49 protein-coding genes (2 of these 49 cut by a window edge) are annotated in these 57,377 nt (G+C 62.0%); 21 read left to right on the top strand and 28 right to left on the bottom strand.

Translation table 11 applies throughout. The features are described from left to right. Positions 1-1,614 carry the 5' portion of a T9SS type A sorting domain-containing protein gene (locus JKL48_RS10875; protein WP_201982300.1) on the bottom strand. It extends 123 nt beyond the left edge of the window, so 1,614 of the gene's 1,737 nt are visible here — the first part of the coding sequence; it begins with the start codon at positions 1,612-1,614; its stop codon lies beyond the left edge, outside the window. A 51-nt stretch (positions 1,615-1,665) separates the two neighbouring features. Beyond that, the gene (locus JKL48_RS10870) at positions 1,666-1,971 is read right to left on the bottom strand and encodes a hypothetical protein (protein WP_201982299.1); all 306 of its coding nucleotides are present in this window, start codon (positions 1,969-1,971) and stop codon (positions 1,666-1,668) included. A gap of 266 nt (positions 1,972-2,237) precedes the next feature. Here JKL48_RS10870 and JKL48_RS10865 point away from each other — a divergent pair, with 266 nt between their 5' ends. The 3 genes from JKL48_RS10865 (at position 2,238) to JKL48_RS10855 (ending at position 5,460) form a co-directional block, all read left to right on the top strand. Continuing rightward, positions 2,238-3,743, top strand: a complete 1,506-nt coding sequence (locus tag JKL48_RS10865; protein ID WP_201982297.1) for a DUF6056 family protein — start codon at positions 2,238-2,240, stop codon at positions 3,741-3,743. Positions 3,744-3,953: 210 nt separating this feature from the next. Further along, positions 3,954-4,703, top strand: a complete 750-nt coding sequence (locus JKL48_RS10860; RefSeq protein WP_201982295.1) for a COG4705 family protein — start codon at positions 3,954-3,956, stop codon at positions 4,701-4,703. A gap of 181 nt (positions 4,704-4,884) precedes the next feature. Then, entirely contained in the window at positions 4,885-5,460 is a 576-nt protein-coding gene (locus tag JKL48_RS10855) for a fasciclin domain-containing protein (RefSeq protein ID WP_201982294.1), read from the top strand. A gap of 211 nt (positions 5,461-5,671) precedes the next feature. On the opposite strand, the gene JKL48_RS10850 is transcribed toward JKL48_RS10855, so the two are convergent. Continuing rightward, positions 5,672-7,426, bottom strand: a complete 1,755-nt coding sequence (locus tag JKL48_RS10850; RefSeq protein WP_201982293.1) for a M14 family zinc carboxypeptidase — start codon at positions 7,424-7,426, stop codon at positions 5,672-5,674. Positions 7,427-7,576: 150 nt separating this feature from the next. Between JKL48_RS10850 and surE the strand changes: the two genes are divergently transcribed. Then, positions 7,577-8,431 (top strand): 5'/3'-nucleotidase SurE, encoded by an 855-nt coding sequence (gene surE / locus JKL48_RS10845; protein WP_201982292.1) that lies wholly within the window; start codon positions 7,577-7,579, stop codon positions 8,429-8,431. A gap of 321 nt (positions 8,432-8,752) precedes the next feature. Here surE and JKL48_RS10840 read toward each other — a convergent pair whose 3' ends face one another. The 4 genes from JKL48_RS10840 to JKL48_RS10825 form a co-directional block, all read right to left on the bottom strand. Further along, on the bottom strand, positions 8,753-9,034 hold the full coding sequence (locus tag JKL48_RS10840; RefSeq protein ID WP_201982291.1) for a hypothetical protein: 282 nt from the start codon (positions 9,032-9,034) through the stop codon (positions 8,753-8,755). Positions 9,035-9,070: 36 nt separating this feature from the next. Beyond that, positions 9,071-10,459, bottom strand: a complete 1,389-nt coding sequence (locus tag JKL48_RS10835; protein WP_201982290.1) for a sensor histidine kinase — start codon at positions 10,457-10,459, stop codon at positions 9,071-9,073. Between the two features lie 94 nt (positions 10,460-10,553). Then, positions 10,554-12,002, bottom strand: a complete 1,449-nt coding sequence (locus JKL48_RS10830) for a hypothetical protein (RefSeq protein ID WP_201982288.1) — start codon at positions 12,000-12,002, stop codon at positions 10,554-10,556. Between the two features lie 179 nt (positions 12,003-12,181). Further along, positions 12,182-12,862, bottom strand: coding sequence for a response regulator transcription factor (locus JKL48_RS10825; RefSeq protein WP_201982286.1), 681 nt, complete (start codon positions 12,860-12,862; stop codon positions 12,182-12,184). A 164-nt stretch (positions 12,863-13,026) separates the two neighbouring features. Between JKL48_RS10825 and JKL48_RS10820 the strand changes: the two genes are divergently transcribed. The 7 genes from JKL48_RS10820 to ligA all read left to right on the top strand — a co-directional run bounded on the left by JKL48_RS10820 (position 13,027) and on the right by ligA (position 21,720). Then, positions 13,027-13,653 carry a SixA phosphatase family protein gene (locus tag JKL48_RS10820; RefSeq protein ID WP_201982284.1) on the top strand — a complete coding sequence of 209 codons (627 nt, stop codon included), beginning with the start codon at positions 13,027-13,029 and terminating at the stop codon, positions 13,651-13,653. A 66-nt stretch (positions 13,654-13,719) separates the two neighbouring features. Further along, on the top strand, positions 13,720-15,171 hold the full coding sequence (locus JKL48_RS10815; RefSeq protein WP_201982283.1) for a M20/M25/M40 family metallo-hydrolase: 1,452 nt from the start codon (positions 13,720-13,722) through the stop codon (positions 15,169-15,171). Between the two features lie 248 nt (positions 15,172-15,419). Next, the gene (locus tag JKL48_RS10810; RefSeq protein ID WP_201982282.1) at positions 15,420-17,246 is read left to right on the top strand and encodes a S8 family serine peptidase; all 1,827 of its coding nucleotides are present in this window, start codon (positions 15,420-15,422) and stop codon (positions 17,244-17,246) included. 74 nt (positions 17,247-17,320) lie between these two features. Continuing rightward, the gene (locus JKL48_RS10805) at positions 17,321-17,986 is read left to right on the top strand and encodes a hypothetical protein (RefSeq protein ID WP_201982280.1); all 666 of its coding nucleotides are present in this window, start codon (positions 17,321-17,323) and stop codon (positions 17,984-17,986) included. A gap of 151 nt (positions 17,987-18,137) precedes the next feature. Further along, on the top strand, positions 18,138-18,755 hold the full coding sequence (locus tag JKL48_RS10800; RefSeq protein WP_201982279.1) for a hypothetical protein: 618 nt from the start codon (positions 18,138-18,140) through the stop codon (positions 18,753-18,755). A 95-nt stretch (positions 18,756-18,850) separates the two neighbouring features. Beyond that, positions 18,851-19,465, top strand: a complete 615-nt coding sequence (locus tag JKL48_RS10795) for a DUF4920 domain-containing protein (protein ID WP_201982278.1) — start codon at positions 18,851-18,853, stop codon at positions 19,463-19,465. Positions 19,466-19,617: 152 nt separating this feature from the next. Further along, entirely contained in the window at positions 19,618-21,720 is a 2,103-nt protein-coding gene (gene ligA, locus JKL48_RS10790) for an NAD-dependent DNA ligase LigA (RefSeq protein ID WP_201982277.1), read from the top strand. Positions 21,721-21,906: 186 nt separating this feature from the next. Here the strand turns inward: ligA and JKL48_RS10785 are convergent, their stop codons facing one another. Next, positions 21,907-22,830, bottom strand: coding sequence for a polysaccharide deacetylase family protein (locus JKL48_RS10785; protein ID WP_201982276.1), 924 nt, complete (start codon positions 22,828-22,830; stop codon positions 21,907-21,909). A 134-nt stretch (positions 22,831-22,964) separates the two neighbouring features. Here JKL48_RS10785 and dapA point away from each other — a divergent pair, with 134 nt between their 5' ends. Beyond that, positions 22,965-23,849, top strand: coding sequence for a 4-hydroxy-tetrahydrodipicolinate synthase (gene dapA, locus JKL48_RS10780; protein ID WP_201982274.1), 885 nt, complete (start codon positions 22,965-22,967; stop codon positions 23,847-23,849). A 185-nt stretch (positions 23,850-24,034) separates the two neighbouring features. Here dapA and JKL48_RS23545 read toward each other — a convergent pair whose 3' ends face one another. The 3 genes from JKL48_RS23545 to JKL48_RS10765 all read right to left on the bottom strand — a co-directional run bounded on the left by JKL48_RS23545 (position 24,035) and on the right by JKL48_RS10765 (position 27,197). Beyond that, positions 24,035-25,276 (bottom strand): O-antigen ligase family protein, encoded by a 1,242-nt coding sequence (locus JKL48_RS23545; protein ID WP_201982271.1) that lies wholly within the window; start codon positions 25,274-25,276, stop codon positions 24,035-24,037. A 313-nt stretch (positions 25,277-25,589) separates the two neighbouring features. Next, positions 25,590-26,333 (bottom strand): (Fe-S)-binding protein, encoded by a 744-nt coding sequence (locus tag JKL48_RS10770; protein ID WP_201982268.1) that lies wholly within the window; start codon positions 26,331-26,333, stop codon positions 25,590-25,592. A gap of 12 nt (positions 26,334-26,345) precedes the next feature. Next, positions 26,346-27,197, bottom strand: a complete 852-nt coding sequence (locus tag JKL48_RS10765; RefSeq protein ID WP_201982265.1) for a hydroxymethylglutaryl-CoA lyase — start codon at positions 27,195-27,197, stop codon at positions 26,346-26,348. Between the two features lie 267 nt (positions 27,198-27,464). Here JKL48_RS10765 and JKL48_RS10760 point away from each other — a divergent pair, with 267 nt between their 5' ends. From JKL48_RS10760 to JKL48_RS10750, 3 genes are all read left to right on the top strand, one after another. Next, positions 27,465-27,713 (top strand): hypothetical protein, encoded by a 249-nt coding sequence (locus JKL48_RS10760; protein ID WP_201982262.1) that lies wholly within the window; start codon positions 27,465-27,467, stop codon positions 27,711-27,713. After that, positions 27,706-28,044 (top strand): hypothetical protein, encoded by a 339-nt coding sequence (locus JKL48_RS10755; protein ID WP_201982260.1) that lies wholly within the window; start codon positions 27,706-27,708, stop codon positions 28,042-28,044. The genes JKL48_RS10760 and JKL48_RS10755 overlap by 8 nt, the downstream gene beginning before the upstream one ends. A gap of 210 nt (positions 28,045-28,254) precedes the next feature. Then, the gene (locus JKL48_RS10750; protein WP_236668724.1) at positions 28,255-28,824 is read left to right on the top strand and encodes a cytochrome c oxidase subunit 3; all 570 of its coding nucleotides are present in this window, start codon (positions 28,255-28,257) and stop codon (positions 28,822-28,824) included. A gap of 38 nt (positions 28,825-28,862) precedes the next feature. On the opposite strand, the gene JKL48_RS10745 is transcribed toward JKL48_RS10750, so the two are convergent. Next, entirely contained in the window at positions 28,863-31,073 is a 2,211-nt protein-coding gene (locus JKL48_RS10745) for a gliding motility-associated C-terminal domain-containing protein (RefSeq protein WP_201982256.1), read from the bottom strand. Positions 31,074-31,339: 266 nt separating this feature from the next. Between JKL48_RS10745 and JKL48_RS10740 the strand changes: the two genes are divergently transcribed. Continuing rightward, entirely contained in the window at positions 31,340-33,421 is a 2,082-nt protein-coding gene (locus tag JKL48_RS10740; protein WP_201982254.1) for a M1 family aminopeptidase, read from the top strand. Positions 33,422-33,602: 181 nt separating this feature from the next. Here JKL48_RS10740 and JKL48_RS10735 read toward each other — a convergent pair whose 3' ends face one another. The 3 genes from JKL48_RS10735 to JKL48_RS10725 all read right to left on the bottom strand — a co-directional run bounded on the left by JKL48_RS10735 (position 33,603) and on the right by JKL48_RS10725 (position 36,307). Beyond that, positions 33,603-34,238: a hypothetical protein gene (locus tag JKL48_RS10735; RefSeq protein WP_201982252.1), complete on the bottom strand. Its 636-nt coding sequence runs from the start codon at positions 34,236-34,238 to the stop codon at positions 33,603-33,605. Positions 34,239-34,423: 185 nt separating this feature from the next. Beyond that, on the bottom strand, positions 34,424-34,852 hold the full coding sequence (locus tag JKL48_RS10730; protein ID WP_236668723.1) for a DUF2147 domain-containing protein: 429 nt from the start codon (positions 34,850-34,852) through the stop codon (positions 34,424-34,426). Between the two features lie 627 nt (positions 34,853-35,479). Continuing rightward, positions 35,480-36,307 (bottom strand): C40 family peptidase, encoded by an 828-nt coding sequence (locus JKL48_RS10725; RefSeq protein ID WP_201982245.1) that lies wholly within the window; start codon positions 36,305-36,307, stop codon positions 35,480-35,482. A 172-nt stretch (positions 36,308-36,479) separates the two neighbouring features. Here JKL48_RS10725 and JKL48_RS10720 point away from each other — a divergent pair, with 172 nt between their 5' ends. Both JKL48_RS10720 and JKL48_RS10715 read left to right on the top strand, forming a co-directional pair. Further along, complete coding sequence (locus JKL48_RS10720; RefSeq protein ID WP_236668722.1) at positions 36,480-38,294, top strand: M61 family metallopeptidase; 1,815 nt, start codon at positions 36,480-36,482, stop codon at positions 38,292-38,294. A 138-nt stretch (positions 38,295-38,432) separates the two neighbouring features. Beyond that, entirely contained in the window at positions 38,433-38,984 is a 552-nt protein-coding gene (locus tag JKL48_RS10715; protein ID WP_201982243.1) for an SMI1/KNR4 family protein, read from the top strand. 343 nt (positions 38,985-39,327) lie between these two features. On the opposite strand, the gene JKL48_RS10710 is transcribed toward JKL48_RS10715, so the two are convergent. From JKL48_RS10710 to JKL48_RS23410, 5 genes are all read right to left on the bottom strand, one after another. Further along, positions 39,328-39,864, bottom strand: coding sequence for a DUF2004 domain-containing protein (locus JKL48_RS10710; RefSeq protein ID WP_201982242.1), 537 nt, complete (start codon positions 39,862-39,864; stop codon positions 39,328-39,330). Between the two features lie 166 nt (positions 39,865-40,030). Beyond that, positions 40,031-41,989, bottom strand: a complete 1,959-nt coding sequence (locus JKL48_RS10705; protein ID WP_201982240.1) for a KUP/HAK/KT family potassium transporter — start codon at positions 41,987-41,989, stop codon at positions 40,031-40,033. A gap of 112 nt (positions 41,990-42,101) precedes the next feature. Beyond that, on the bottom strand, positions 42,102-42,782 hold the full coding sequence (locus tag JKL48_RS10700; RefSeq protein ID WP_201982238.1) for a hypothetical protein: 681 nt from the start codon (positions 42,780-42,782) through the stop codon (positions 42,102-42,104). A gap of 102 nt (positions 42,783-42,884) precedes the next feature. Then, positions 42,885-43,511: an FKBP-type peptidyl-prolyl cis-trans isomerase gene (locus tag JKL48_RS10695; RefSeq protein ID WP_201982237.1), complete on the bottom strand. Its 627-nt coding sequence runs from the start codon at positions 43,509-43,511 to the stop codon at positions 42,885-42,887. Positions 43,512-43,754: 243 nt separating this feature from the next. After that, positions 43,755-43,889, bottom strand: coding sequence for a hypothetical protein (locus JKL48_RS23410; RefSeq protein ID WP_262895993.1), 135 nt, complete (start codon positions 43,887-43,889; stop codon positions 43,755-43,757). 184 nt (positions 43,890-44,073) lie between these two features. Between JKL48_RS23410 and JKL48_RS10690 the strand changes: the two genes are divergently transcribed. Continuing rightward, positions 44,074-44,964 (top strand): ABC transporter ATP-binding protein, encoded by an 891-nt coding sequence (locus JKL48_RS10690; RefSeq protein WP_201982235.1) that lies wholly within the window; start codon positions 44,074-44,076, stop codon positions 44,962-44,964. A gap of 164 nt (positions 44,965-45,128) precedes the next feature. Next, entirely contained in the window at positions 45,129-48,800 is a 3,672-nt protein-coding gene (locus JKL48_RS10685; RefSeq protein ID WP_201982233.1) for an ABC transporter permease/M1 family aminopeptidase, read from the top strand. Positions 48,801-48,876: 76 nt separating this feature from the next. Here JKL48_RS10685 and JKL48_RS10680 read toward each other — a convergent pair whose 3' ends face one another. The 8 genes from JKL48_RS10680 to JKL48_RS10645 all read right to left on the bottom strand — a co-directional run bounded on the left by JKL48_RS10680 (position 48,877) and on the right by JKL48_RS10645 (position 56,826). Beyond that, a complete protein-coding gene (locus JKL48_RS10680; protein WP_201982231.1) occupies positions 48,877-49,434 on the bottom strand; it encodes a pseudouridine synthase in 558 nt (185 codons plus the stop codon). Between the two features lie 20 nt (positions 49,435-49,454). Continuing rightward, complete coding sequence (locus JKL48_RS10675) at positions 49,455-50,276, bottom strand: polysaccharide deacetylase family protein (protein ID WP_201982230.1); 822 nt, start codon at positions 50,274-50,276, stop codon at positions 49,455-49,457. A gap of 112 nt (positions 50,277-50,388) precedes the next feature. Continuing rightward, entirely contained in the window at positions 50,389-51,450 is a 1,062-nt protein-coding gene (locus tag JKL48_RS10670) for an OmpA family protein (protein ID WP_201982229.1), read from the bottom strand. A gap of 41 nt (positions 51,451-51,491) precedes the next feature. After that, positions 51,492-51,965, bottom strand: coding sequence for an aldo-keto reductase family protein (locus JKL48_RS10665; protein ID WP_201982228.1), 474 nt, complete (start codon positions 51,963-51,965; stop codon positions 51,492-51,494). A gap of 46 nt (positions 51,966-52,011) precedes the next feature. After that, positions 52,012-52,266: a CatA-like O-acetyltransferase gene (locus JKL48_RS10660; RefSeq protein ID WP_201982227.1), complete on the bottom strand. Its 255-nt coding sequence runs from the start codon at positions 52,264-52,266 to the stop codon at positions 52,012-52,014. Between the two features lie 37 nt (positions 52,267-52,303). Further along, on the bottom strand, positions 52,304-54,241 hold the full coding sequence (locus JKL48_RS10655) for an acyl-CoA synthetase (protein WP_201982226.1): 1,938 nt from the start codon (positions 54,239-54,241) through the stop codon (positions 52,304-52,306). 200 nt (positions 54,242-54,441) lie between these two features. Further along, positions 54,442-55,980, bottom strand: coding sequence for an FAD-dependent monooxygenase (locus JKL48_RS10650; RefSeq protein WP_201982225.1), 1,539 nt, complete (start codon positions 55,978-55,980; stop codon positions 54,442-54,444). Between the two features lie 27 nt (positions 55,981-56,007). After that, positions 56,008-56,826 (bottom strand): helix-turn-helix domain-containing protein, encoded by an 819-nt coding sequence (locus JKL48_RS10645; RefSeq protein WP_201982222.1) that lies wholly within the window; start codon positions 56,824-56,826, stop codon positions 56,008-56,010. A gap of 193 nt (positions 56,827-57,019) precedes the next feature. On the opposite strand from JKL48_RS10645, the gene JKL48_RS10640 reads away from it, so the two are divergent. Beyond that, positions 57,020-57,377 carry the start of a DoxX family protein gene (locus JKL48_RS10640; protein WP_201982220.1) on the top strand. 482 nt of this gene lie beyond the right edge of the window, so only the first 358 of its 840 coding nucleotides appear in the window; the start codon lies at positions 57,020-57,022; the stop codon falls past the right edge of the window.

Below are 57,377 nucleotides of genomic sequence, written 5' to 3'. Positions count from 1 at the left end.
CCGGCTCACGCGCTGGCCCAGGCCATTGTATAGCTCCACGCGCCCGTTGCGGGCTGCGCCCGTTGGCAGCGCCAGTTGCACGGTGCCGTGGGCGGGGTTGGGGTAGCAGGTCAGCAGCAAGGCGTTGGCCGAAGTTCGGGAGGCCGTCACCACTTGGTTGAGACGGGCCTTGACGTTGGGGCTGCTTCCATTCAAGCCATTGTCGACGATGACCAGCAGCGGGAAACCACCGTAGACGGTGCCCATGGCCAAAGCGGTGCCGGCGCAGTTGCTCATGAGCCGGGGGGCGGTGAAAGCGGTGCTATAGGAGGCCTTGTGCCACGCCGCCGTGCCCGAACCGGTCGTGGAGTTATAGGTTGCAAAAATGCCAACGCCATTCGGCTCGCCCGTGGCCATTACGCTGCTGGGATTGGTCACCGCGAAGACGGTGGCCGCGCCGAAACCGCCCTGCCCGGTGCCAGGGTACAGGCGCACGGCATTGCCGGGGCCATCGGCCATCACCACGTCCAGCACCCCATCGCCGGTCAGGTCGGCTACGTCGGTGGGGCCGGTGCGGGCGATAGGGGCGGTGCCAGCGAGCACAAAGCCGCCTTGGCCGTTGCCGAGGTAGGTTTTCAGCAGGTTGGTGGAGGTGCTGCCCACCAGGCAGTCGAGCTGGCCGTCGTTGTTAAAATCGGCTAAGTGAAGGTTCGGGCTGCTGGCACTTAGGTCCAGCGGCACATCGGGCGCAGCCGTGAAGCTGCCCTGGCCGTTGCCCAGGCGCACGGCCAGCACCGTCGAAGCAGACCCGGCCGGCGCCAGCACGGGCACCACAAAGTCGAGGTTGCCGTCGGCATTCACGTCGCCCACCTGCACGCGGCCGGGAGTGCCCGCCATGGGCACGGCCACCGCGGCGCCAAAGCCCCCGAGGCCGTCGCCCAGTGCCACCGATACCATGCGCAGCGCACTGCCGTTGGAGCTGGTGAGCAGGTCGAGCTGGCCGTCGTTGTTCATGTCGGCCACGGCAATGCTGCCGGGCTGCGGGCCGGTACTAAGCAAGGTGGCGGGCCCAAAGAAGCCTGGGCTGGCGGAGCTGCCGAGGCGCAGACGCACCCGGTCGTTTTGGGCGTCGGCCAGCAGCAGGTCGAGCAGGCCATCGTTGTTGAGGTCGGCCAGGGTGGGTTCGTACAGGGCGGTGCCCACCTCGGGCAAGCTGCTGCTCCCAACAAAATCCGGAGTGAAAAGCCCACTGCCCGCCTGGGTACGGAACTGGTACACGGTGCCGGCCACGGCCGGGCTGCCCGCGCCGGTGCCGTGCACCGAGGCCGGCACGGTCACGCTCACCGTTGCGCCCAGCCCAAAGCCCTGGGTGGTGTGGAAGCCCAGCTGGGTGGTGCCGTCGCCCCGCACCGTTCCGGTAAGGAGGCCGTTGCGCCGGTTGCCAAATACCCGAATGCCGCTGGCGCCGGCTACGGGCTGCGAAAACGTCAGCTCAGCGTCGCCAGATGCCGAGGCATCCATGGCATTGCGGCCGGGAGCAAAGCGGGTGATGGTGGGCGCTTGGGCAGTGGCCCGGCTGGGCGGCAAGACCGTGCAGGCCGCTCCTGCAAATAAAATGGTACAGATTTTTTTCATGGCAGAGCCGGGCAAGAAGGAAAGATAAAGCAATAATACTCAAATGGTCAGCTATATGGGCCGTATTGGCATGCTGCCGCTCACCCATACATGCCCTGTGCCATCGACGGCGATGCTCTGGCCGGCGCCTAGGCGGCCGGTGGGGGTGGGCAGGGCGCTGGCCCGGCGGCAGCGGCAGTCCGGCCCCAGCCGGGCCACGAAGGCCTGCTTTTCCCCGCGCCCGCGCAGCCAGACGCCGCCCATCAGCACCGTACCGCTGGCATGGCCGGTCAGGTAATAGTCGCCGTGCCGGTCGCGCGCCACGGCGGTGGCGGTGAGGTCACCTCCAGTTCGGGCGCCTGCAAGGGCTGCACCCATTGCCAAGGGGGTTTGGCCGACGTGGGTTGGGCTTGTGCAGTCGGGGCCATGCCCAGCAGCAAAACCAGGAGCGCCGGGAAGAGGCAACTAAACATAGCTTGGGTTTTGGGACAAGTAGCCAGGGAGACGCAAAATAGAACGCCAAGCCCGGCTAGCGTTTTCTAACTGTCACCGATTTAGTAAGTAGCAGGCAAGGCGCTGCTGCTACTCGGAGCATCTTTGCGCTGCGTATGACTATGCTGAACCGATTCACATTATCCAAGACCTTGCCCTTCGCCACCCTGCTGCTGGCGCTGCTGCCGTTTCTGGGGCTTATGTTGTTTGCCCAGCCCGCCATCGATGACTTCGACAATGCTGCAACCGTGGCCCGGCTCGGGCGCTGGGGGGCGCAATGGTATTGGTACACGCATTGGTCGGGGCGCTTCGTGGTCATTGGGGTGTCCACGCTGCTCAACCCGCTTTCCCTGATGGAACGCCACGGGGCGGCGCCGGCGGGGCTCTGGGTATTGCGCGGGGCATTAATCACGCTGGCGCTGAGCCTGGTTTTGGCGCTGCAACAGCTTTTTCGGGCCCTGCAATTAGTGCTTGCGCCTGCTGATGAGCTGCATGGCCACTCGTTTAGCTGGGGAGCCGCGCTGGCCGTGGCCATATTAAGCCTGAATGCACTGCCTGAACCGTTTTCGCTGCTTTTCTGGTACAGCGGAGCCCTTAATTATGGGCTGCCGCTGGTGTTCACCCTGGGTTTCGCTGCGGCCTTGCTGCGGGCCGGGCGCCTGCCACCGGGAGCACGGGGGCGGGGGCGATGGGCCGGGTTGGCCACCCTCAGCCTGATAGGAGCCGTGGGGGGCGGCGAGGTGGCCATGCTCTGCTGCGGGGTGTTGCTGGCGGGGGCGCTGCTGTGGCCCAGGGCTCAGGCCACGGCAGCGTCGGCCGGCTTCCGGCAGCTGCGGGCGCTTTGGGTGGGGGTGTTTTTCATCACGGCCGGGGTATTGGTGGGGGCGCCGGGCAACCGCGAGCGCCACGGCATGGCCGACCCCGACCCCGCTGGCCCTTACCACCGCTGGCTGTTGCTTGGGCCCCATACCGCGCTGGCGACTGCCCGGCTGGCGGCGCGCCCGCCGGTGGCTGGGGCCGCGCTGCTGCTGGCCGTTGCGGTGCTCGGCACGGCTTCGGCCGGCCGGGTCCGCCCTGCGACTAGTCGGCGCGAGCTGGGGCTGGTGCTGGGGGGCTTCGCACTGCTCAATTGTGCCGGCGTCGCCTTTTTGAAGGCCTTTTACTTACATGATATGTGGGTGGAAGCCCTGCCCGGCCGGGTGGTGAACGTGTTGGTAGTGCAACTGCTGGTTTCGACCACTGCCCTGGCTTTGTGGGCGCGGGAGCGGCTGCCGGGCAGGCTGCCCGAGTGGCGCGGGCGGGCGTTGCATCCGGCCCTGGGGGCGCTGGGACTACTTCTCCTGCTGACGGGGCAAACACGTCAGGCCTGGCAGGAGCTCTTGTTCATGGCCCCCGATTACGCCCGGCAGATGCAGGCCCGCTACAACCTGCTGAACGCAGCGCACCGCCGGGGGAGGCAGGCCGCGGCCGTGGTGCCGCCGCTCCGGCTGCCGCAGGTCTGGGGACTGCTGGCGCCCATTCCATCGGCCCGGCAGCGGGCCGATGTGCACGTAGAATTGTTTGAGGATGCCCGGCAGAAAAACAACCTGTTCCTGGCCCATTACTACGGCATCCGCAGCGTGCGGCTATCGGAGCCCCCGCCGCTGCCTCAGCCCTGAATGAGGCCAGGGCTCCGAATGTGTGCACTGCCTGAAAAGCTGCCAAATGCCGAAACAGCGAAGCTGTTTCGGAAGGGTGTCGTTTGCCGGTCGGACGCCTACGGCGTTGGACCGGGCGGAACCGTCTTGCTAAACAACTTCAGCTTCTTTACAACAGGAAATCAACAGGAAGGGCGGCAATTTTTGCGCATCATTCATTTCCCTGCTCCCATGAAAAAAATCGCGGCGGTTACCCTCTTATTCTGGATAATGAAAATCTGCGCCACGACGCTGGGCGAAACAGCCGGCGACCAGCTGGCCCAAACCATGAAGGTGGGCTACGGCGCCAGCTCCCTGATGTTGCTGGGCTTTTTTGCGGTGCTGCTGCTGGGGCAGCTGGCCGTATCGCGCTACATCCCGGCCCTGTACTGGGCCACCATTTTGGCCACGAGCACGGCCGGCACCACCCTTTCCGACTACATGGACCGCACCCTGGAATTGGGTTACGCCACCGGCTCCCTCATTCTGGTGTCGCTGCTGGTACTCGTGCTGGGGCTGTGGTGGCTGCGCGAAAAGTCCTTGTCCGTCACCGAAATCAAAACCCGCACCGGGGAAATCTTTTACTGGGCCGCTATTCTGGTTTCCAACACGCTGGGTACGGCCCTGGGCGACTTTCTGGCCGATGATTCCGGGCTGGGGTTTGGTGGCGGCGCCTTGCTCATTGGCAGTCTGCTGGCCGTGCTGGTGCTGGCCTATTACTTCACCCGCATTTCGCGGGTGCTGCTGTTCTGGGTGGCGTTTGTGCTCACGCGGCCCTTCGGAGCCACGTTTGGCGACCTGCTCACCAAACCCACCAGCAAGCAGGGCCTGGGATTTGGCACCCAGGGCGCTTCGCTGATTCTGTTTGGGCTGTTGGTGGTCCTGGTGCTGTACGAAACACTGCGAAGACCGGCAACCGCCGACCCTCGGACGTTGCTGTAAGGAACGCAACGGGTGAAAAAGCAGCAAGCACGCCTTGTTCCGACGGCGCGCAGTCGGGCGCGTGCTTTTAGGTTATGCGGCTAGCGCAAGCAGCCAAAATGCGTGCACGCCGGGCATTCACCGTATGGCTATATCTATGAAACGGTGAAATAATTTATCTTGCCCAAAAATTTCATTCTTTATGCGCCGTCTCTTACTCGTTTTCTTGTTCCTGCTCACCCTGGCATCCGTCCAGGCCCAGGCCCAAACCCTCAAGCCCGTGCCGCCGGTACAGGGCAAGACCGTGGGGCAAACCCTGGCCATGATGGGCATCGCCTCGCGGTTCTATTCGGCCCTGAAGCTGGCCAAGCTCGATTCCATTCTGAATAGCACGCCCAAAGTGCAGTACACCGTCTTCGCGCCCACCAACGACGCCTTCGACCGCCTCGAAGAAAAAGGGGTTAAGCTGACCAGCAGCTCGGTCAAAGGCATCGACCCGCACCAGTTCGACCTGATGATGAAATTCCACGTCGTGCCCGGCCGCTACACCACCGAAGCCCTCAAAGCCGGCCAAAGCCTGCGCACCCTTAACACGGTGCTCAACATCAAAATAACCGCGCAGGGACCCAAAATATTCGTCTCCGGCCTCAACACGGCGCCCGTTGAATTGCGCAACGCCTACATTCTGTGCAACAACGGCGTCATTCACCTCATCGACGACGTGATGATTCCCTTCTCCCGGAACCAACTGAAGCCCAACGCCGAACTGCCAAAGTAAAAGCAACGACAAAAGCGGCCATGCAGCGAAGTATCTCGCTCGCTCCGCCTGTCATCCTGAGCAGCGCGAAGGACCTTCTCATCGCCGAACAGTCTGCAGTAATTTCAAACTGCACAAACGTGAGAAGGTCCTTCGCGCTGCTCAGGATGACAGGTGATTGAGTCACTACTCCACGCGAGATGCTTCGGCTGCGCCTCTCCATGACGTTATTTTATTCGCCCACGCGGCCCGTGCCCAGCCAGCGCGCCACCGGGTAGCGGTTGTGGCCGGCCTCGTGGTAGGGCGAGTTCAGGTACACCCATTCCAGCTGCGCGGCACCGTTGGCGGCAAAGGGTGGGTTGTCTTTTTTGAGCTTTTCCAGGCGCTCCCGCAGCTTGGGGTCGCGGCGCAGCAGGTCGGCAGCCAGGTCCTCGAATACGTAGTCGGAGTAGTGCTCCTTCTGCTGAAGCACGCTGTCGAAAAAGCCCCAGGCGAAGAACGAGTCGGTGGCTTGCGGCTCCAGCGTTTCCATCAGGTAGCGCACCGGCGCCGCGCCATTGAGGTACACCACGAAGTCACCCGGCTGGAAAGTGGCCGTTTCCGAACCGGTGCGTAGCTGGGCTTGGCTGTGCACATAATGGCCCTCGAAGGGCTTGGGTGTGGTCTTAAACTCCTCAAAATAATAGAATTCCACAGGCACCGTCACCTCGCGGGACAGCGGTTTGAGGGTGGCACCGTTGCGTCGCAGAATGTCCGCCACTTCGCCCCAGGCTTTGGGAAGGATATAAGCCGCGGGCCGGCTGGCCGTAGCGGTGGGCTTAAAGGTGTTGAAGTACTTCACGGGCCGGGTAAACGGCTTGGCGCGGTCGTAGTACAGGCGCGGCTGGCCGCTGATTTCGCTGGGCTTATGGCCAGCTTCGTAGCCCCGAAACTGAACGGTTTCGTGCTGCGTGTCGTCCAGGGCCCAGGCGAGGGGGAAGGTGGTTTGGGCGGCCTGGTCGGTGGCGGCCTGGGCGCGGGCCGCCGCGAGGGCACCGGCCTGCTGGCCCACGGTTTCGAGCATGGTCAGCAGAAAATCGTAGGTGGAGTGCACGCGGGGCGCAAAGGCCTTCAGCATGTGCGTTTCGGGCATGAAGCCGATGGTGTTGAACAGGGCCGCGTAGCCGGTGGAGTAGCGCGGCGATTCCAGAAACGCCCGCAGGCCGCTTTCCGGCGTCTCGCCCTCAAAGTCGACGTAGGGCGTCATGGGCCACTTTTTCTGCTCCATGCTTTTGTAGAGCGCCGGCAGCAACTGGCCTTGCAGGTAGGTGCCCAGCGCCGGCGCCAGCTTGCTGTGCTGGGTGGCAATGAGCGTCATGGTGTACTGGTAGTCGGCGCCGTTGGACGTATGCGTTTCCACAAACACGTCGGGCTGCCACTTCTGGAAAAGCTGTGCGAAGGACCGGGCATTGCGCGATTCCTGCTTGATGTAGTCGCGGTTCAAATCCAGGTGCCGGGCGTTGCCCCGGAAGCCGTAGGTGGCCGGCCCCTGCTGGTTCACGCGGGTGGTGGCGTTGCGGTTCAGCATGCCGTCGATGTTGTAGACCGGCACAATGACGACCGTGACCTGACCCAGCAGCTTCAGCAGCGGCTTTTGTTGCAGCAGGTCGCGGGCCAGCATCATGCTGGCGTCGATGCCCTCGGGCTCGCCGGGATGGATACCGTTTTGAATGAACAGGATGCGCCGGTTTTTCTGGCGGGTGCTGGCCGGGTCGGCGTCGCCGTCGGCGCTTAGCACTACTTCATGCAGCGGCAGGCCCGCATCGGTGGGGCCGGCTTCGGCCAGGTGCACATGCTGTGGATAGGCCGCCGCCAGCTTCTGGTAGTGGGCCAGGCATTCGGCGTAGGTCGCGGTGGTGTTGCCGGCCGGGTCGTTTTCGAACGGGGTGCGCCAGGCAGGCGCCGGGGTGGGAGCGAGGGTCATCAGCGAAAGCAGGAGAAGGAACATAGTAGCGCGAACTTTGTAGTTCGCGTTTCCGCGCCGTTTCAATTGGTTGTGACGGCGTGGAGACGCGAACTACAAAGTTCGCGCTACTATTTCGCATCTGCCCGTAAACGGTGGCACTACCTTTACCCACTTCTTATTCCCTGATAACCTTTGAAAAAGCCCCTCATTCTCGTTTCCAACGACGACGGCATCACCGCCCCCGGCATCCGCCACTTAGTTGAAGCCGTGCAGGCCCTGGGGGCCGAAGTGGTGGTGGTGGCCCCCGACTCGCCGCAGTCCGGCATGGGGCACGCCATCACCATCGGCCACGCCCTGCGCCTCACCGAAAACCCCGTTTTCGGCCCCGACGTGAAGGCCTACGAATGCTCCGGCACCCCCGCCGACTGCGTGAAAATTGCCAAGCACTACGTTCTCAAAGACCGTACGCCCGACCTGGTGGTATCCGGCATCAACCACGGCTCCAATGCCTCGGTAAACGTTTTGTACTCAGGCACGATGTCGGCTGCCATTGAAGCGGCCATTGAAGGGCTGCCGGCCGTGGGTTTCTCCCTTTGTGAGTACGGCCCGAAGGCCGATTTCTCGCACGTCGGCCCCTGGGTGACGCAAGTATGCCGCCTCGCGCTGGAGCAGGGCGTGCCCGTCGGCACGGCGCTCAACGTGAACATTCCCAAGAATTCGGCCACGCCCATTGCCGGCCTGCGCCTCGCCCGGCAGGCCCGCGCCAAGTGGCAGGAGGAATTCGACCGCCGCCTCGACCCCTACCAGCGGCCCTACTACTGGCTTGTGGGCTCCTTCGTCAACCTCGACGCCGGCACCGATACCGACGAGTGGGCCCTGGCGCACAACTACGTTTCCGTGGTGCCGTGCCAGTTCGACCTGACCGCCGCGCACGGCCTGGCCCACCTCAGCACCCAGTGGCAGCTGCCCCTGCCCGAGCCGACCGACACGGCCGTGCCGCCCCAGCCCATTGCATCGGAAGACTACGGGGTAGCCTCTCAAAACTAAAGGCCCGCTGGGTATGGGCGTTTGGTTGTTTTCAGTGAAGCTGTTTAGCAAGTCGGTTCCAACCGGTCCGACGCCCTAGGCGTCCGACCGGTTGTCGTCAGAACTGACCGTCTACTTACAACCAGTCGGACGCCTAGGGCGTCGGACCGGCAATCGAGACACTGCCTAAGCAGCTTCAGTATAATGCTATCCGAACAACAGCACTAAAAAACGGTCCTACAGAGCAGAGCGAAGCAGCTCTCCCGCTTCGATGAACCAATTGGATTGCATTGCGCGGTAGAGATGCTTCGACAAGCTCAGCATGACGGCCTAACCAGTTGGTTACTTTCCTTTGTGCACAAAAAAGCCCTGGCTCACTGACCGGGGCTTTTTTACGATGATAGAAACGGGTTTGTGTGGCACATGCGGCACTGGCGGACGCGGTATTTGCCGCACCCTTTTGGGCGGCGTGCTGACGTGGGTCGATTTGCGGACCACCACCGGCCGGGTGGCCTGGGTAGGGCCGGGCAGCGCCACACGGTGCAGGGCCACTACCTCGGTGACTACTGCCAGCAGCAGCACCATCAGCAGGACTGATACTAAAAGCTTCAAGTAAGTTTTCACGGAAAGACGAATGACTACCCGAAGGTAGTTTCCGACCTATGAAGGTGACATGAACCCGGTTACGTTGAAACCGGGCGGGCCAAAGTCCAGCACAAAAGCTGTGCCTTTGCCCACTTCCGACTCGGCCCGGAGCGTGGCGCCGTGAAAGCCGGCGATGGTTTGGGCAATGGGCAGGCCCAACCCGTATCCCTCCGGCGAGCCCGGCGCATTAGCGTGGAAGCGCCGGAACCGGTCGAACAAAAACGGCAGGTGGTCGGCCGAAATACCGGGGCCGGTGTCTTCCACCCGCAGCGTGTAGCCGCCGTTGGGCGCGGCGCGGCCCAGCACCCGAATGCGCCCGCCCTCGTGGTTGTACTTGATGGCATTGGAGAGCAGGTTGCGCAGCAGGGTGTGCATGAGGCTTGCATTGGCAAGGGGGCGCACGTCGTCGCCGGTCATGTCCACGGTGAGGGCAATGTCGCGCTGCTGGCGGCGGTCGTCCAGTTCCTCGGCTACGTCGGCCACGGCCGCCGACAGGCGCACCTGCTCGTTGCGCAGGTACTGCTCGTTTTCGATGTTGGCAATGAGCAGCAGGGTGCGCACGGTGTTGCGCAGCCGGTAGAGAGTACGCTGCGATTCCACGATTTGCTGAGCATGCGGCTCGGGTAGGCTGGGGTCTTGCAGCATGTTTTCGAAGCGCGACTGCAGGATGCTGACCGGCGTGAGCAACTCGTGGCTCACATTGCTCATAAACTCCCGTTCCTTCGCAAAAGCCGACTGCACCTGATGCATCAAGGAGTTCAACCGGTCGTCGAGGCGACGGAAGTCAGTCGTGTCAGTATCAATGGGTTCAAATTGAAAATCGGAAGGCTGCCGAATGCCGCGCAGCTTGCGAATGGTGAGCTCGCGCAACGGCGCCAGCAGGTAGTGAGCAAAGGCCGCATCGGAGAAAACGGTGAGCAGGGAGGCGGCCACCAGCACCCACAGCGCCAGCTTGCGCAGCGTGGCCGTGAGCAGTTCCACGGTAGCGAGCGAGGAGCCAATCTCCAGCCGGAAAGCAGGTTCGCCCTTGGCCCCCGGTGGCCGGGCAAAGCTCAGAATGCGGAAGTCCTCCACCTGCTGGTCCACCTGCCGGGGCTCTTCGAAAATGCGCTCGGGGGGCAGCGGGGCGCCCGCAGGCAGCGGCGTCAGGGTGATGTATTCCTGCTTAAAGATGTTGTAGTCGGCGTAGGTTTCGGCCCGTTCGCCGCGCTCGAAGGCCTGCAGGCCGTCGCGGCCAATGAGGGCCAGCACGCGCCGCTGCTTCTCGCGCAGGTGCTGGTCGGTGTGGGCCACGGCCACGCGCTGCACAATGGGCGGCAGCACCAGCGCCCCCAGCAGCACCAGCAGCAGCTTAGACAGTGCATTGAAAAGGGCCAGCTTGGCTTCGAGGCGCATTTTTGCCATGCGAGGTAGAGGACGATGGAATAAAAAGAAATACGAAGCCCTGCCGGCCCATATCCGGAGCGAACTGGGTGGCTGCTTAGCGCTGCATACTCACTTACGGAGAGGAAATAAGTTGACCGGATTTTAAGCGTTTCGACCTGCGCGCACGACGGGCCGGCGAGCCCGCAGGCGTTCCCGACTTGGAACCAGCCAGCGGCAGCAGCGCAAAACCGTTCTCGTTTGCCACGTACAAAGTTGTGCCGCGCAAGGCAAGCAGGTGGGCCGCCGTAAAGCCCGTGGTGTCCGTTTTCAGGGCCCAGTTGTAGGTGCTGCTGTGCTCATCGTCGCTGAGCTTTACGAGCCAGGCCTCCGAAGGCACGGGGGCAGGCATGGGCGGGTTGGGACCGGCCACCCAGAGCGGGTTTGGGAAGCAGCCGGCCAAGTACACCGCTGGCCCCTCGGCCACCAGCGCGCTCGCCCTGTACCGGTCACGGGCCCCAACCTGCCGGACCCACGAGAAATAACCATGTGCCTCTTCGTCTTTGATTTTAGCAAGGTAAAGGTCGGCCGAATCCTGGCGGGCATCGTTGCGCAGGTGCAGATGCCCAAAGTCGGCTTCCCCCTGAAAACGGCCAACTGCGTAAACCGATGTGCCGCTCACCGCCAGGGCCACCGGCTGGTTAAGCCCGGTAACCAGTTGGGCCCACACGAAATGGCTTTGGGCGCCTTGGTCCGTCAGCTTTGCCACAAACGTATGGCCGAGGCTTTCATCTGGGTAGCCGCGCCACTTCGCGTTGCTCGTGGGTTTATCAACAACCAAGTGGCCCAGTGTCAGGGTTTGGCCAGTAAAAGTGCCCGCTACGTAGAGGCTGGTGTCGCGCACGCTAAGACTGGTAACCTCATCCATTGACCCGTAGTCGCCCTGCGCGCCGTCTATCTTTTGAGCCCACACAAAGCGAGCAGTCGCGCCTTCGTCAACCAGCTTCGCCACAAAACCATCGTACGAGGAAGGGTAGCGGTAGCGGGAATATAAATCCCGTGCGTTTTCGTCGTTAAGCTGAATAGCATCAAATTTCAGTTTTCCTCCCTTGAAGCTGCCGCCCAGGTACAGGTTATGGTCCCGGATTGCCAAGGCGTTAAGCGCCAGGCTTGTGAAGCCGGTTGCACTTAGCTGCTTCACCCACACGGCGTGGCTGCTGGCGCCGCGGTCCTCCAGCTTCACTACAAAGACTTCCGAGCCTTCGCCACTAACAAGGCTGGTGATTAGGGTATCGGCCACCTGCATGTTGGTGTGGTGCGAAGGCTCGTTCATGCCCCACCCTTTGCGGCACACCACGTATACGCTGCTGCCCACCACGGCAACGGCCGTGGCATAACTCATGGGCTGCGTCCAGACCAGGCGCTGTTGCGCGATGTTCCACTTGGCTACAACGCCGCTCCGGGTGGGCATGCCCTCAAAATTTATCTTTTCGCTGGGCAGGGTGCCCGCCAGCAATACATTCCCGTTAGCGTCGGGGGCAAGGGCGATAATCTTCAGCGGTGCCACGCTGTTGTATAGCCCCATCAACGGTAGAACTTGTGCCTTTCCAATCATTGGCAGCACCCACAGCCATAGGCTGAAAATGCAACCAAAGCGTAATAAGACGTTTCTCATGGCGCAGACAGCGGTGCGTGGGGTTTCAGCCGCGGCAAGTAATACAGCGCAATATGCGTACGCCGCTCGCCAAACGCACCATCTTCTGCCTATTCCGCCGCCCGGTAGCCGATGCCGCGCACGGTTTCCAGGAAATCGGCGGAGCCGAACTGGGAGAGTTTCTTGCGCACGTTTTTGATGTGCACGTCGATGTAGTTGGAGTCCGAGTCGTCTTCCAGCACGTTGCCCCACAGGTGCTCGCCGAGCTGCAGGCGGGTGAGGACGCGGCCGCGGTGCAACAACAAGTAGTGCAACAGGTCGAATTCCTTTTTGGTGAGGGGCACCTCCTGGCTGCCGTGCCGCACGATGCGGGCGTTGGGGTCCATGCTGAAGCCCTGACCGAAGCTGATTTCGGGGCGCTTGAGGTTGAACTTGCGGCGCGTGATGGCCTGCATCCGGCTGGTGAGCTCCAGCAGCGAAAAAGGCTTGGGCAGGTAGTCGTCGGCCCCCAGGTCGAGGCCGCGAATCCGGTCGTCGAGGGCGCCGCGGGCGGTGAGGATGATGAAGGAAGCCTCCTGGTTTTCGTTGAGGCGGGCCTCCTTTAGCAGGTCCAGGCCGTCGCCGCCGGGCAGGCCCAGGTCCAGCAGCACAAAATCATAGCTGCTCACGTAGAGCTTTTCAGAAGCCTCGGCGTAGGTGTAGGCCGAATCGACCAAATACTGGGCTTGCAGTAGAAATTGACGCATTTCCTGGTGCAGGCTTTTTTCGTCTTCGATGAGCAGAACGTGCATGGTGGGGGAGAGGGTAAGGAGAGAAGCCTAACGATGCTGCAACATACGGCACCCGTGGCTGAACGTGTGATGAAGCGCCGAGAATATCCGGGAACATGACCGGCATTAGCGAAAGTGGCGTAACTTGGGCAGAGCTTGTACTATCAATTCATTCCTTTCTTACTATGTTGACACGCGTATCTCCCTGGTTGATTTTACTGGCCGGTCTGGCTGCTTTCTTCACCCCATCGGCCGCCTGGGCCCAGGCCAAACCGGCTGCTGCCGCCAAAACCAAAATTCCCCCTACCACCGTCTATTTGGTGCGGCACGCCGAAAAAGACTCCACCTCCGACCCGCTGGACCCCACACTTTCGGTGGCCGGGCAGCTGCGGGCCCAGGCCCTGCGCCAGACGCTGGCGAAGCACCACCCGGTGGCCCTCTTCACCACCGATACCAAGCGCACCCGTGCCACCCTGGCCCCCCTGGCCGACGCCCTCAAACTGGAGCCGCAGGTGTACGACGCCAAGTACGGCCACGACCTGGCCGACCGCATTCTGAAGGAATACGCGGGCAAAACCGTGGTGGTGGTGGGCCATTCGAACACCATACTGCCGTTTATCGACGACCTGGGCGGTACTGCTCCAGTCGATGAAATTGGCGAAAACGAGTATGACTACCTGTTCACCGTGCGCGTGGCGCCGGGCCTGCAGCCCACCGTGGGCATGGGGGGCTACGGTGCCGAGCGCAAGCCGGCTGCCAAGGCCAGCGCCAAAGCCGCGCCGAAGGCCACACCCCCCGCGCCCGTGAAATAGCCGGTCCCGGCCACGTACTTTCGCGGCGTGGCCCCGCCGAGGCGGGCCTTCTCCGTTGCTATTCTTATGACCAATTACCCTTCTACGGCCTGGCTCCGCCGGAGCCTGGCGCCGCTGGCCCTGCTGGCGCTCACTGCCTTTGCCACCCAGGCCCAAAGTCGCCAAAAGCCCAAACCCGCGCCGGTAGCGGCCTCCGGGGGGGAGCGAGCCGACTCCATCGCCCTGCGCAAAATATTCGACGAAGCGCTGCTGCGCGGCGAGAGCTACGAAAACCTGCGCTACCTCACCGGCACCATCGGGGCACGGCTGTCGGGCTCGCCCCAGGCCCAGCAGGCCGTGGAGTGGGGCAAGGCCACCATGGAAAAAGCCGGGTTTGACCGCGTGTACCTGCAGGAGGTGATGGTGCCGCACTGGGTGCGGGGCAGCCGGGAGCGGGGCGAAATCGTGGGCAATAAGGACAAAGGCATCAAAGTGCCGGTGTGCGCGCTGGGCGGCTCGGTGGGCACCAACGGCAAGCTGAAAGCCGGCGTGGTGGAAGTACACAGCCTGGCCGAGGTGAAAAACCTCCCGGAAGCGGCCGTAAAAGGCAAGTTTGTGTTCTACAACCGGCCGTTCAACGATGCCCTCATCGAGCCGGGCGCGGCCTACGGCGGCGCGGTCGACCAGCGCGCCCTGGGCGCCATTGAGGCGGCCCGGCGCGGGGCCGTGGGGGCCCTGGTGCGTTCCATGACCAGTGCCCGCGACGACAACCCCCACACCGGCACCATGCGCTACGACGAAGCCGTGCCCAAAGTGCCCGGCGCTGCCCTCAGCACCAACGCCGCCGACCAGCTCAGCCAATTACTTAAGGCCAATCCCGACCTGCAATTCGAGCTGGAAATGGAATGCGTGACCCTGCCCGACGAGAAAAGCTACAACGTGGTGGGCGAAATCAAAGGCAGCAAGTTTCCGCAGGAAATCATCACCGTGGGCGGCCACCTCGACTCGTGGGACCTCGCCCAAGGCGCCCACGACGACGGCACCGGCTGCGTGCAAAGCATCGAGGCCCTGCGTGTTTTGCGTGCCGCCGGCTTCAAGCCCGAGCGCACCCTACGGGCGGTGCTGTTCATGAACGAAGAAAATGGCACCCGCGGCGGCAATGAGTACGCCCGCTTGGCCGCACAAAACAAGGAAACCCACCTGGCGGCCATCGAATCGGACGGCGGCGGCTTCACGCCCCGCGGCTTTACCGTGGAAGCCAGCCCAGCCATTGTAGCCAAAATGGGCCGCTGGGCGCCCCTCTTCCAGCCCTACCACGCCGCCGAAATCGCGGTGGGCCATTCCGGTACCGACGTGGAGCCGCTCCAGGCGGCTGTGCACCCCAAGGCCCTTATCGGCTATAAGTGCGACTCGCAACGTTATTTCGACATTCACCACACGGCCGCCGATACCTTCGATAAGGTAAACCGCCGCGAGTTGGAGCTGGGAGGTGCCAGCATGGCCTCTTTGCTCTACCTGCTGAGCAAGTACGGCCTGTAGCAGGCGTCGTGCTGAGCCGTGCAAAGCAATTTGTTCGATGGATACTTGAGGTTCAGCAAGGCAAGGGCTGCGATGATACCGGGAGGCAACTAGCCGTCCGAACATCACGCCGAGCGCAGCTTCTGGCATGCAGCAGTGAATCCTGACCAGCAGATTGCCTAAGCGCGGCCGCTGTTTCGCTGCGCCCGGCACGACGAACAAATTATATTTCCTAACAGCTTCTGCCATACAGTCGGAATCATCCCGTTTTGAAGAGCTTCTACCTGCGTATTTGTTTGAGCTTGGGGCTGCTGCCGGCGTTTGAGATGCAGGCAGCGGCCCAAGAGCGGGCCGAGGGCCAGTCCACGGCCCGGTACTGGGTGACGCTAAGCGACAAAAAAGGCGTCGAATTTGACCCTAAAAAGTACTTTTCTCCCGAAGCGCAAGCCCGCCGGGCCCGCCAGCACCTGCCGGCTTTCGATGCCACCGACCTGCCCGTGCGTCCCGATTACGTGGCGGCCATTGCAGCGCAGGTCGATACCATCACCCTCGTAAGCCGCTGGCTGAATGCCGTGGCCTGCCGGGCCACACCCGCCCAGGCCGCTGCCCTGCTAGGCCTGCCGGGCGTGCGCGCGGTAGAGGCCTGGCCGGCCCGAACTGCCCAGATAGCGGCAGTTGGGAAAGAGGCCGACAGGGTTGAAATACCCCAGTACCCTATTCAGCCCAAGCCTATTACGCCCAATGAGTACCTGCTGGCCCGCCGGCAAACCGCTCACCTGGATGGGGCTGCCCTGCGCGCCGCGGGAACGACCGGGCAGGGGCTCCGCATTGCCGTGTTTGACGTTGGCTTCCGGGGCCTGCCCGAGCACCCGGCCTTTCGGGCGCTGGTGGCCAGCAAGCGCATCGTGGCGACTCACGACTTTCTGAAAAACCGCGACGACGTGTTCCGCACCGGCAGCCACGGCACCGAGGTAATGGGCTGCCTGGCAGGCCGGCTGCCCGACGGCCCCGACGGGCTGTTGGGCCCGGCGCTGGGCCTGGCCCCGGGTGCCGAATACCTACTGGCCCGCACCGAACAGCTCAGCCGGGAGCGCTACGCGGAAGAGGAAGCCTGGCTGGCTGCCGTGGAATGGGCCGACCGCCTGGGGGCCGACATCATCAATTCCTCGCTGGCCTACACCGAGCAGCGCTATTTTCCGGAGCAAATGAACGGGCAGCGCAGCCTCATTGCCCGCGCCGCCAACCTGGCCGCCCGCAAGGGCCTGCTGGTCGTGAGTGCGGCGGGCAACGATGGCGACAACGACTGGGTGCGCATCGGGACGCCGGCCGATGCCGACTCGGTGCTGGCCGTGGGTGGCCTCGACCCCGAAACCGGTTTGCACGTTGATTTTAGCTCATTTGGGCCTACCGCTGACCGTCGGCCCAAGCCCAACCTGGCGGCATTTGGCATTGTGCTTACCGCCACGCCCAACGGCTACGAGCGGCTGGAGGGCACGTCCTTTGCCGCGCCGCTGGTGGCGGGCCTAGCGGCCTGCCTGTGGCAGCAACACCGCACGCTGACGGCCATGCAGCTGTTCAAGGCCTTGGAGCAGGCGGGCGAGTTGTATCCGTATTTCGATTATGCGCATGGCTACGGCCGGCCCCGCCTCGCCCGCTTTGCCGCCCCGGCGCCGGCCGCCGTCGGGGTGCCAACCTTCGATTTTGTGCCGCACGACAGCCTGGTGGCCGTCGTCATTCGCCCGGAGGCCGCCATCCGGCCCGCCGAGCAACTGCCCCTCCTTTCCGACCAGAGCGAAGCCACCATGCCCGCCGCCGCCGCCAGCGACCAAAAAACGCCATCCGACGAGCACACGCCCCGCGTGGGGCACGAGCAGCCCGTGCCGGCCGGCGACGCCCCACTGGCTCCCTTGCCCGAGCCCAACTACCCCGCCTACCTCTACTGGAACCTAGCCGACCGTCGGGGCGTACTGCGGCGCTACGAAACCCGCGCCGTAACCCAGCGCCTGGTGGTGCAGGTGCCGCGCCGCCTGCTGCGCGGGGGCGACGTGCTGCGGGTGCAGTTCAAGGGCTATACTGCCACTTATTCGGAACAATAATGCACGGCTGGCAGGTCATAACAAGGCGCTGGGCGCTGCGGTTGGGAGCTATATTGCTGCTAAATGGCGGCGCCATGCTGAACGCGCAGGCGCAGCAGGTACTGGTGCAAGCCAACGTGGCCGACGACACCGTGAAAACTACTTTCGGCCCCAATCGGCGGTATTTTGGGCATTTCTTCGCGGGGTTTGGGCTGGTGGCTGGCCCTGCTGGCATTGGTGCTACGCCTCGTTACGGGCCGCGCGCCTCGGAGCTGCGTGGGGGTGGCCGGTTCAAGGTCCGCCTCAACCAGACTTTTGCCCTGAACATGGATGCCGGCTACGCCTATCTGCACTACGCCCTGGCCCAAACTGCGCAAAAAACCTTCCCTACTGCCACGCTGCACCTTCAGGAAACGCTGGGCCTCCATCAGGCATTCGGCGAAATCAGCTTACGAGTGAATGCCGGCCGCCGGGGCAATGCCGTGGGCCGCTACCTCGACCTGCTGGCGGGCGGCGCCTGGGTAGTGGCCACCACCCACACGATGGAAGATACTCCCGCGCCCGGTATCGGCTCCGTTGAAACAACGGAATACGGCCTGCCTTACCTGAAGCGTTGGAAGGGAGTGGCAGGGGTCCGGCTCGGCATCGACCGCTACGCCTTGGTGGGGCGCTATCGCCTGACGTCGGCTTTGGCACCCGGCTACGCCGCCTGGCCCGAGCTGCCGCGCTGGGTGCTGGGCCTGGAGGTGGGCCTGTTTTAAACCCCAACGGGCAGGGGCACACCCATTAGGTGTACTTTTTCGTAAAAATCCCGTTATCGAACTTCCTGCTATTCGCGGTTGAGTGTTCCCGACCTCATTTTCCCACCTTACCTTCGTGCTCCCAACCCCGTAACGGGCCGCGTTTCCCTATATGAAAACTCCCATTCTTAAACTCTCCGGCCTTGTGCTGGCCGCCGGCCTCTCGTTGCAATTAGCTTCCTGCGTGAGCACCGAACGCGAAGTGAGCAACTCAACCGTTGACCCTCGGTCTACCTACACCCCGCCGGCAGCCGGCAGCCGCACCCGCGTAAGTGGCAAAACGGTGCTCAACTCTGTGAGCACGACGCATGCTTTCTCCAGTCCCACTTCCGAAGACCGTTTTGTGCTGGAGCTGCGCGGCCCCCGCGTGCTCACGGCCCAGGCCCACCTCATCGTGACGAGTGCCACCGGCGATACGCTGCGCCATGAAGTAATTCCGGCCCGCGCCCTGCTCTCCGAAAAGGCGCTGACCGACTCGCAGGCCGCTAGTGTGCGCGACCAGGAAATTGCCATTTTGCAGGGCATGAACGCCTTTTTCTCGAGTGCGCATTTCACGCAGCCCGCCATTCCGGCCGGGGCAGAGCAGCCAGCCGAAGTAGACGCTAAAACCTGGTCGGCCCTGCGCGAGGACCCCAGCACGGTTGGGTTCGACTACACGGCGGCGGGCGGTGCCGAGCGTCGCATGGCCTACGCACGCAAGCTGGGCAAAACCGTTGTTATCAGCCAATAAACGGTTGGTGGTGTGTCTTTTACCACAGTAAATCCAATTCCCTGTTTCAGTTTGGCACCGGTGTGCTCCTGAGTCCTTTTACCCCCCCCTTATTTATGAAATTTCTGCTTTCGTTTGCCGCCGTCCTGATTGCCATTCTGGTGGTGCTGCGCTTCTTCCCTTCGGCCCCCATCAACCCGGTTCTGCCGGTGCCGCAAGGCCAAAACGAAGTGAACGGCCACGACTCGGACGTGCCCAAAGGCACAGGCGGTGAAGCTAACGAAGAAGAGGAAGAAGGCGCGGAAAACCACTCCAGCACGAGCGTAGCGCCCGCCACGCCCGGCCAAACCTACGGTGCGGCCATCACGCCCGCTGGCGCCCTGCCCATGAGTGCGCTGCCCACCGCCCTGGGCAGCCGCGACTCGGCCCAGGTGAAGCTGGTGGGCAAAGCCAGCGCCGTGTGCCAGGCCAAAGGCTGCTGGATGACCTTGCCCACCGCCGATGGCAAGCAAATGCGCGTCCGCTTTCGGGATTATGCGTTTTTTGTGCCCAAAGACCTCAGCGGCCACGACGTGGTGGTGAGCGGCTGGGCCTACCGCAGCACGGTGCCGAAAGCAGAACTGCAGCATTATGCCAAAGACGCCGGCAAATCCGACCAGGAAATCGCCGCCATCAGCCAGGACGAGCAGCAGCTCACGTTTCTGGCCGATGGTGTGCTGGTGCGCGACTAGCCGCCTAAGAAACCCCAACAGAACGTCATGCTGAGCTTGTCGAAGCATCTCTACCGCAGCAGTAAATCTGATTACTTGCACAGTAGAGATGCTTCGGCAAGCTCAGCATGACGTTCTGTTTTAATTGAATCTCTCTACAGAATGCCCCGCTCATGCCCGATACTCCTGCCATCCAGCAACGCATCCTTGCCCTCACTGAGCGGCTGCATCACCTCAACCACCAGTACTACCAGCTCGATACCTCCGAGGTATCGGACCAGGAATTTGACGCCCTGCTGGCCGAACTGCAGCGGCTCGAAGCCGCGCATCCCGACCTGGCCCAGCCCAACTCGCCTACACGCCGCGTGGGCGGCACCATCACCAAGCAGTTTCCCACGGCGGTACACCGTTTTCCCATGCTCAGCCTGGGCAATACTTACTCCGAAGACGACCTGCGGGAGTTTGACGAGCGGGTGCAAAAAGGACTTGAAGGCGCGCCCTACAGCTATGTCTGCGAGCTGAAAATCGACGGCGTGGCCATGAGCCTGAGCTACGAGCACGGCCAGCTCACGCAGGGCGTGACGCGCGGCGACGGCACCCGTGGCGACGTGGTGACGCCCAACGTGCGCACCATCAAAACCCTGCCGCTGGCCCTGCGCCCCGGCCCCGACCAGCCCCAGGATTTCGAAGTGCGCGGCGAGGTATTCATGCCCCTGCCCGTGTTTGCGGAGCTAAACGCCGAACGCGAGCAGAACGGCGAAGCCCTGCTGGCCAACCCGCGCAACGCCGCCAGCGGCACGCTCAAGCTGCAGGATTCGGCCCAGGTGGCGGCGCGCAAGTTGCGGTTTTATGCATATTCCTTGCTTACGCCGGGCCGACATTTTCCCAGCCACAGCGCGGCGCTGGAAGCCCTCACGCGCTACGGCCTGCCCGTGTCAGATACCTGGCTTCGGGCTTCCACCATTGATGAGGTGTTGGATTTTGTGCACCATTGGGCCAAAAAGCGCTTCGAGCTTCCCGTGGCTACCGATGGCATTGTGATAAAAGTGGACGACCTGCGGCAACAGGACCAGCTGGGCTACACGGCCAAGAGCCCGCGCTGGGCCATTGCCTACAAGTACCCTGCCGAAGCAGCCCGCACCCGCCTCAATGAAGTGCTCTACAACGTGGGCCGGACCGGGGCCGTGACGCCCGTGGCACTGCTCACGCCTGTGCCCTTGGCCGGCACCGTGGTGAAGCGCGCCACCCTGCACAACGCCAACCAGATAGAGCTGCTCGACCTGCGCCTCGGCGACACGGTGTACGTGGAAAAAGGCGGCGAAATCATCCCGAAAATCACTGGCGTGGACCTGAGCGCCCGACCTGCCGAGGCCGTGCCCATTCAGTATCCGACGGAGTGCCCGGCCTGCGGCACGCCGCTGGTGCGGCCCGAAGGCGAGGCCCACTTCCGCTGCCCCAACGAGCGCGGCTGCGGCCCGCAACTCAAGGCCCGGCTGGAACATTATGTATCGCGCAAGGCTCTGAATATTGATGGGCTAGGCGCTGAAACAGTGGGCCGTTTCTTCGAACTCGGCATGGTGAAAACCGTGGCTGATATCTACGACCTGCCGGCCCGCCGGCCCGAGCTGGTGACGCTGGAGCGCCTCGGCGAAAAGAGCATCGACAACCTCATTGCGGGCATTGAGGCCAGTAAGCAGGTGCCGTTTCCGCGCGTGCTATTTGGGCTGGGCATCCGCTACGTGGGCGAAACCGTGGCCCAGAAGCTGGCGGTCCACTACCGCAGCATTGATGCCCTGATGGCCGCTTCGGCCGAAGAAATGGCCGCCGTGCCCGAAGTCGGTGGTGTGATTGCAGTAGCGGCAGCGCACTGGTTTCAGCAGCCCGAAAACCAGGAATTGATAGCGCGCTTGCGCCAGGCCGGCGTACAGCTCGAGGTAACCGGGGAGGCGCCAGTGCCGGCTTCGGACCGGCTGTCAGGGCTCACGTTTGTGATTTCCGGCGTGTTCGAAAATCATAGCCGCGACGAGCTGCAGCAACTCATCATCTCGAACGGCGGCAAAATCACGGGTTCCATCAGCAAGAAGCTGAGCTACCTCGTGGCTGGCGACAACATGGGTCCGGCCAAGCGTGAAAAAGCACTGGGCTTCAAAGTGCCCATTATTTCGGAAAGCGAACTGATGGCACTGCTACCCAATCCGGATGAATCGCCGGTGGCTGAGGCAGCCATTGATGCACCTGTATCGACGGAGCCGGGGGTGCAGGGTTCGTTGTTTTAGCGGCCCAGCGTCAACCTCACCCCCTGACCCCCTCTCCCGCGGAGAGGGGGCACCGGTCTTGTAACCACGTCATTACCTACCATAAAAAGAGCCTTCTGCATTAGCAGAAGGCTCTTTGTGTTCAAGTCTGTTCCGAACCGGTGCCTCCTCTCTTTTGGAATGCGGGTCAGGGGGTGTGGTTGTCCGTTAGAACGACTGTACGATGTTGTTGCGTAATGTTTTGGGCGACCAGTAGCCGCTGGCAATGATGCGGCGGATGGTAAAGAGCGGGTCGTTCTGGTCGCGCTTTTCGGCTAGCGAGAAAGCAGCCACGAAGCCGCGCTTCTTTAACTCGGGGAAGGCCTGGGGGTTCCAGAGGCCGAAGGGGTAGGCGAAGTACACGATTTTCTTGCCCGTGATTTCTTCTAGCGTCTTGGTGGGCTTGTCGATTTGGGTTTCCCAGTCTTTGCCCTGGTACTTCTTCACGTTGTGGTGGTCCCAGGTGTGCGAGCCGATGACGTTGCCCTCGTCGGAGAGCTGCTTCACCATGGCTTTGGTCATGTAGTGGGGGCGGCCCAAGCTCACGGTCATCACGAAATACATGGCCTTGTAGCCGTACTTGTCCAGCTCGGGGCGGGCGATGGTGAACTGGTCGAGGTCGGTGTCATCAAACGTGAGCATGATGGGCTTGCTCGGCAGCTTGGCGCCGGTGGTCATGTAGGCGTAGAGCTGGTCGGGCGAGATGGTGTGGTAGCCCGAGTCGGCCAGCATCTTGATGTGCCCTTTGAACGTGGCAATGGGCGTGATGTAGTCCTTGGCGTTTTTGGAGTCGCGGGCCGTCCAGTCCCGAATCTGGTGGTAGCACAGGATGGGCACCTGCGGCCGGGCCAGAATGGCGGCGGCATCGGTGGCCTTGGCGGCCGGAATGGTGCTGGGGTCGGGCGCTGGCGTGGCGTTGGCTTCGTCGGCGGCCGTGGCTTTGGTGCCGGAGGTTTCGGCGGCGGCCGGGTCGATGGTGGCGGCTTCTACGGTGGCGCTGCTGGTAGCAGCTTCGCCGGTAGTAGCGGTTTTGGAATCGCAGGCGGCCACGGCGAGGGCCACCAGCAGGAGGGAAGCAGACGTAAGTTTCATGAAAAGTGCGCGGCGCTAAGCGTCGCAACCAGAAAAAAAGTTAGTGAACGCCACGATAAAGCAGGAGTGCCGACGGAAAACAAGCCCACGCACTACTTTTGCAGCCCACAAAACTAACCCCAAAACCTCCCGGCATGAACAACTCTGGCTCCCGGCTTCCGGTATTTTACGGCACGGGCGTTGCCCTGGTCACCCCGTTCACTGCGAGTTTCGCGGTGGACTACGACGGATGGCGCCGGCTGCTGGATTTCTGCATCGAGGGCGGCGTCGAATACCTGGTAGTGAACGGCACCACGGGCGAGTCGCCTACCACGACGGCCGCTGAAAAAACCGAGTTGCTCCGCGTGGCCAAGGAGCACGTAGCCGGCCGGGTGCCGCTGGTGTACGGCATTGGCAGCAACGACACCGCCGCCGCCGAAGAAGCCCTGCGTACCACCGATTTGCACGGCGTTGCCGCCGTGCTTTCGGCCAGCCCGGCCTACAACAAGCCCAGCCAGGCCGGCCTGGTGGCCCACTACCAGCACCTGGCCGACGCCAGCCCGGTGCCCCTCCTGCTCTACAACGTGCCCGGCCGCACGGCCTCCAACCTCACCGCCGAAACCACGCTGCGCCTGGCCCAGCACCCCAACATCATCGGCATTAAGGAAGCCAGCGGCCTCATGGAGCAGTGCCTCACCATTGCGGCCCGCAAGCCCAAGGATTTCCTGCTGATTTCCGGCGACGACATGCTCACGCCCGCCCTCATTTCCTGCGGGGGCGTAGGCGCTATTTCGGTGCTGGCCAATGCCTACCCCAAGCGGTTTTCGGACCTGACCCGCGCCGCGCTGGCCGGCGACTTTGCCACGGCCCGCGACGGCCTTTTCCACCTGCTGCCCCTCAACCCTTTGATGTATGAGGAAAGCAACCCGGTTGGTGTAAAAGCGGTGCTGGAGTCCCTGGGCGTGTGCGGAGCCGCCGTGCGCCTGCCGCTACTCGAAGCCACGGAGGGCCTGAAAGACCGGATTCGGAAGGCGTTATAGTCTTTGATAGGCGTACAGCTGGCAGAACGGTCATGCTGAGCGTAGTCGAAGCATCTCTACTGCGCAAGTAATCAATTTTACTAATGCGGTAGAGATGCTTCGACTATGCTCAGCATGACGTTCTTTTGCTCATAGCTCATAGCTCATAGCTCATAGCTCATAGCTCATAGCTCATAGCTCATAGCTCATTGCTCATTGCTCCTTCGCTCGCCTGCCACCACCAGAAAGCCGTAGCCAAATACAAACAGGTTTAGCCCAAACTGCAAATCCAGCACGGCATCGACCAGCATGGCCGTGGCCTGGATAAGCAGAAAAAGACTCACGGCGGCATCGCGCCGGGCCCAGCGCTGCGTGAATGGCCAAGCAAGGAGCGCCAGCAAGAGCGCCAAGCCCACCAGCCCACCACCCAGCAAGGCCTGCACGTACTGGTTGTGCACTTCCACGCGGTTTTCGGGGCGTAGGTCGAAGCTCTTCCAGTCGTATTGCTCCATCATGGCGGCGTGGGTATCGGCCGGCCCCACGCCCAGCAGCCAGTGCTGCCCGACGATGTGGCTGGCCGTTTCCAGGGCTGCCAGGCGGCGGGCCAGGGAATACTCGTTGATGTCGTGTCTTTCGTTGAATTGCTCAATGTCCCACCGGGTGCCCTGCACACGCTCATGCACCGAGGGCAGCAGCTTGTAAGCCAGCCACGGACCCAGCACCAATAGCGCCAGCACGCCCAGGCCCAATACCCGATTGCGACTCAGCAGCAACCGCAAAGCCACCGCCAATAGGCCCGTGTATAGCACCAGCAGTCCCGTGCGGTAGGCCAGCACGTGCAACGTGATGACGGCCACGGAAGCGGCGCCCACCAATGCCCCGCGCAGCACCGGGCCAGCCAACGCATGGCGCCGCAGGAGTATCCCGCCAAAAAAAGCCAGCGCCAGCATCACCCCGAAAGCAATGTGAAATATGTGGGTGATGGCCGGAATGTTCTGCCCAATATGAATGGCTTCGTTGCCCGCCGCGGGGTTGAGCAGGTAGCCCACCAGCGTGGCCGCGCCCACTGCCGCCGTGCCCAGCACAAATAGGCTGCCCACCGCCAGGCACTGCCAACCGGCCAGCGGTACAGCCAGCGTGAATGCCAGGGGCACCGCCAGCCACGTCAGGTCGCGAAACAGCTCGTGGCGCCAAATGGCCCATTCGCTGGTATAGAGCCCCGTCAATAGCAAGAAAACAATGACGGCCGCCGCCCGCATGGCGGCTCCATTGCGGAAATAGTTGGGCAAAGAGTGCCGCAGGGCAGGATTGGCCAGCGCAGCCACCACGCCCACAATGGGGGCAATGGCAATAAACGCCCGCGAGGCCAGCAACCCCGCCACGCCAGCCAGGCAGGCCAGCAACAGCAGGTATTGCGAAAGACGTCCGGATTGGTAAAGCTGCTGCACAGAATCGGGCCTTGATTGCTTGGCTTTCTATTTATTGAAACATTTCGTCATGCCGCGCTGGTCGAGGCATCTCTACTGCGCAAGTAATTATTTACTACTGCGGTAGAGATGAAGCTGTTTAGAAAGTCAAAATCGTTGTCATCCTGAGCGCAGCGAAGGACCTTATCCCGTCAGAACAACGCCTATTTTGACGGGATAAGGTCCTTCGCTGCGCTCAGGATGACAGACGTGTAGGCAAATTAGACTTTCTAAACAGCTTCGATGCTTCGACCAGCGCAGCATGACGAAATGGCGAATTGCTCAACAGTTGCCTTCACCACCCACTCGCCAGCACATCAGCCACATGCAGGCACTTAAGAGGCAGCTTTTCCTTTTTGATGTACGATTCCAGGTGCATCAAACAACTGACGTCGGTGCTCACCAGGAAGTCGGCGCCGGTTTCCAGGGCGTGTTCTACTTTTTGCTGCGCCATGGCGACGGAAATTGCCTCAAACTTCACCGCAAACGTGCCGCCGAAGCCGCAGCAAGTGGTTGTTTCAGCCATTTCTACTCTTTCCAGTCCCGCCACGGAGTCCAGCAGCTGGCGCGGCGCGGCGCGTATGCCGCACTCACGCAAGGCCGAACAGGAATCGTGGTAGGTGTATTTGCCCGCCAACTGAGCGCCGGGAATGGCCGTAATGCCCAGCACGTCAACGAGGAATTCGGTTAATTCGTATGTGCGGCGCTGCACTGCCTGGCAGGCCGGCAATTCGCCGGTGCCGGCAAATAGCTCGGAGTAGCTGTTGCGCACCATGCCCACGCACGAAGCCGAGGGGCTGACAATGTAATGGGTATCAGCAGCGGCAGGGGCGGCAAAATCCAGCAAAAATTTCTCCGCCACAGCGCGGCTTTGAGGTACGTAGCCGGCATTGTAGGCTGGCTGGCCGCAGCAGGTTTGGTTGGGGTTGTAACTGACCCGGACGCCGACCTTTTCCAACACTTTCACCATGTTCAAAGCCGTGGTGGGATATAGCTGGTCGACGAAGCAGGGAATGAAGATATCGGCAACAATAGCCATTGAACGAGGATATTAATGAAATGCAAAGACGCTGCGCGCTGTCGCATGTGCCTGCGCAAAAGCCGTCAAATCTAGCCCCGAATCTACGCCTTCCTCCTCCAGAAAAGCCACCAGGTTTTCCGTGGCCATGTTGCCCGTCAGCTCATCGGCAGCCATTGGGCAGCCACCAAAGCCGCCAATGGCGCCATCGAAGCGACGGCAGCCGGCCTGGTAGGCGGCGCTTACTTTTTCGCGCCAGGTAGCGGGCGTGGTGTGCAGGTGGGCCCCAAACTCAATGGCCGGATAGGCCGGAATAAGCGTGGCAAACAAGGGCGCAATTGTGGCCGCGCTGGAAGTGCCCACCGTGTCCGACAGCGCCACGATGCGGATGCCCAGTGCCGACAGGTGCCGCGTGAAATCGGCCACGATTTCGGGGCTCCAGGCATCGCCGTAGGGGTTGCCGAAGCCCATGGAGAGGTATACAACCAGCGTTTTACCGGTGCGCTCGCACAGGGCGTGCATGGCCGCTACATCGGCCAGGGCCTCGGCGGTGCTTTGGTTGGTATTGCGCCGCTGGAAGGTTTCAGACACCGATAACGGGAAGCCCAGGTAGCTGATTTCGGGGTGTTGGGCGGCGATTTCGGCCCCGCGCAGGTTGGCTACAATGGCGAGCAGCTTGGTGCGGGTGGTGCTCAGGTCCAGGCCGGCCAGCACCTCAGCCGTGTCGCGCAACTGCGGAATGGCCTTGGGCGACACGAACGAGCCAAAATCCAGCGTGTCGAAGCCCACTTGCAGCAGGGCGTTGAGGTAGGCAGTTTTGGTGGCGGTCGGAATAAATTCGTGGAGGCCCTGCATGGCATCGCGCGGGCATTCGATGAGCTTCATGGCAAAAGAAGGAGGGGCGGGAGTGGAGGCGCAAAGGTAGACCGCGCCGGGGCGTGTTGCGATTCCCAAAACCTCCTAAAGCCGGAACGATGCGCTGCAATAATCATCCGCAACGGGCCTGCCACTAACCAGCACCGCAGAGGTAAGCCGAGCTTCCGGTGGCAACCTCGGCCGTTGGGTTGCGTTAGCGGCACAGGGTCGTATTTTGCGGGCCCGTTGGCTACCAAGCAAGGCCTGCCTCCTCCTCACCTCAACCTAAAAGTTCTTATGCCCGATTCTTCCTCTCCCAACTGGGCCGATATGGCCGCTTCGCTCCTTGGTAAGCTCTCGGGCGGCGTCGAGCTAAGCTGCGCTTTCGACCAAATGGAGCTGCAAGTGCCTAATCCGCAAAATCCCAACGCCCCGGCTGCCACCTGGAAGCTGAACGGTTCGGTTCGCATCCGCACCCGTGGCGACCAGGCCAGCGCCCCCGCTGCCCCGCAGCTTCCCGCCAGCCGCCCCGACGCCGGTGCCTAGTACGCTCGAAATCGAGGCGCAGCTGGTCATTACCTGGAACGGCCATGCGCTGCAGCTGGCCGCGGCCGGCACCTACCTCATCCTCAATATTCCCAGCCAGCAGGTGCTTGATGAGCTTACGGCCGGTCCGCCCAAGGTGCCGGGGGCTGCCAAGGCGCCCAAGCCGCCGGGCCCCGACCCCTTGCAGCAGCTCAACGACCTGGCGCGGCAACTGGGCTGGGTGCTCGACCTGCGCGTGGGGGGCAAAACCTACGTCACGTTCGGCGTGCAGCGCACGCCCAAGATTACCCTGAACGCGGTTATCGGCAAGATTGGGTCTTTTTTTCGGTAAGAATGGTGTGCCCGTCATGCAGAGCTTGTTGAGGCGTGACGGGTTACAGGGCCTGGGTTCAAATCAGGGGAGTGCAACTAATTTCACCCCGTTTAGTTTGGCTAGTACACCCCTTGGCACAGCCCCATGAACTCCGAGCAGGACCCCAGAAATTACATTGGTGCGCGGCGGCGCCCGTCGCCATTTGCCCGCATCGAGCGCATGCCACCGATGCAAGTTGCGCTGTACCTGGCGTTGGTCGCCATCAGCATCATGTTTGTGCTGCTGGTGGTGGCCTACACGGCTACGCGGTTGCGCAGCGGCGTGCCCACGGGCCTGCATTCGCTGCCCCGCTATTTTTCGCTCAGCACCATTGTGCTCGTGCTCAGTAGCTACACCATTGCCCAGGCACCGCGAATCTACGCGCAGGACGACCTCAGCAGCCTGGGCCGCTGCCTGGGCGCTACGCTGCTGCTGGGCTGCGTATTTGCGGGCTTGCAAGTGTTGGGCTGGCGCGAGCTATTGGCCAACGGGGTGCCGTTTCAGGGACAGTTCAGCAACAGCAGTGGCCAGTTTATCTACCTGATATCGGCCCTGCACGTGGCGCACTTGCTGGGCGGGATGATTTTTCTGCTGGCCATGCTGCTCCGCGTGTTGCATGCCGACCGCGACGCGGTGCGCTCCCTGGTATTTATCCGGAATCCTTACCACCGGCGCCAGCTACGCATGCTGGGGACTTATTGGCACTTCATTGATGTGCTCTGGGTGGCGCTTTTTGCCGTTTTCCTGTTTCTATACTAAGCAACTCTGTTGCGCTTTGGAGGCACGGGCCAGCGTCATTACGGCTTTACTTCCAGCCAGCCTTTGTACTTGCGCCCATCGGTGTACGTAACCAGGTAATAGTACAGGGCGCCATTGCCCTGGCCGGGCCAGTGAAAATTCCGGTCATCGGAGGAATACACTTCCTGGCCCCAACGGGAAAATATCTTAACGCCCGCAAACCGCTCATCGCAAAAATCAAGGGGCAGCTCCGGCAGCTGGAATTCGTCGTTGATGCCGTCGTGGTTAGGCGTGATGATGTTGTAGAGGCGCAGGTCCGGCGAGGCCGGCCGAATGACTTCAAACCGTGCCTTGAGCTGCTGGGGCAGGGGCTTGCAGGTGGCGTCTACCAGCTGAAACGTAACGTCGAGGTTGCGGCGCAGGTTGACTGCCGCACAGCTCGCGTCCCAGGTAAACGTGCCCGTGGCCGTGCCCACCCCGTTTTGGGCCGTGAAGCGCATGCCGGCTTCGGCCAGCGAGAAGTTTTCGTCGCTGGCTGTGGCCGTTAGGGTCAGCCCGTCGCGGTCGGGGTCGAGGCCCGTAAAGTTGGCGGTGAACGTTTCGCCCAGGAGCAGGCGCACAACGGGCAGCGGATTTGGCGCAACGGGCGGCGCAAACACCGGGTTGGCGGTAAGCGCGGGCGGCAGGTTGCGGTAGTGCACCACAACGGGTACCGTCACCGTGGCCACCTCGCGCGCACTGCACGGCGAGGTAGCGGCCGTAAACTGAAAGTTGAATAACGAGTCGGGCCCCACCGCCCGGCAATCGACGCGCCAGGCAAAGTGGCCGCGCTGCTGCGTGCCCGCCGTGGCTTGCGTGAGGGTGGCGCCCAAGGCGGTGGGACTAAAGCCCTGGCCGCTCATCTCCAGCACCACGGGGTCGTTGTCGGGGTCGGTGCCGGCGATGTCGAACGACACCAAATCGCCCACGCGCGCGTGCAGCGGCAGGGCAGGTCCGGCCGTGGTGGTGAGGGATGGCGGCGAATTGGGCGGCGGTACCGATGTGAAGGCAATCCGAATGGTGTCGCGCTTGGGCAGGCTGCAGCCGTCGTCGCCCACCACCACATCGAGCAAAAAGACCCGGCCCTTGGTGTTGGTGCACACCGGGAAGCAGAGCGTGGCCGTGAGGGTATCGGGCGCGCCGGGGCTGCGCACCACGCCGCTCGAAGCCGTTGTAAACGTGGGGAGCGGGGCCGTGAAGTTGACCGGGCTCAGCGACAGCGTCAGGCGCGAGGCCGGGTCGGGGTCGGTGAAACGCAGGCGGACGCAATGGTTGCTGGTGGGTGCAAAATGCAGGGTGTCGCGACCGGGGCGGTAGAGAACCGGGCTGTTGGGGTTGGCCTGCATCAACATTTTGGGCTTGCTGTTGACGGGGCAATTCAAGGCCATGAGCTGGAAATCGCGGCGCGATTCGCCAATTTTTACGCCCTTGCGGTACTCCGAGCAACGCACGCCGAACACGAACAAGCCGATGTTGGTGGGCCGCACCGTGAGGCGGCCCGTAGCCCGGTTGATGCCCAGCGTCGGGGCACCCGGAATCTGGTTGGTCGTGCTCAGCCCGGGGTTCCAGGTAATGGGAGCGTAGGGGGCGGGGTCGGCCCCGGCGGGTTTGGGCGAGGCCCCGGTGGCATGGCCGTTGAGCGGGGTCACCAGGTCGTACACCAGCGAGTCGCCATCGGCATCTGTTCCACCAAAGTCGTAGTAAAACAGCTCGTTGCGGCAGGCGTAGTCGGCCAGGGGTGGAAATATGCGCGGCGTCGAGTCGAAAAACGGCTGGCCGCGTCGCACCACGGCCGGGAATTCCAGGTAGAACGTCTGGGCCGCATCGAAGGGCTTGTCGATGTTGCTGATGGAGCTGTTGCGGCAGCAGCGTTCCACGGCCGCATAATAGCCGCTGGTGCTGGTGTAGGTGTTGGCCGGTAAAGTGATGAGGGTGCTATACACCAGCTTGCGGGTGCTGAGCGTGGGCTGGGCGCAGGCGGGGTTGGTGTAGTTAACAAAGGTGTTGCTGATGAGGGGCAACACCACGTTCTGCATGCGGCTGTTGTTGGCTTTGTCGAAGATACTGGCCGTCAGGCTGGCATCGAGGGCGCCGGCACTACCGTTTACCGCATCAAAGTACAGGTTGAGTATCAGAGTGTAAGACTCTCCGGAATTGTGCACCAGCTCCATCTCGCCGCCCACGATGTGCGTGGCCCGTGCGGGTCTGGCCAGGGCCAGCAGGCTGCACACGAGTAGTAGCCAACCAGCCCAGGTGGACCGACTACAAGGCACAAGGGCAGAGACAGAATAAAGAAATAAGCGCATTTTATCCTGATTTAAGCCGAAATATACGGCCATCAACCTCAACTTTAGAGCAAGCTTTGCGCGTTCCTGGCAAGCACGCTGCGCGAAGCCGACGTGCAGGTATTTTCGGGTGCCTGCTGTACCTTCGGCATTCGAGTCGCTGGCCGTTCAACCCGGCCCTATCCTAACTTGTTCCGTTTCCAGCCCAACTTATGCAACTCCTTCGTTACGTGTGTTTAATTGGTTGCCTGGTGGCTTCCATCGGCCCTGGCCATGCCCAACAGGCGGGAGGCGCCCCGGCCGCTTTTGCCCGCACCACCATCGACCTGGATGCCGGCATGAAATGCGCGGCCGCCCACGTGCGCAGCGCCCAGCGCCCGGCCACTTCGTCGGTTTCGCACCGCGCTAAGATGGAGCGCTACGACGTGAAGTACTACAAGCTGGACGTGGCCATGGAAAATACTTCCCTGAACGTGGTGGGCTCGGTGTGGATGCGGGTGCTGGTGCGCAGCCAGGCGCTCGATTCGCTGGCGTTTGAGCTGTACCAGGCCCCGGCAGGCTCGCCTGCCGGCACGGCCACGCTGCTCATCGACTCGGTGGTGGTGAATGGGCGGCGCTCGCCCGGCATCCGCCGCTCGGGCTACGACGTGACGGCCCGGCTGGCCGCGCCTGCCGCCGCCGGCACCCTGGCCGATGCGCGCATTTACTACCACGGCACCGCGCCGAGCGGCAATTCCGCCGCCATTGGCAACGGACTGAGCACCACCAATACCGTGCACCTCGATACGTATTCCGGCGCGCCCACTTTTGCTTATAATGTGACATGGTCGCTCTCGGAGCCGTACTCGGCGCACGAGTGGTTTCCGTGTAAGCAGGTACTCACCGACAAAGCCGATTCCAGCGACGTGTGGGTGACCACCACGCTGCCCAACAAAGTGGGCTCCAACGGCGCGCTGGTGCGCACCGTGCCACTGCCCAACAACAAGGTGCGCTACGAATGGAAGTCGCGCCATCCCATTGATTATTACCTGATTTCGGTTTCAATCGCGCCCTACGTCCAGTACATCAACTATGCCCACCCGACCGGCGGGCCCACGATTCCCATCGTCAACTACGTTTACGACCAGAACTACTTAACGTACTGGCAGAACCGCATCGACCTGACGCCGGGCTTCATCGAAAACTACTCGACGCTGGCCGGTATGTACCCGTTTGCCAACGAGAAATACGGCCACACCATGGTGCCCATCTACGGCGGCATGGAGCACCAAACAATGACTTCGCAGGACGGATTCGACTTTACCCTCACGGCCCACGAGCTGTTTCATCAGTGGTTTGGCGACAACGTGACCTGCGCCGGCTGGCAGGATATCTGGCTCAACGAAAGCTTCGCTTCCTACGGCGAATACCTGTCGCTGCAAGCCTTCGATACGCCCGCCAATGCCCGCAACTGGATGAACAATGCCCACCAGTATGCCCAGTACAGCTCCGGCACCATCTTCGTGCCCGATACCACCAACGTCAACCGCATTTTTGATTATTACCTGAGCTACAAGAAAGGCGCGGGCGTCATTCACATGCTTCGGTATTTGCTGAACGACGATACCAAGTTTTTCCGGGCCCTGCGCACTTACCAAACCCAGTATGCCGGCTCTACGGCCCGCACGGCCAACCTGCAGGCTATTTTTGAGGCGGAGGCGGGCCGGTCGCTCGGCTATTTTTTCCAGCAATGGTTCCGGGGCCAAGGCTACCCCACGTTCAATGCGCGCTGGAACCAGATTGGCAGCGCCGTCGTGCTTAGGGTGAACGAAACGGCCTCGGTGCCCGGCATCACGCCTTTTTTCGATACCGACGTTGACTACCGCCTCACCTTTACCAATGGCGCTACCCAAACCGTGCGCCTGCACCAAAGCCAGCCCATCCAGTTCTTTCAGTTTGCGGCCACGGGCACGGTAGCCAGCATCGCCGTCGACCCCGACCAGTGGGTGATGGACCTGCCGGCGTCAGCCGCTGTGCGAGATAATTCGCTGGCGTTGGCCGTGCGGCCTACTGCCGGTACCTCGCCCTTGCTCACGCTCTATCCCAACCCTTGCCACGACCAGTTACAACTCACTGCTTTGCCCGCTACCAACCTCACCGCCGAGGTGCTGGATGCCACTGGCCGGGTAGTAATGCGCCAGTCTATGGCTGCTCCTCAACTCGACACGCACGCCTTGGCGCCCGGCCTCTACTACCTGCGCCTACTCAGCAAAGAGGCGGAAGTAATGGGCCGCGGGCAGTTTGTGCGGGAATAAGGCGTATGTTTTATTGCAATAGCCGTTGAAACTGTTTAGAAAGTCGGCCTCGGGTGCCTATTGGTCATCCTGAGCTCAGCGAAGGAACTTCTCACGCCAGCCTAATCGCCGTTCAGCGGTGAGAAGGTCCTTCGCTGTGCTCAGGATGACAACGGGTTTGACTTCCTAAACAGCTTCGTTGCTAAAACCGGTCGTGGTATTCCTGAATGCGGGCTTCGGTGGCCGCATCGGGCGGAGGGGCATTGAGCAGCGAAGCCAGCAACTCATCGAAAGAAGACGCGGGCGTGAAAGCTGCTTCGAGCACCGCATTGCTGGTCAGCCGGATAAATAGGGGCTGCCCATCCATCGAAACCAAGTCGACCGTGACCAGGCCGTAGCGCTGGTTGCACCGGCCGGTTTTGGGGCAGTCGGTGGGGTTGGGCTTAAAAAGCTGTTTTAGGGCCGTCTCGGTGTGTTGAGCTTTGCGATTGGTGCATTGGTCGGCACAGGCCCGGTGGTAGCCCAAGGCCAGCAATTTCTCGCCCAGGTATTCGTAAAAATGCCGAAAGTTGCCGGGCCCGATGCTGGAATCGAAGAAAAACAAGGCCCCTTCGCGGCCGCTCTCCTGCAGCAGTTGCACCCGCAGGCCACGGGCACCGGCCGCGCCGCCTTTGCGCAGGTGGTAGGCCTTGTAGTACGGCGACAGCCAGTTCAGATACACGCGTTGTTCCACCCATTGCGCGTGCCGCCGCGCCTGGGCCGCCGACAGCTTTACCGCGTGCCAGCCAGCCGAAGCTGCCGCTTTTGGACGGAACAGATTTTGAATGAAATTGAACAAAGCTTGGGAAGTTAGTGGAGTCGAAACACGGGCCCGGACAAATAGTTTCTGGAAGTGCGCTGGGCCACGGCCCGCGTTGCCAGGCCACCCGCCCTAACCCATACCGTGCCACAAAAAAAGACCGGCTTCCGCGAGGAAACCGGCCTTAGGCGTAGCGGGGCAGCTAAAGCGGCCAGAAGCATCCGTTATTTCACCCGCGTCCAGGTCTGCGACTTGCCGATAAGCGAGAAGCCGATGTAGCCTTTCACCTCCATGGTGTTGGGACTTTCCATCTTCATGTAGCAGGAGTAGGTTTTGCCGCTTTCGGGGTCATAAATTTTGCCGTCGTCCCACTTATTGTCGCTGTCGTATTTAAAGCTTTGCATGAACACCATGCCCAAACGGGGCCGGCTGCGGAGCTTGGGGTCGGGGTTTTGCGTATCGGTTTTCGGCTTGCCGGTGGCCGGGTCGTTGGGTACGGTCAAGCTCACGATTTTGCCGCAAAGCTTGTCGCCGCACTTGTAGATTTCAAACGTCGCCTTTTTCTCCGAGTTCGTCCAAACCCCAAGCGGGGACATGGTTTGGGCGGAAGCCATGCCGGCGAGGCCGAGCACTAGAGCAACGAGCAGGAGCATTGTTTTCTTCATTCTGAATTCGAGAAAGAGGTGGGTTTGTAAAGAAAAGGTAAGGGAAATTTTTGGGAGCAAGTCGTAAGGGCTTGCACGAGCCCATTGGCAAGTTTACGGCCAAGAATGAGCTATGCCAAAAAATAGCGAAAATTGCCGATTCACGGCTAAAAAAAATAGTACTGTAAATCAGGTGCAAAGCCACTATTACTGCGTTTTCGGGTAAAATACTGCCGCTGCATTTTGAACCTTAGCCGCTGCTATTAACTTTACCGCTCAGTAGTGAGTGCTACGACCCCGCTCAAGCAGCCCTAAGGTGCTGGGCCGCGCGAACGGGGCTATGTCGAACGTAAAGAAAGGAGGTACAAAATGTCTAGTAGTCCCAAACAAATCCTGCCAAGCCTGTCGAATGTCGTACGCTTCACCGCAGTACGCGCCTAACAACAGCTTCGTGGGGTAGCTCCTAAGGCTGCCCACATTCGGCCAGGTCTTATCTGAAAGACGCCGGAACTGTACCCCAGTTTCGCCGCTTGGTAAGATTTGAAGGATTAGATGCCCGGTTTGCCCAGTCGCCCTTTAGTGGGACGGCAAAGGCGAACCGGGCATCGCTGCGTCTGGCCCATTCTGAAACGGTGGCTACCGGTGGTGAGAAGCAGTTTTCACGGTCGGCTTTTTTGAGCGGGTGGCTGTTGTGGGCTTCTTGCCAACTTTGGGCTTGGACGCTAACGGTTTTTTGCGGGCAGCCGGCTTGGTAGCGCTTTTCTTTCGTACGGTGGTATGCGTGGCAATTTTTTTGCCGCCGTATTTTTTAGCAGGGAGTTTCCGGGGCAGGGCAGGAATTGGCAACTCCGAGAAAGCCAGCGGAACGGTTCGCGCCGGTAGCTTGGCTACAGGGACGGCAGTGCTGGCCGGAATGGGCACTTTGGGGCGGGATGTGGCAATTTCGCCCGGCCCCAGCACGCGCCGCACCTGCATAAAGCGCCGCTCATAATCAGAGTCTTCAACCTGACTCACCTTCACAAACGGCTCCCGGCGCGACGACGAGGCGTGCACGAAGCGCAGCGGCACCTCGCCCCGGCCCGAGATGACAATGCCCGCATGGCCGGGGGTGGTGCTGGTTTTGGCCGTGCCGGTAAATACCACAATGTCGCCCGGTTGCGCATCGGTGCGGGCCACTGGCCGGCCCACGTCAATGAGCAGCGCCGTGGAGTGGGGCACGGCCAGCCCAAAGTGCGCAAACGTGTACATGATGAACCCTGAGCAGTCGAATCCGGTGAGCGGGGAGGTGCCCGCGTACACATAGGGGGTGCCCTGTTGGGCCAGGCCAAAAGCGACGATGCTGTCGGCGCGGGCAAGTTGGCGGCGCTGTAGCGAGGTTTCGGGAACCAGGGCCACCGTGTGCGGCACCGGCATCTTGGCGGGCGGGTCGGCCCGCTTCCTGAAGCGCGGGAGCAGCAGGGCCATAGCGGCAATTAATCCCACAAAAACCAGCCACACAACGCGCATATGAAGAAAAGTAGTGAGGTGCCCAAGGCGGGTAAGCGCCACCTTAGCCCTAACGGTGTTGCCGGCTGCTAGGTTGGAGGCAACCCGCGGGGCTTACTTTGTGACCTTGCTATTCTCTAAATCTTTGCCCATGCTTCAAAACTTTAAGTATCTACTTCGTTCGGCCGCATTTACTGTGTTGATAGGTAGTGGCTTTAGCGCTCCAGCGCGGCCGCTGGCGGCGGTGCCCTCCCTGCGTTACACGCTGTCGATGCCCGCGCCTCAGTCCCATTACTTCGAGGTGAAAATGGAGCTGGGCGGCTTTCCGGCCGACTACACCGACGTTAAAATGCCCGTCTGGGCGCCCGGCTCTTATCTGGTGCGTGAATTTTCTAAGAACGTGGAAGGCTTTCAGGCCCGGACGGCTGGCGGGCAAGCCTTGTCTGTGGAAAAAATCAGCAAGAACACCTGGCGGGTGAAGCACCCCAAGCAGGCCAGCTTTCAGGTGAGCTACCGGGTGTATGCCTTCGAGCTGAGCGTGCGCACCTCGTTTATTGACGGTGACCACGGCTACCTCAACGGCAGCAGCGTGTTCATGTACCCAGCCGATAATAAGATGCTGGGCAGTACCGTGGTGGTGCAGCCCGCCGCCGGCTGGGCCCAGGTGAGCACGCCGTTGCGCCCTGGCAGTGGCAAATTCACTTACAAGGCCGCGAGCTACGACGAGCTGGCCGACTCGCCAATGGAAATTGGCAACCAGAAAATATTGGAATTCACGGCCAATGGTACCCCCCACCAGGTAGCCATGTACGGCACCTACGTGGCCGACGATGCCAAGCTGGTGGCCGACCTGAAGCGCGTGTGCGAAGAAGCGCACCGCGTAGTAGGCCAGAATCCGCTCGACCACTACCTGTTCATCGTGCACAACTTAGAGCGCGGCGGCGGTGGCCTGGAGCACCTGTACTCGACCACCTTGGAAGTGACCCGTACCACCTACGGCACCGAAGCGGGCTATAAGTCGTTTTTGGGCCTGGCGGCGCACGAGTACTTCCACCTTTGGAACGTGAAGCGCATCCGGCCGGTGGCGCTGGGGCCCTTCAACTACGACCAGGAAAACTACACGCACATGCTGTGGGTGAGCGAGGGCATGACCGAGTACTACTCCAAGCAAATTTTGGAGCGGGCGGGGGTGATTTCGCGGGATGAATACCTGGGCAAGCTGGGCAATGCCATTGGCGAAGTAGAAAACACGCCCGGCAACCGCATCCAGTCGGCCGCCGAGTCCAGTTTCGACGCCTGGATTAAGTATTACCGGCCCAACGAGAATGCCATCAATACCCAAATCAGCTACTATTCCAAAGGCGACCTGATTGGCACCTGGCTCGACCTGAACATTGCCGAAGCGACAAAAGGCGAGAAGCACTTGGACGACGTATTTCGCCTGCTCTACGACACATACTACAAGAAGGCGGCCCGCGGCTTCACCGACCAGGAATACCAGGACGCGGTAGCCACGGTAGCGGGGCGCCGCTTCGACGAGTTCTTTCAAAATAGCGTGTACGGCACCAAACCCATTGATTTTGCCACGGCCCTCGGCTATGCTGGCCTGGGCCTCACCAACAACCCGCTGACCACCGACGGCACGCTGGGGGCCAACTTCTCCAACCGGACCGGCAAGCTGCTCGTGACCAGTGTGCTGCGCGACGGCGCGGCCTGGAACACCGGCCTCAGCGCGACCGATGAGGTGCTGCTTATCAACGGCGCCGCGCCCAGCGACGAAACCGTGAAAGCCCTCATTTCCACGCCCGTTGGCACCGATGTGAAGCTGCAGGTGCGCCGCGACGGCCTCACCCGCGACATCACCCTGCGCGCCCTGCCCAACACAGACCGTAAGTTCACTATTCAGCCCTTGCCCAATGCCACGGCGGCGCAGCAAAAGTTGCTGGCTAGGTGGCTAGGGAAGTAGTAACCGGGCGGCGCCGGTACGCCGCCTTCGGTGCTCCTTTCGGGAGGCCGGGGCGTGGCGTTTAGGGAAAAGGAGCGTTACTTTACTACTATGAGTAGTGATGGGCAAGCACTCGTTCGAGAATATGTAGACGCGGCCTTGGCCTATTTGGCCGCCCACGAGTTGATGCGGCAGCCCGCAGTTTTCGTGGATGCCGCGATGCTGGATTCTGCGCGACCGATAACGGCGGGCTGGGGAGGCGACTGGGCTGCCTGGAAGCCCATCGCCAGTACCGCTACCGAGGCGGATATCCACGAGTTGGAAGCTGCCATCGGCCACTCCTTCCCTCCGTTGTATGTCGAACTCTTGCGGTACCGCCACTTCTATGAACTGGATGATGCGGCGGGCATCTCGTTTATCATGCACGACGTTAAAGAGTGGAAAGCAAGCCTATGGGACCATTACTTCTTTTTACAAGAACCGAGCACCCTTCGGCAGCAGAACTATATTCCATTCGCGTATGACCCGCAGTTGAAAAGCCTTTGCTTCGACTTCAACCGCCGCACGTCGGACGGGCAAGATTGTGCGGTGGTGTGCATCCTGAACAGCTACCAGAACCCAGCGCCCACGCAATTGCTATATATCTCGTTTTTCGACCTGCTGCTGGACATGCGTGCTGCACAAGTGCAACGGGACGCACCTGACGACTAGACCGACAAATTCGCGAAGTAGGTTTACGATAAGGGTAGTTCAACCCTAATGAAGAACCCTTGCCATCGACCACGGCAAGGCTCCGGACCTGGCGAACCGCCGTGCCCAAGGAACCAGCACTAGCTAGTAGGCTAGGACTCGGCCAACGGGCTCGCGCCCGGCAGCCCGCAACTGCCACTCAGCCTCCGCACATCAGCCGGGGAGACTCTGTAGGCTCCGCCAATACTGTTGTGGCCTTTGGGGCACCGGGTGAGAGGCCGGGGCGTGGCGTTTGGGGGAGCGAGAATTAGCATCATCATTCGTCCCGGGCTCCAATGCCGTTTCTGGCTTGTGCTGGACACTGCTAACTTTCCCAGGCGATGTAGTCCACCTTCCCGTGCTCGTCGGTGTTGACCGCCAGCACTTGATTGGACGGCTCTGCCGCTAGGTAGAGGGCATAATCAAAAGTGGCAAACTGTTCCGCGTCGTACTTGCCATCGGGGTAGAGGCCGACCCGGACGAGCTTCAATTCTTTCAGCAGCCGAAACGCGCGGGCGTCGGGTGACGTCTCACCGGGCAGCAAAGCAGAGAGCTCTGCTTCGTCGAGTTCGTCAAAATAAAAAGTGATGTGCTCGGCTGTTTCGCCTTCTGCGGTAAAATCTCGTTCCAGCGCGGCGTGGTTGTGTACGTCCCAGCGGTCCAGGTTGTTCAAGAAATTTTGGATGGAGCGGAGGCTCTCTTGACCGATGGTTTTGTGTTCAAAGTTGAGGTCTAGGCTTACCGTCAAGTCCTTCACTACAGCCGTGATGTGGTAGTATTCTTCCAGCTGGGTCGGGTTAATTTCACCGAAATAGGGGAGCACGCAATTCATGTGTTCAGTGGTGAGTGGAATATGGTGCAAGAGACTCCAAAGGTGCTACAGGAGCTATACCAGAGGCCAGTAGGTTTAGGAGGACGGCGGTGGTTTAAGTCTGTTTAAATTAGGGCCGCCTTGGTTCAAATGTAAATGAAAACGCCCTCGGTATACACCGGGGGCGTTTTCATTATCTTGTAAAAAATAGTCAGCTTTATTTAATGCGCTTGAGGGCCACTTCTCGCACCGGCGCAATGACCATGGGGACTTTTTCCACCTTCACCGAAGAAGTGTCCAGGCCAAAGTACTGGTCCTCAGAAGCAATGAACTGGCGGATATAGAAGTAGGCCTGCATCACCAGTTTTTCCAGCGTCGGGAAGTCGTTCTCGATGCTGAGAAATTTTTCCAGCACCACAAAGCGGAAGTCGCCGGTAACGTGCTGCTTGTTAAGCGACTCGTAGCGCGAGGTGATGTCCACTTCCTTGTTGCGCACCAGGTCCTCAATCACCTTGCGGAAGTAGAGGTTGATGCGCTGCTGCACCCGGAAACCCAGCCGGAAATTGATGCGGAACACGTCGTCCTTGGCCACTTCGGTCACTTTGTATTCCATCGTGTACGGCTCATCGGTCGTGTCTACGTGGATAAACCAGTAAATGTCAGCCCGTTTGGGGCGCTTCTGGAAAATGGAGTAGATGATTTTTTGCTCGATTTCGCTGCTACGCTCGGCCGAAGTCAGGAATACCAGGTGCGTGGAGTACTTCGGAATGGTATCGTCGTCGCTAAGTTGTTTCAGGGCATCCACGTAGGGCTCCAGCCGCACAAATTCGGTGAGCCGGCGCTTGATGTAAAAGGCCTTCAGCCACACGTACATCACCGCCATCAGCGTGCCGCCAATGGCCAGCGATACCCAGCCGCCGTGCGGAAACTTGCGCATGTTGGCAATGAGAAACGAGCCCTCGATGATGCCATAGAGCGCAGCAAAGCTGAATACGAGTACCGGCGACACCTTTTTAGCTTTCAGCCAAACGGTGAGCAGGATGGTCGTCATCAGCATGGTGAGTGTGATGGCCAGGCCGTAGGCCGCTTCCATGTTGGTCGATTCCTGGAAGTAGAGCACCACCCCGATGCAGCCCAGCAAGAGCAGCCGGTTCATGCTCGGCACGAAGAGCTGGCCCTTCACGTCGGTGGGGTAGTTCAGCTTCACTTTGGGCCACATATTGAGGCGAATGGCCTCGGCTACCAGCGTGAAAGAACCCGTGATGAGGGCCTGCGACGCAATGATGGCGGCAATGGTGGCAATGCCAATGCCGATGAGCAGGAACCACTGCGGCATGAGGGCATAGAAGGGGTTGCGGCCGTCGAGCTTCTCGCCCAGGTGGGCCAGCAGCCAGGCGCCTTGCCCCAGGTAGTTGAGCAGCAGCGTGCTCTTCACAAAGGTCCAGCTGATGCGAATGTTGCCCTTGCCGCAGTGGCCCAGGTCGGAGTAGAGGGCCTCGGCCCCGGTGGTGCACAGAAACACCGAGCCCAGCAGCCAGAACCCGCCCGGGTAGCGCACCAGCAGGTCGTAGGCATAGTAGGGGTTAATGGCCTTCAGAATAACCGGGTTCTGCACCACCCAGCTAATGCCCAGTACGCCCAACATGGTGAACCACAAGAACATTATCGGTCCGAAGGCTTTGCCAACTATCTGGGTGCCAAAGCTCTGAAGCAGGAACAGGCCGGCGATGATGCCGATAACAATGTAAACGATGACGCCCTGCGTCAGGGAAGGATACACGGCTTTCAAGCCCTCGATGGCCGAGGATACTGAAATAGGCGGCGTAATCACGCCATCGGCTAGCAGCGAGGCCCCGCCAATAATGGCCACCGCTGAGAGCCAGGCACCCCGCCGCCGCACCAAGGCATAAAGCGAGAAAATGCCGCCCTCGCCGTTGTTATCGGCGTTGAGGGTCAGCAGTACGTACTTGACCGTGGTTTGCAGCGTAAGCGTCCAGATAACGCAGGAGATGCCGCCCAGCACCAAGTGGGCATCAATCATATCGGGCACCGTGGCGCCCTTGAGGATGGACGACATCACGTAGAGCGGCGAGGTGCCGATGTCGCCGTAAATAATGCCCAAGGCAATAAGCAGCCCTGCGCCGGAAATGGCGGTGTGCGAATGTTTAGAATCCATGCGAAAGGGTAAAGACGAGAACCAGACTTACAGCTACAAATCGATTACGGGGCGCGAAGGTAACAGGGAAGCCACTGGAATGCGCTTACGTCATCGGCCCGTTAAAGTAGCATTAGTTGAAAGCCAGCGGGTTATTATTTGCTTGCTCCGCCTTTTCGGCCGCTGCTTGGGCCGCCAGCGCGGCCTGCCGCCGTGCCTCATCGGCTGCCGCCAGCAAAGCGGCGGCTTCGCGGGCGGCGTGGTCGTGCACCCGGAAAATGCGCTGGTTCACCTCCGCCATCAAGCGTTGCCAGGGCGGCGTTTCGCCGGGCAGGGCAAAGTTGACCACCTCGCGGCCCAAGCGGTGCAGGCGCAACCGGTTGGTGCCGCGGTGCCCGTAGGCCAGCAGCAGGGCCGTGAGGGCCATGCCCAGCATGGCGGGCCCGGTACGCAGCCAGTTTTGCAGAAAGGCAATCATCACAAACGCCAGGCCCAGCCCACCCAGCAAGTACCACAAAATCCATTTCACGGGGGTGATTTCGGCTCGTTCCAGCTCCAGCAGCAGAAATTCTTGGTCGAGCACCCGGATGGTTTTGTCGGTGACCTCCACGCGGCCATCGTTGCTGCGCAGGGGCGGGAGCGGGGGGAGCGGCGGTAGGGCCGGGGGCTCCTGAACGACGGACAAGTGGAACGTTCTATCGGGCATCGGCGCTGGTGTTGCGGCAGCGTCGGGCGCGGTCAGCAACGCGGCCCCGGAAGGGGGTTCCAGGTCCGCGTTGCTGACCGCGGGAGGCTGGGTTTCGAGGTCGTGCATGTGCTCAGAAACAGCCAAGTGGGTTGTGGAAGGCCGCGACCAAAGGGGAACGGCCGTGGTGGTCGGGGCGGAAGCTGTGGCAGCGCCCGCCCCGACACGCCCTCAGTTGTTCACTTTCAACAGCTCCACGTCGAAAATCAGTGCCGTGTCGCCCGGAATGTCGCGGCCCGCGCCCCGTTTGCCATAGGCCAGGTCGGAGGGGATGTAGAGGCGGTATTTCGAGCCTTCGGGCATTAGTTGCAGGGCTTCCGTCCAGCCGGCAATCACCCCGTTAACGGGGAAGGTGGCGGGCTGGCCGCGCTGGTAGCTGCTGTCGAACACCGTACCGTTGATGAGGGTACCGTGGTAGTGCGTCGTTACCGACGAACGCAGGGTAGGCTTGGGGCCGGTGCCCTGCGTGATGACTTCGTACTGCAGCCCGCTTGGCAGGGTGGTTACGCCAGATTTCTGGGCATTTTGGGCGAGGAAGGCTTCGCCTTCGGCTTTGTTGTTCATGGTATTATCGTCTGAATTGGTGTCGTCTTCGGCGCCGCCCATCTGCTCCTGGAGCTGCTGCATGGCGGCCTGCATCTGCTCCTGGGTCAGGCGGCTGGGAAGGCCCTGCAAGCCTTCTTTGAGGGCACCGGCCAGGGTGTCAACGTCCAGGTCGAGGCCCTGTTGGGCAAAGTTGCGGGCCAGGTCGCGGCCAATGATGTAGCTCACCTGAGCTTGGTGGGAATCGAGGTTCATAAAACCAAGGAATGGGGGTTGGGCCGCGGCCGGGCGTGGTTGGCACGAGGGCCGGCAGCCGGTGAAAAAATAGCTCAACGGGTTACGCCGTTGCCGGGCCAAGGTTCCAAAAGCCGGGCCGAACCAGAACAGTCAGCCGCAATGGCCGAGTGCCCGGTTGCGCCCACAACAAAAAAGCCCGGCTCGGGGGCCAGGCTTTCGGATGAATACGGGGTTTGCGCGCGCCACTGCCCCAAAAGAGGGCTAGCAGTAGTGGGAATGGTCGTCGTCGCTGTCGAAGAAAAACGTCAGGTCGAGGTCGGCCAGTTTGGCAGCCAGGTAGCTCACGCCACCCAAAAGCAGCAGCGAGGAAAACGAAAAGGCAGTGGTCTTTTTCATAAGTATACGTGAAATAGCCTAAAGGGTCATTCTGGTGCAAAGATACGTTGAGAAAGCGAATATGTTATGCATGCAGCATAAAAATCAGGTTTTTGCTACAAATATTAATGTAAAAGAGATAATTGCGAATATATTGCTTAAGCATATGCCTCACTTTTGCACTGTTCATTAACTGGTTCACAATATGGAGCTTCGAATACAAAACCTTTCTAAAACGTACAGCAACGGCGTGCGGGCCCTGCGCAATGTTTCACTCAGCATCCCCAATGGCATGTTCGGCCTGCTGGGGCCCAACGGTGCGGGCAAAAGCTCGCTCATGCGCACCATTGCTACCTTGCAGGAGCCCGACAGCGGCAGCATTACGCTCGGCGACATCAACGTACTGACTCAGAAGGATGCCGTGCGCCGGGTGCTGGGCTACCTGCCGCAGGAGTTTGGCCTCTATCCCAGCATCTCGGCCGAGGTGCTGCTCGATTATTTCGCCGGCCTCAAAGGCATCCGGGACGCCGCTGAGCGCAAGCAGGCCGTGGAAAGCCTCTTGCAGCAAACCAACCTGTGGAACGCCCGCAAAAAAGCCGTGGGCGGCTACTCCGGCGGCATGCGGCAACGCTTCGGCATTGCGGTGGCGCTGCTGGGCTCGCCGCAGCTCATTATTGTGGATGAGCCCACCGCCGGCCTCGACCCGACGGAGCGCAACCGGTTTCTGGATTTGTTATCGGAAATTGGTGAGAATGTGGTGGTTATTTTGAGTACGCACATTGTGGAGGACGTGACCGAGCTGTGTCCCAACATGGCCATTATTGCGGCCGGCGAGGTGGTGGCCACGGGCTCGCCCAACGACGTGATTGGTGAAATCCGGGGCAAGGTGTACCGCACCAAAACCGAGAAAGCCGCCTTGGCGCAACTCAAATCCGAGCACCAGGTGATTTCCTCAAAACTGGTGGCGGGGCAGCCCATCGTGCGGGTGTTCAGCGAGCAGCCCATCGACGGACAGTTCCAGCCCGCCGAGGCCACGCTGGAGGACGTGTATTTCCACCGGCTGGCGCAGCGGGAGAAAGCGGCTGTTAGTGCTTAATCTGATAATCTGAACATTAAGCTGATAACCGGAACGTCAGGCTGAGCGGAGCCGAAGCATCTCTGCCTCGAAAGTAAACCCTTTCGATGTAGTTGGTTGCTTGGTAGAGATGCTTCGGCTGCGCTCAGCCTGACGGCCTCTTATAAGCCCTAAGAATAAACTTCATGTTCGCACACATCTTCCGTTTCGAGCTGCGCTACCGGTTCACCCAGCCCAGCACGTACTTGTATTTTGGCGTTTTCGCGCTGTTCGGGTTTCTTTCCCAAACCGTTGATGATTTCGGATTTGCCAGTGCCAAAGTCCACGTCAACTCGCCCGATGCGTTGGCGCAGCTGCATTTCGTTGCCTCTATTTTGGGCATGTTTGTGACGGCGGCCATCCTGGGTACGCCCATTTATCGCGACGACAAGGACGGCATGACCGGCCTGGTGTACACCACTTCCATCACCAAGCCGGCTTATCTGGCGGGGCGTTTCCTGGGTTCGCTGCTTGCTATCTGGTTCATTATGGCCGGGATATCGGCAGGGGCGCTGCTGGGCATGCTCATGCCGTGGGTGGAGGCCGACAAGCTGGGCCCGGTGATGCCGCTGGCGTTGCTGGCCCCGCTGGTGTTCGGGGCTTGGACGAATGCGCTGTTTGCCGGCTGTATCTTCTTCGCTGCGTACCTGGCGTTTCGTTCGCCGTTGGTGGTGTATCTGGGGGGGATTGTGCTGTTTGTGCTCTACCAGTTATCGTTCACTTTTTCCAGCAAGGTCAGCAGCGACCACCTCTTTGCCCAGCTCGACCCGTTTGGGCTGGCGGCCAAAAGCATTGATGCCAACTATTGGACCATTGCCGAGCGCAACACCAGGCTGCTGCATTATTTCGGTGGCGAAATCATCCAGAACCGCTTGCTGTGGAGTGCCATTGGGCTGCTGATTTTAGGCGTGGCCTGCGTTCTGTTTCGCCTTGGCCAGGCCAAAACGCGGGTGAAAAAGCAAGCCCCCGAGGCCGCGCCGGTCGCGGGGAGCGCCGGGGGGCTGCGCCGCTCCCCGCAGGCGTTTGGCAGCGGCCTGGGCTTCTGGCAGCTCCGCCAAATGGCAAAGGTGCAGCTCCAGAACGTGGTGCGCGCCTGGCCGTTTCGGGTGCTGGCGCTGCTGGGGGTGGTGTTCGTGCTTTTCAACGCCTACTACACCTACCAGGACACGCGCGGCATTCAGATGCCGGTGACTTACCTGATTCTGAAGATGCTGAATGATAACTACACGCTGTTTCAGCTGCTTATCATCACCATTTACGCCGGCGAGCTGGTGTGGCGCGAGCGGGACACGCGCCTGCAGCTGGTGTTCGATGCGCTGCCCTTCTCCACTTGGGTACCGTTTTTGAGCAAGCTGCTGGCGCTGTTTGCTGTGCAGGTTCTGCTGACGTTGGTCATGGACCTGGTGGGCATCGGGATTCAGTTGTACCGGGCTCCGGGGCTGTTCGAGCCGCTGCTGTACCTGAAAGATTTTACCTTACAACTGGCCAATCTGGCCGTGCTCTGCGTGCTGGCCATGACCGTGCAAACGGTGGCCAACAACAAGTACGTGGGCCACGCCGTGATGATGGTGTACTACGGCGTGGTGTTTCTGCTGGCCGATGCGCTGGGCCTGCACCACGCGCTGCTCAAGTTTGGCGCGTCGGTGCCCTACACGTATTCGGACATGAATGGCTACGGGCACCTGGTGGCCCCGCTGCTGGCCATCAACGCCTACTACCTGGCCGGGGCGCTGCTGCTGCTGCTGCTCGCGGGCCTGCTTTGGGTGCGCGGCAACGACACCAGCCTGCGTGCCCGGGGCCGGCTCTACGGGCAGCGGCTGCAGGCGCCCGGGCTGCGCTGGGCGCTGGCGGGGGCGCTGGGGTTGTTTGTTGGGGCCGGCGGCTGGGTGTTTTACAACACCAACGTACTCAACCAATACGTGACGCCCAAAGGGCTGGAAGCCCGCCAAGCCAACGCCGAACGTGCGTACAAGCGCTACGAAAAGCTGCTGCAACCCAAGATTGTGGCTATCAATCTGAACGCCGACTTGTACCCCACGGCCTCGCCGCGCGGCTTTCGCATGGCAGGGACCTACACGCTGCGCAACAAGGAAAAGCGGGCCCTCGACACCCTTTTTATTAGCTACGACGCCAGCCCCAGCATCACGAACTGCCTGAGCCTGAACCGGGCCGCTCAGGTGCTGCACGACGACCCCGTGGCCGGCGTGCGCCTCTACCGTCTGGCCCAGCCGCTGGCCCCCGGCGACTCGCTCGACCTGCGCTTTGATGTGGCCTATCGGGCCCAGGGCTTCACCTCGCGCCTGAAAGGCAACGGCGTGTTCGACTGGGCCAGCATTTCGCCCGAGGACCGCCTCACGGCGAACGGTACTTTCCTCAACGACCCCGGCCTGCACATCGGCTACCAGCCCGGCTCGGAGCTTGATGACGACAACGTGCGTCAGCGCAACCGGCTCAAGCCCAAGGACCGCGCCCTGAAACTGAACGACCCGCGCGGCCGCAACCAAGCCGATTTTGGCCCCGATGGCGACTACCTGCGCTACCAGGCCACCGTCAGCACCGACCCCGACCAGATTGCCATGACGCCCGGCTACCTGCAGAAAGAATGGCTGCAAAACGGCCGCCGCTACTTCCGCTACCGCATGGACCAGCCCATGCTGCCCATGATTTCGGTGCTCTCGGCCCGCTACCAGGTGCACCGCGAAAGCTGGCAGCCGCCCGCCGGTGGCCCGCCCGTGGCCATCGAAATCTACCACGACCCCAAGCACCCCTACAACGTGGCCCGCATGGCCGAGGCCTTGCGCAAAGCCCTGCCGTACTACACGGCGGCCTTTGGGCCGTATCAGTACCGCCAGATTCGGGTGCTGGAGTTTCCGCGCTACAAGTCCTTCGCCCAGAGCTTCCCCAACACGGTGCCGTTTTCAGAAAGTGCGGGCTTTATTGATGATTTGCGCGATAAGAGCAAGCCGGACCTGGCCTTTTTCATCACCAACCACGAGCTGGCGCACCAGTGGTGGGGCCACCAAGTAGTGGGTGCCAATGTGCAGGGCAGCAGCATGCTGATAGAATCCCTGGCCGAGTACTCGGCCATTATGACGGCCAAGCACGAGTTTACGCCCGCGCGGATGCAACAGTTCATGCGCCGCGAGCTGGACAACTACCTGCGCGGCCGCCGTCAGGAGCGCAAAAAGGAGCAGCCGCTCATGCTGTGCGAAAACCAGCCCTACATCCACTACTACAAGGGCGGCATGGTGTTTTACGCCCTGCAGGACTACATCGGCGAAGACAAGCTGAACGGTGCGCTACGTGCTTTCCTCGCCAAAAACCGCTACCAGACCCGCCCGTACCCGAACTCGGCCGACCTGCTGGCCTACCTGCACCAAGCCACGCCCGACTCGTTGCAATACTTATTGCGCGACATGTTCGAAACCATTACGCTCTATAAAAACGAGCTGAAAACCGCCACCTACACGCCGCGCCCCGATGGCAAGTACGACGTCAGCCTCACCATCAAGGCCGACAAGCTGCGCGCCGACAGCCTCGGCAACGAAAAGTCCATCCCGATGGCCGACTACCTCGAAGTTGGCGTTTTCGGGCCCGATAAATCGGATGGCGAAGCCTGGGACGTGCGCGGCAAGCCCTTGTACCTGAAGAAAGTAAAAATCACCACGCCCGAAACCACCCTCAACTTCGTGGTGAACGAAAAGCCTGCCAAAGCCGGCGTTGACCCGTATCAGAAGGTGATTGAGCGGTATTATTACGACAACGTGAAATTCGTGGACGAGAAGAAAGCCGGCTCCAAGCCCGTGGCAGTGAAGTAAGCTGTAGCGTGGACGCTGCGAGTCCGGGCATCGTTTGGCAGGCGGTTCGCTCAGGCGCGGACTCGCAGCGTCCACGCTACAGCCCAAAATCCGCCACCTCCCGCACCTCACCGGCCGCCAAATCTCCTAGCCAGATGCCGGCCACCCGCACCCGCACCAGCCGGAGCGTTGGGAAGCCCACGGCGGCCGTCATCTTCCGAATCTGGCGGTACTTGCCCTCGGTGAGGGTGATGGACACCCAGGAAGTGGGGCCGTGGCGGTCGTCGCGGATTTTGCGGGTGCGGGGTGCGAAGGCAGGCGGAGGGTTGAGGCGACGGGCGGCGCAGGGGCTGGTCTGGTATTTCACGCCGTGAATTCCGATTTCGACGCCGGCTTGCAGCAGCGCGATGGCCTCGTTTGTCATCAGGCCGTCGACCTGGCAATAGTATTCTTTCTCCACTTTCCGGCTGCGCACCCGCTCGCTCATGCGGCCGTCGGTGGTGAGCAGGAGCAGGCCTTCGCTGTCCTCGTCGAGCCGGCCAATGGCCATGATGCCTTCGGGAAAATTGTGGAATTCGCCCAGCTTTTTCTTCTTGGCCTCGCCCGCAAACTGGCTGAGGTAGCCGTAGGGCTTGTGGATGAGGAAGTGGGGCATGGCCAGGATGAAAGAGGCAACTACTGTTTCCGGGCAGCGCCGGCGGCCTGCTCAAGCTTGATTTTTTCGGCCACATCCACCATCGGGGCTACCCAGATTTCCTTTTCGTGCGCCTTGAGGTAGCGCAGCAGCTGCCGGTGCGCGGGCAAAGCGACGTTGAGCGGGTGCCCGCCGCCCACGCCGTGGAACAGAAACACCAGCAGCGTGTGCGACTGCTGGGCCTGCTTCACCAAATCAATCAGGTACTGGCCCGGCTGCCCGTTGATGGAGTAAGCGGCCACGTTGTCGAGGGCCACTTGCGCGGCGGTTTGCAGGCCGGGCGTGACGCCCCGGGCGGCCACGAAATCCTGTTTCAGCTGGTTGTAGAACGGAACGCCGCCAATCTGCAGGTCGCCGCAGGGGTAGGCGAAGGTGCGGGCGGTTTTGCCGTCAATGGCCCGGAGCAAGGTGTTGTTGGCCCGTATTTCGTCGGCGGCGCGGCCCACGGTGTACTTGCTCAGGTCGTGGTCGGGCGTGACGAAGCCGCGGCCGGGCAGGCTGCCGTCGCAGGGGTGGAAAAGCGCGTGGTTGCCCAGCTCGTGCCCCCGGGCAGCGGCCTGGCGCCATTCCTTCAGGCGGCGGGCCACCACGGGCGAGGAACCGATGAGGTAGAACGTCCCGCGAAATTTCAGGGAATCCAGCGCCGGCACCACGTTGTCCAGGTCCACGTCAATGGCGTCGTCGTAGGTCAGCACCACCGCGCACTGCTTGTTGTTCCAGGTCGTCGGGGCCTGGGCCCAAACACAGCTTGGGCCCGCCAGCAACAGCGCAGCGGCAACTCCCAGGGGGCGGAATAAATTCATGCTTGGGTGAGGGTGAGGGCAGCAACCAAAACGATGCTGCAAATGAATGGCGCCGCAAGTTTAGTACCCGCCTAGCCAACGGCCCGGCTATGCCAGGCGGGGGGGATGGCCGCTACTTTATTTCGGCAACTTCCACGCGGCGGTTGCGGGCATCGGGCGAGGGGTAAAGCGGCCGGGTGTCGCCGTAGCCAACGGTGCTGATGCGCTCGGCGGCAATGCCGGCCTTCACCAGGTAGGCTTTCACGGCTTCGGCGCGCTGCTCCGAGAGTACCTGGTTTTTGTCGGGCTCGCCCACGCGGTCGGCATGGCCCGCAATCTGGAGCTTCATAGTCGGCCGGCTTTTAAGCGCGGTGGCCAATTGGTCGAGGGCCGGGCCCGACTCGGGCAGAAGCTCCGGCGTACCCACCCGAAACAGCACGGTGGGCAGCACCACGGGCGTTTCGGCCACCAGCGGCGGGGTCGGCAGCGGGCGTTGCGTTGCCTGCGCCGTATCGGGGCGGGGCTTCGGCGGGGCTGCTTTGGGCGGGGTGCCCGTCACGCGAATGGTGATGGGCACCACCGCACGCTGGCTGGTGGGGTAGTAGCCCTGCGTGAGGTAAAAAGTCGTGGTTTTGCTGAGAGCGGTGCGGTAGGTATTGCCCGTGTTGACGGGCTGCTTCAGGCTCACATCGGTGTACCAGAGCACATTGCGCCCCGAAACGCGGATGCTGGTTTCTACCCCATTGGGCACTGTGCTGGCTGATTTTAGCTTGACGCGGTAGAGCGTGAGGGTGCCCACGCTGCAGTCGCCCACCGGGCGGTAGGTGGCGTGGCCGGTCAGCTTTTCCAGCGCCGGGTCGTAGGCGAAGGTGATGGCACCGTCGCACCAGTAGCTGGTGAGCGTGCGGCCGGTTTCGTTCAGCTTGGTGCCGTGTTCCAGGCGCAGGCCCGCGCCCGTACGGGTTCCCTGCATCTGGAACGTGACGGAAACGTCCGGTTGGCCCCCTACTTCCTCGTACAGCACCCCAAACACCGAACTGTCCTTGCTCTGCTGTAGCCGCAACACCGACGGCCAGTATTTGTCGGGCTGGCTGGTTTCGGCTTCTACGCCCTGCCATACGCCCGTCAGGGATTGGGCTTGCACCGGGCCTGCCAGCAGCAGGCAGCCGATGCCGTACCATAAGCTGCGTTTCATGCGGGCAAAAATAGCTTTTGGCGAAAAAATACGGGTTGTCGTCATACGTGAAAAAAGCATCCTTTTACGCCCCAACGACTCGTTAAAGCGCCTAAGGGATGCTTCGTTCCATTGCACGATGCCGGCCACCCGCCGGGGCACCGTGTGCACTGGCTTGGCGCTGGCTGCCGGGGACCTGCCGGCCCGGCGGCCGCCCAACGGCTAGTCCAGATACGCCATGTCTTCGGCGCTGAGCTGGATTTCGGCTTGAGGTTCTCGCGCAGGTGGGCCCACGACGACGCGCCCGCAATGGGCAGCAGCCAGGCAAGGTTCAGCTGGGCTTCGGTGGCGGTGTGCTTGCGGGCCAGTTCGGTCAGTTTGTTGCCGGCCTTGGGCAGGCCGTGCGCCAGCGAGAAAAAGGAGATGAACGGAACGCCGTACTGCTCGCACAGGTCGAGCACTTCTTCGCCGCCGGGATAGGCGCCGTGGGGCAGCTGCACGGTGGTGCCCTGGGCGTGGCTGTACGTGTTTTCCACGGTGGCAAGGGGCCTTAGCCGCAGGCCCTCTGCAGCTCCTCGCGGGTCAGGCCCACGTGCAGGTTTTTGCCTTCGCGCTGCATCTCTCGATGCGGTAGCGAAAGCCTGCCACATGGTTCACGGTGTGCAGGGCCGGGTGCAGGTAATACAGGAAAAACGCCCCGCCCAGCCGCTTGGCATCGGCCCGGGCGCGGGTGGAGTCGACGGTGGCCACGCGGCCAAAAAAAGGCGCCTCGAACGCGGAAAAGAAAGCAAAATGCTCGCGCCGGTTCCAGGTAGTGAGGTCAAGAAGGTGCTGCATGGGCCGGCAAAGGTCGGCAGGCATGCCCACGCGGGCATTAGGCCAGCCGGCGCACGTCGTAGGGCACGGCCAGGCCGAGCAGGGCTTGGGCAACTTGCTCGTCGGTGGCCGCGCCCGAAACCGTGATGTCGGCCACCAGGCCCCGCTGCCGGTCGTCGCGCACGGTGAGGGCGTCCACGGTCAGGTTCGGCACTGCCGCCAGCTGGCGCGCATACACCCGGCTGATTTCCTGCTTGGCCAGGGCCGGCTTAAAGATTTTGCCGATGGCCGTGAGCGGCAGCTCGGCGGCCGTGTACACCTGCTTGGGCCAGGCGGCGCGCTCGGGAATGTGGGTTTCGGCGAAGGAGCGCAGCTCGGCTTCCGACACCGTTTGGTTGGGCTTTAGGGTCACGTAGGCCACGGGCAGCTCGCCGGCGTGGGCATCGGGGCTGCCGATGGCGGCCGCCAGGGCCACGGCGGGGTGGGCCATCAGGGCGTCCTCTATCACCTTGGGGTCGATGTTGTGGCCGCCGCGGATGATGAGCTCCTTTTTGCGGCCCGTGATGTAGAAGCCGGCCTGCGCGTCCATCCGGCCCAGGTCGCCGGTGTTGTAGTAGGGGCCCTGGCCATCGCCGGTGTCCACCCAGATGCCTTTGTTGTGCTCGGGCTGCAGGTAGCCGTGGAAGATATTGCTGCCCCGCACCACCATCACGCCGCTTTCCTCGGGCTCGGCAAAGCGCTGGAACGCGCCGGTTTGCTCGTCGAGCACCACAATGCGCACGTCCTGGTAGGGCACGCGCAGGCCGATGCTGCCCGGCATGGGCGCCCCCGCCAGCGGCCCCACCACGCTGATGCAGCTGCCCTCGGTGAAGCCGTAGCCTTCCACCAGCCGCAGCTTGGTGCGCTGCTCGAAGGCCCGCAGCAGCTCCACGGGCAGCGGTGCGGCCCCGCAGATGGCGTAGCGCAACGAGCTCAAATCGTGCCCCTCCACGGGCAGCGTGAGCAGCTTGCTGAAAATAGTGGGCACGCCGCTGAACAGCGAGATGCGGTAGTGCGCCACCAGCGGCCAGAAGTTATCGAGAATGCCCGGCCCCCGGTAGCCCGCCGGGCTGCCCAGCACCACCGTGTGGCCCAGCAGCCACGGCACGCTGCCCGTCACCACCACGCCATTGACGTGGAACAGCGGCAGCCCGCAGAAGAACACCAGCCGCTCGGGCGCGGCCTCGCCGCCCAGCAGCTGCGAGGAGGCGTAGGTTGTACTCGTAATATTGTAGTGGGTGAGGGGCGCGATTTTGGGCGTGCCCGTGGTGCCGCCGGTGTGGAAGTAGCAGGCCACATCGGTGGGCGCGAGCTGCCGGCCCGACACCAGTCGGTCCGACGCCTGGCGGCGGCTGGCTTCAGCAAAATCCATCACCCGAATGCCCGGCAACCTCAGCTTGGGCTGCACCAGCCGCAGCCCGCCAAGTAGCAGCCGCTGCGCTGCAGGTAGGTAGTGCAGCAAATCGACGGCAATGACCGTGCGCAGCGAGGGCACCAGCGGAGCCACGGCCTGTACCTTCTGCCAGATGTCGGTTTTGGGGAAAGCACGCAGCGTGACCAGCACCTTGGTGCCGGCCGCGTTCAGGATTTCGGCAATCTGGGCCGGCTCCAGCAGCGGGTTCAGCGGGTTGACGATGCCGGCCGCCTGCCCGCCCCAGAGCGTGAAGTGCGTTTCGGGCAGGTTGGGCAACAGGTACGACACCACGTCGGTGGGCCCCACGCCCATCTCGTGCAGCATGTTGGCCGTCTGGTAGCAGCGCTGCACCAACTGCGCGTAGCTGAAATCGACCGACTCGGTGGGCCGCTCGCCGCTGAACACGAAGCGCAGGGCCAGCGCCGCCGGGTTGCGGTCGCGGCCGCGCTCCAGCAGGGCCAGGGTGTGGGCGGGCACCGGCTGGGCCGCCAGCGGGGTTTGCTCAAGGGTGAGGATGTCGTCGAGGTTGCGGTAGCCCGGCATAAAAGGGGAGGGAAGCGTCGGCTTGCGCCGTTAGAGAAGTGGTTATTCCTTCAAAAGTAGGCCCGGCACTCTGCGCGCCAAGCCCCAAACGGCCGGTTGGGTATTTTTCAACCATTTATTTGGGTGAGGCGAGGGCTCAATGTGGCAACTCCCTTGTTGATTTCTGGTAGCGCGCCAGAGAAGTTTGGGGCTGAATACGTTCAGGCAAACCAGCGGGCCGCCGCTTGTTGGAATGCGCTCGCATCAGGGATTTCATCCGCTGCCCAAGCCACCACACCGTCGGGCCGGATGAGCACCGCGCTTAAGCCCAGCTGCGCCTGCGCCTGACGGGCCGCATACTTCAGTTGGCCGCCATACGCCTCCGTCGCGGTTTTCAGCGAGGCATTATCTTCAAAATCAAGCAGTAGGCCCTGGCCATCTTGCAAGAGGTCGCCTAGCGTCGTGCCGTCGTCGAAAGCGAAGTTGGGCGCGCTGTGGCCGGCCAGCGGGTGGACCGCGCCGAGGTCGTAGTGCGTGCCGATGCCCCAGACACGGCCGGCGAAATAGGTGGCCCCGTCGCGCGTGGCCAGCAAGTCGCGGACGATGGCATGTAGCGCACGGCCCTGGGGGCTCATGAGGGCCACTTGGGCGCGGGACCAGTCCAGCACGCACGCGCCAATGGGGTAGCGCTCGGTGCAGTAGCTGTCCAGCAGCCCGGCCGGCGCTTGCCCGCGGAGGGTGGCCGCCAGCTTCCAGCCCAGGTTCAGGGCATCGCCCAGGCCCAGGTTGAGCCCTTGGCCGCCCAGCGGCGAATGAATATGCGCGGCATCGCCGGCCAGCAGCACCCGGCCGTGGCGGTAAGAGGTGGCCTGCCGGGCCCGGTCGGTCCAGGTGGTGGCCAGATGCAGGGCGCTGATGGTGACGTCGGTGCCGGAGATGCGGCGGAGCACCGCCTGCACGTGCTCACGCGTGACGGGCTGGCCGGAAGTGTGGAATGTGCCGCCGTCAAAATCTTGAATGATGAGGTAGCCGGGCTGCGACTGCAGGTACATACCGGTGGGGGTCAGGTTGCGGCCAGGGCGGAGCTTCTCGGGGTCGGCCAGGTTCACCTGAGCGGTATAGCCGGTGAACTCGGGCTCGGTGCCGGCAAACTCAAATCCGCCCAGCTTGCGCACCACGCTCCGGCCGCCATCGCAGCCCACCAGCCACTGGCCCGCGAAAGTGTGGACATCGGCCTGCACCGTAACGCCAGCTTCGGATTGCTCTAAGCCCGTCACCCCAAGCCCGCGCCTGATTTCAACGCCCAGGGCTTCGGCGCGGCGCGTGAGCACCGTTTCCAACTCAGCCAGTTCCGATAAGAGGCTGGTTGCGGTGGCGCTGGGCAAGCGGTAGGGCCACTGCTTGGGGTCAACATCGGCCTCATAAAAGGGGATGCCGGCGAAGTGCCCGGCCTGGCGACGGGTTTCTGGTTCGGTGTTCTGGTGCGGGTTTTTGAGGCGCTTGTGCAGCTCTAGCTCCTGCAGCAGTCCCCGGCGGTGCAGCGCTTCCACCGAAGGGGCGTTGAGGCCCCGGATACCAAAGGGCCGCTGCTTTAGGGGCGAGTGCGGGTTTTCGGCTTTTTCCAGCAGCAGCACCGAGCAGCCGGCCAGGCCCAGCTCGCAGGCCAGGAACAACCCCACCGGCCCGGCCCCGGCAATAATGACGTCGTAAATAATCGGTTGATTGGGGGTGGAGCCCGCGCTTTTCAGAGTGGTTTTCATGCCACAAAGCTCTGGCGGCCTCGTTCCTTAGTCTTGTAGAAACGCGACAAAATCGGGGCTTACCGCCTGCTGCCGGCTCCGGGCTTTGCGGGCAAAGGCGGCGGGCGTGGTGCCGCTGTAACGCTTGAATTCCCGGCTCAGGTGGGCCTGGTCGGTGTAGCCCAGCTCGTGCGCCAGGCCGGCCAGGCTGGCCGACGGATGGTGCCACAAGTGGTTGCGGGCCTGTTCGAACCGCATCAGGCTAGATATGTCTTTCACCGTGTAGCCTGCCGCTTGCTTAAACCTTCGTTCCAGGGTGCGCACCGTGGCGTGGGCCGCCGCGGCCACCTGGCTCACCGGCAGGGTGCCGCCGGCGGCGCGCATGGCCCCGCCGGCTTTCGCCAGCAGCGGGCCGGGGGCGGCATCGGGGTGGCGTTGCAGGAAATACCGTTTCACCTCCGCCAGGGCTTCGGCAATTTTTCCGGCCTCCAACCACTGCGCCAAAGGCGCCTGCAGCCCGGCAATGGGGTGCCGCATCACGCGCACGCCATCCTGCGCGGGCGGCAGGCCAAGCAGGTCGAATACCGTCCAGGGGAAACACCGAATGCCGATGATTTCCAGCCGGTTTTGCGCGTAGAAATGCGCCGGCTGGTTGAGTAGCCCCACCATAAAAGGGGAGGGCAGCCTCTGCACGCCCGCCGGGGTAGCCACGCCGCAGGGGCTGCCGAAGTAAAAGATGATTTCCGCGTAGCCGTCCGGCTGAACCTCGAAGGCCGTGGGCGCTGCCCCGAATTCCAGCCGGTCATACCACAGGCACTTGATGGTTTCGGCTAACGCCGCCGGGGGCTCAAATTCCTGGTGATGCATAAGGGAAGATAGCACCACGCGCCCGGGCTAGTCTCAAAATAGCCCTCCAATGCAGCCAATCTGCCCCAAATTATAAGTTGAGACGGGCCAACGGATGATTTGAGCCCCGGCGCCCAACCCGACGCTTCACCTTTGTCGGGTTCATCAGGCGCTGCCTGGGCCCAGGCCCTGCGGCTCATTTCCTCCCTTTTTTATGCGTCAGCTTTGTCGCCCCCTCACCCTGCCACATTGGTGGCAGGACGCCCTGCTTGCCCTCCCGCGCATCGTGTGCGGCTACCTGCTGGCCGCCAATTTCGGGGCCGCCAAATTCGGCCTGCCCTGGTCGCCGCCCGACAACAACCTGGGCTTGTTTGAGGTGGCCTTCTGGTTTCCGCAGGATGTGGCGGCCTACGGGGGCATCTTCGCGCTGTTTCCCAATTTCTTCGCCTGGATGGGGGCCTTCAGCGAAGCCATCGGCGGCGTGCTGCTGGTGCTGGGGCTGCTCACGCGGCCGGCCGCATTGCTAGTGTGCTGCACCATGCTGGTGGCCATGTTTATGCAGCAATGGCAGC

The organism is Hymenobacter rubidus, from assembly GCF_016734815.1.
Classification (GTDB): domain Bacteria; phylum Bacteroidota; class Bacteroidia; order Cytophagales; family Hymenobacteraceae; genus Hymenobacter; species Hymenobacter rubidus.
The sequence above is the reverse complement of the archived record's forward strand: the minus strand, read 5'-3'. Positions and strand labels throughout refer to the sequence as shown.

Bases quoted from the DNA above. Each gene is read 5' to 3' on its own strand.
- JKL48_RS10820 (WP_201982284.1), top strand. From the start codon at position 13,027: ATGTTGACACGCGTATCTCCCTGGTTGATTTTACTGGCCGGTCTGGCT.
- JKL48_RS10825 (WP_201982286.1), bottom strand. From the start codon at position 12,862: ATGCACGTTCTGCTCATCGAAGACGAAAAAAGCCTGCACCAGGAAATG.
- JKL48_RS10695 (WP_201982237.1), bottom strand. From the start codon at position 43,511: ATGAACCTCGATTCCCACCAAGCTCAGGTGAGCTACATCATTGGCCGC.
- JKL48_RS10835 (WP_201982290.1), bottom strand. From the start codon at position 10,459: ATGGCAAAAATGCGCCTCGAAGCCAAGCTGGCCCTTTTCAATGCACTG.
- JKL48_RS10660 (WP_201982227.1), bottom strand. From the start codon at position 52,266: ATGCAGCACCTTCTTGACCTCACTACCTGGAACCGGCGCGAGCATTTT.
- JKL48_RS10785 (WP_201982276.1), bottom strand. From the start codon at position 22,830: ATGAAACTTACGTCTGCTTCCCTCCTGCTGGTGGCCCTCGCCGTGGCC.
- JKL48_RS10805 (WP_201982280.1), top strand. From the start codon at position 17,321: ATGCTGAACGCGCAGGCGCAGCAGGTACTGGTGCAAGCCAACGTGGCC.
- JKL48_RS10685 (WP_201982233.1), top strand. From the start codon at position 45,129: ATGTTCGCACACATCTTCCGTTTCGAGCTGCGCTACCGGTTCACCCAG.
- JKL48_RS10800 (WP_201982279.1), top strand. From the start codon at position 18,138: ATGAAAACTCCCATTCTTAAACTCTCCGGCCTTGTGCTGGCCGCCGGC.
- JKL48_RS23410 (WP_262895993.1), bottom strand. From the start codon at position 43,889: ATGAAAAAGACCACTGCCTTTTCGTTTTCCTCGCTGCTGCTTTTGGGT.
- JKL48_RS10730 (WP_236668723.1), bottom strand. From the start codon at position 34,852: ATGCTCCTGCTCGTTGCTCTAGTGCTCGGCCTCGCCGGCATGGCTTCC.
- JKL48_RS10670 (WP_201982229.1), bottom strand. From the start codon at position 51,450: ATGAAACGCAGCTTATGGTACGGCATCGGCTGCCTGCTGCTGGCAGGC.
- JKL48_RS10725 (WP_201982245.1), bottom strand. From the start codon at position 36,307: ATGGCCCTGCTGCTCCCGCGCTTCAGGAAGCGGGCCGACCCGCCCGCC.
- JKL48_RS10860 (WP_201982295.1), top strand. From the start codon at position 3,954: ATGAAAAAAATCGCGGCGGTTACCCTCTTATTCTGGATAATGAAAATC.
- JKL48_RS10700 (WP_201982238.1), bottom strand. From the start codon at position 42,782: ATGCACGACCTCGAAACCCAGCCTCCCGCGGTCAGCAACGCGGACCTG.
- JKL48_RS10705 (WP_201982240.1), bottom strand. From the start codon at position 41,989: ATGGATTCTAAACATTCGCACACCGCCATTTCCGGCGCAGGGCTGCTT.
- JKL48_RS10770 (WP_201982268.1), bottom strand. From the start codon at position 26,333: ATGGCTATTGTTGCCGATATCTTCATTCCCTGCTTCGTCGACCAGCTA.
- JKL48_RS10855 (WP_201982294.1), top strand. From the start codon at position 4,885: ATGCGCCGTCTCTTACTCGTTTTCTTGTTCCTGCTCACCCTGGCATCC.
- JKL48_RS10795 (WP_201982278.1), top strand. From the start codon at position 18,851: ATGAAATTTCTGCTTTCGTTTGCCGCCGTCCTGATTGCCATTCTGGTG.
- dapA (WP_201982274.1), top strand. From the start codon at position 22,965: ATGAACAACTCTGGCTCCCGGCTTCCGGTATTTTACGGCACGGGCGTT.
- ligA (WP_201982277.1), top strand. From the start codon at position 19,618: ATGCCCGATACTCCTGCCATCCAGCAACGCATCCTTGCCCTCACTGAG.
- JKL48_RS10830 (WP_201982288.1), bottom strand. From the start codon at position 12,002: ATGGGGCTATACAACAGCGTGGCACCGCTGAAGATTATCGCCCTTGCC.
- JKL48_RS10655 (WP_201982226.1), bottom strand. From the start codon at position 54,241: ATGCCGGGCTACCGCAACCTCGACGACATCCTCACCCTTGAGCAAACC.
- JKL48_RS10815 (WP_201982283.1), top strand. From the start codon at position 13,720: ATGACCAATTACCCTTCTACGGCCTGGCTCCGCCGGAGCCTGGCGCCG.
- JKL48_RS10850 (WP_201982293.1), bottom strand. From the start codon at position 7,426: ATGTTCCTTCTCCTGCTTTCGCTGATGACCCTCGCTCCCACCCCGGCG.
- JKL48_RS10650 (WP_201982225.1), bottom strand. From the start codon at position 55,980: ATGAAAACCACTCTGAAAAGCGCGGGCTCCACCCCCAATCAACCGATT.
- JKL48_RS10680 (WP_201982231.1), bottom strand. From the start codon at position 49,434: ATGCCCCACTTCCTCATCCACAAGCCCTACGGCTACCTCAGCCAGTTT.
- JKL48_RS10870 (WP_201982299.1), bottom strand. From the start codon at position 1,971: ATGGGTGCAGCCCTTGCAGGCGCCCGAACTGGAGGTGACCTCACCGCC.
- JKL48_RS10720 (WP_236668722.1), top strand. From the start codon at position 36,480: ATGCTTCAAAACTTTAAGTATCTACTTCGTTCGGCCGCATTTACTGTG.
- JKL48_RS10760 (WP_201982262.1), top strand. From the start codon at position 27,465: ATGCCCGATTCTTCCTCTCCCAACTGGGCCGATATGGCCGCTTCGCTC.
- JKL48_RS10750 (WP_236668724.1), top strand. From the start codon at position 28,255: ATGCAAGTTGCGCTGTACCTGGCGTTGGTCGCCATCAGCATCATGTTT.
- JKL48_RS10675 (WP_201982230.1), bottom strand. From the start codon at position 50,276: ATGAATTTATTCCGCCCCCTGGGAGTTGCCGCTGCGCTGTTGCTGGCG.
- JKL48_RS10690 (WP_201982235.1), top strand. From the start codon at position 44,074: ATGGAGCTTCGAATACAAAACCTTTCTAAAACGTACAGCAACGGCGTG.
- JKL48_RS10765 (WP_201982265.1), bottom strand. From the start codon at position 27,197: ATGAAGCTCATCGAATGCCCGCGCGATGCCATGCAGGGCCTCCACGAA.
- JKL48_RS10645 (WP_201982222.1), bottom strand. From the start codon at position 56,826: ATGCATCACCAGGAATTTGAGCCCCCGGCGGCGTTAGCCGAAACCATC.
- JKL48_RS10740 (WP_201982254.1), top strand. From the start codon at position 31,340: ATGCAACTCCTTCGTTACGTGTGTTTAATTGGTTGCCTGGTGGCTTCC.